53 protein-coding genes, 1 tRNA gene and 1 pseudogene are annotated in these 56,525 nt (G+C 65.5%); 28 read left to right on the top strand and 27 right to left on the bottom strand.

Translation table 11 applies throughout. The annotated features are described in order from the left end of the window. Positions 1-172: 172 nt before the first annotated feature. Positions 173-1,450, top strand: coding sequence for a polyhydroxyalkanoate depolymerase (locus HV773_RS31645; protein WP_129561537.1), 1,278 nt, complete (start codon positions 173-175; stop codon positions 1,448-1,450). A gap of 108 nt (positions 1,451-1,558) precedes the next feature. On the opposite strand, the gene HV773_RS31640 is transcribed toward HV773_RS31645, so the two are convergent. Next, the gene (locus HV773_RS31640; protein ID WP_129561536.1) at positions 1,559-2,191 is read right to left on the bottom strand and encodes a TetR/AcrR family transcriptional regulator; all 633 of its coding nucleotides are present in this window, start codon (positions 2,189-2,191) and stop codon (positions 1,559-1,561) included. Positions 2,192-2,585: 394 nt separating this feature from the next. On the opposite strand from HV773_RS31640, the gene rsxB reads away from it, so the two are divergent. The 3 genes from rsxB (at position 2,586) to HV773_RS31625 (ending at position 4,684) form a co-directional block, all read left to right on the top strand. Then, positions 2,586-3,512: an electron transport complex subunit RsxB gene (rsxB, locus tag HV773_RS31635; protein ID WP_227875367.1), complete on the top strand. Its 927-nt coding sequence runs from the start codon at positions 2,586-2,588 to the stop codon at positions 3,510-3,512. Next, positions 3,509-4,153: an endonuclease III gene (gene nth / locus HV773_RS31630; RefSeq protein ID WP_129561534.1), complete on the top strand. Its 645-nt coding sequence runs from the start codon at positions 3,509-3,511 to the stop codon at positions 4,151-4,153. The genes rsxB and nth overlap by 4 nt, the downstream gene beginning before the upstream one ends. 96 nt (positions 4,154-4,249) lie before the next feature. Further along, positions 4,250-4,684, top strand: coding sequence for a DUF1841 family protein (locus HV773_RS31625; protein ID WP_129561533.1), 435 nt, complete (start codon positions 4,250-4,252; stop codon positions 4,682-4,684). A gap of 169 nt (positions 4,685-4,853) precedes the next feature. Here HV773_RS31625 and HV773_RS31620 read toward each other — a convergent pair whose 3' ends face one another. Together HV773_RS31620 and HV773_RS31615 are read right to left on the bottom strand one after the other, a co-directional pair. Next, positions 4,854-5,249, bottom strand: coding sequence for a c-type cytochrome (locus tag HV773_RS31620; protein WP_129561532.1), 396 nt, complete (start codon positions 5,247-5,249; stop codon positions 4,854-4,856). 22 nt (positions 5,250-5,271) lie between these two features. Then, the gene (locus HV773_RS31615; protein WP_129561531.1) at positions 5,272-5,637 is read right to left on the bottom strand and encodes a c-type cytochrome; all 366 of its coding nucleotides are present in this window, start codon (positions 5,635-5,637) and stop codon (positions 5,272-5,274) included. A 392-nt stretch (positions 5,638-6,029) separates the two neighbouring features. Here HV773_RS31615 and HV773_RS31610 point away from each other — a divergent pair, with 392 nt between their 5' ends. The 5 genes from HV773_RS31610 to HV773_RS31590 all read left to right on the top strand — a co-directional run bounded on the left by HV773_RS31610 (position 6,030) and on the right by HV773_RS31590 (position 11,313). Beyond that, on the top strand, positions 6,030-6,881 hold the full coding sequence (locus HV773_RS31610) for an AAA family ATPase (RefSeq protein ID WP_129561530.1): 852 nt from the start codon (positions 6,030-6,032) through the stop codon (positions 6,879-6,881). Between the two features lie 45 nt (positions 6,882-6,926). After that, positions 6,927-8,099, top strand: a complete 1,173-nt coding sequence (locus HV773_RS31605) for a vWA domain-containing protein (RefSeq protein ID WP_129561529.1) — start codon at positions 6,927-6,929, stop codon at positions 8,097-8,099. Between the two features lie 102 nt (positions 8,100-8,201). Beyond that, positions 8,202-9,419, top strand: coding sequence for a benzoate/H(+) symporter BenE family transporter (locus HV773_RS31600; protein ID WP_129561528.1), 1,218 nt, complete (start codon positions 8,202-8,204; stop codon positions 9,417-9,419). 188 nt (positions 9,420-9,607) lie between these two features. Continuing rightward, positions 9,608-10,567 (top strand): transaldolase, encoded by a 960-nt coding sequence (gene tal, locus HV773_RS31595; protein ID WP_129561527.1) that lies wholly within the window; start codon positions 9,608-9,610, stop codon positions 10,565-10,567. A 314-nt stretch (positions 10,568-10,881) separates the two neighbouring features. Beyond that, positions 10,882-11,313, top strand: a complete 432-nt coding sequence (locus HV773_RS31590) for a VOC family protein (RefSeq protein WP_129561526.1) — start codon at positions 10,882-10,884, stop codon at positions 11,311-11,313. A 52-nt stretch (positions 11,314-11,365) separates the two neighbouring features. On the opposite strand, the gene HV773_RS31585 is transcribed toward HV773_RS31590, so the two are convergent. From HV773_RS31585 to HV773_RS31570, 4 genes are all read right to left on the bottom strand, one after another. Continuing rightward, the gene (locus HV773_RS31585) at positions 11,366-12,601 is read right to left on the bottom strand and encodes an FUSC family protein (protein WP_129561525.1); all 1,236 of its coding nucleotides are present in this window, start codon (positions 12,599-12,601) and stop codon (positions 11,366-11,368) included. A gap of 171 nt (positions 12,602-12,772) precedes the next feature. Next, positions 12,773-14,323, bottom strand: a complete 1,551-nt coding sequence (gene mctP, locus HV773_RS31580) for a monocarboxylate uptake permease MctP (protein ID WP_129561524.1) — start codon at positions 14,321-14,323, stop codon at positions 12,773-12,775. Then, positions 14,320-14,562: a DUF3311 domain-containing protein gene (locus HV773_RS31575; protein WP_129561523.1), complete on the bottom strand. Its 243-nt coding sequence runs from the start codon at positions 14,560-14,562 to the stop codon at positions 14,320-14,322. Before HV773_RS31575 ends, mctP begins: the two co-directional genes overlap by 4 nt. Positions 14,563-14,887: 325 nt before the next feature. Next, a complete protein-coding gene (locus HV773_RS31570; protein ID WP_129561522.1) occupies positions 14,888-15,805 on the bottom strand; it encodes a class I SAM-dependent methyltransferase in 918 nt (305 codons plus the stop codon). A gap of 290 nt (positions 15,806-16,095) precedes the next feature. On the opposite strand from HV773_RS31570, the gene HV773_RS31565 reads away from it, so the two are divergent. Together HV773_RS31565 and HV773_RS31560 are read left to right on the top strand one after the other, a co-directional pair. Beyond that, positions 16,096-16,689 (top strand): nucleotidyltransferase domain-containing protein, encoded by a 594-nt coding sequence (locus tag HV773_RS31565; RefSeq protein WP_129561521.1) that lies wholly within the window; start codon positions 16,096-16,098, stop codon positions 16,687-16,689. Beyond that, a complete protein-coding gene (locus tag HV773_RS31560; RefSeq protein ID WP_129561520.1) occupies positions 16,667-17,101 on the top strand; it encodes a hypothetical protein in 435 nt (144 codons plus the stop codon). The genes HV773_RS31565 and HV773_RS31560 overlap by 23 nt, the downstream gene beginning before the upstream one ends. A 45-nt stretch (positions 17,102-17,146) precedes the next feature. Here HV773_RS31560 and HV773_RS31555 read toward each other — a convergent pair whose 3' ends face one another. The 4 genes from HV773_RS31555 to HV773_RS31540 form a co-directional block, all read right to left on the bottom strand. Continuing rightward, a complete protein-coding gene (locus HV773_RS31555) occupies positions 17,147-17,659 on the bottom strand; it encodes a DNA-deoxyinosine glycosylase (protein ID WP_129561519.1) in 513 nt (170 codons plus the stop codon). After that, complete coding sequence (locus HV773_RS31550; RefSeq protein WP_129561518.1) at positions 17,656-18,339, bottom strand: chorismate--pyruvate lyase family protein; 684 nt, start codon at positions 18,337-18,339, stop codon at positions 17,656-17,658. The genes HV773_RS31555 and HV773_RS31550 overlap by 4 nt, the downstream gene beginning before the upstream one ends. A gap of 162 nt (positions 18,340-18,501) precedes the next feature. Then, positions 18,502-20,415, bottom strand: coding sequence for a molecular chaperone HtpG (gene htpG / locus HV773_RS31545; RefSeq protein ID WP_129561517.1), 1,914 nt, complete (start codon positions 20,413-20,415; stop codon positions 18,502-18,504). 128 nt (positions 20,416-20,543) lie between these two features. Further along, complete coding sequence (locus tag HV773_RS31540) at positions 20,544-22,019, bottom strand: aminotransferase-like domain-containing protein (protein ID WP_129561516.1); 1,476 nt, start codon at positions 22,017-22,019, stop codon at positions 20,544-20,546. 249 nt (positions 22,020-22,268) lie between these two features. Here HV773_RS31540 and HV773_RS31535 point away from each other — a divergent pair, with 249 nt between their 5' ends. From HV773_RS31535 to HV773_RS31520, 4 genes are all read left to right on the top strand, one after another. Next, positions 22,269-23,468: an aminotransferase-like domain-containing protein gene (locus HV773_RS31535; protein ID WP_129561515.1), complete on the top strand. Its 1,200-nt coding sequence runs from the start codon at positions 22,269-22,271 to the stop codon at positions 23,466-23,468. A gap of 58 nt (positions 23,469-23,526) precedes the next feature. Then, positions 23,527-23,991: a RidA family protein gene (locus tag HV773_RS31530; protein ID WP_129561514.1), complete on the top strand. Its 465-nt coding sequence runs from the start codon at positions 23,527-23,529 to the stop codon at positions 23,989-23,991. An 85-nt stretch (positions 23,992-24,076) separates the two neighbouring features. After that, positions 24,077-24,979, top strand: a complete 903-nt coding sequence (locus HV773_RS31525; RefSeq protein WP_129561513.1) for a PhzF family phenazine biosynthesis protein — start codon at positions 24,077-24,079, stop codon at positions 24,977-24,979. A gap of 399 nt (positions 24,980-25,378) precedes the next feature. Beyond that, on the top strand, positions 25,379-27,739 hold the full coding sequence (locus HV773_RS31520; protein WP_129561512.1) for a bifunctional diguanylate cyclase/phosphodiesterase: 2,361 nt from the start codon (positions 25,379-25,381) through the stop codon (positions 27,737-27,739). Between the two features lie 49 nt (positions 27,740-27,788). Here HV773_RS31520 and HV773_RS31515 read toward each other — a convergent pair whose 3' ends face one another. Genes HV773_RS31515 through HV773_RS31505 form a run of 3 tightly spaced genes read right to left on the bottom strand, consistent with a single transcriptional unit; the run spans position 27,789 to position 31,470 of the window. Further along, the gene (locus HV773_RS31515; RefSeq protein ID WP_129561511.1) at positions 27,789-28,817 is read right to left on the bottom strand and encodes a histone deacetylase family protein; all 1,029 of its coding nucleotides are present in this window, start codon (positions 28,815-28,817) and stop codon (positions 27,789-27,791) included. Between the two features lie 24 nt (positions 28,818-28,841). Next, positions 28,842-30,095: a Zn-dependent hydrolase gene (locus HV773_RS31510; RefSeq protein WP_129561510.1), complete on the bottom strand. Its 1,254-nt coding sequence runs from the start codon at positions 30,093-30,095 to the stop codon at positions 28,842-28,844. 49 nt (positions 30,096-30,144) lie between these two features. After that, the gene (locus HV773_RS31505; protein ID WP_129561509.1) at positions 30,145-31,470 is read right to left on the bottom strand and encodes an MFS transporter; all 1,326 of its coding nucleotides are present in this window, start codon (positions 31,468-31,470) and stop codon (positions 30,145-30,147) included. A gap of 190 nt (positions 31,471-31,660) precedes the next feature. Between HV773_RS31505 and HV773_RS31500 the strand changes: the two genes are divergently transcribed. Then, a complete protein-coding gene (locus HV773_RS31500) occupies positions 31,661-32,611 on the top strand; it encodes a LysR family transcriptional regulator (protein ID WP_129561508.1) in 951 nt (316 codons plus the stop codon). Between the two features lie 115 nt (positions 32,612-32,726). Here the strand turns inward: HV773_RS31500 and HV773_RS31495 are convergent, their stop codons facing one another. The 5 genes from HV773_RS31495 to HV773_RS31475 all read right to left on the bottom strand — a co-directional run bounded on the left by HV773_RS31495 (position 32,727) and on the right by HV773_RS31475 (position 40,342). Then, positions 32,727-33,185, bottom strand: coding sequence for a CopD family protein (locus HV773_RS31495; protein ID WP_129561507.1), 459 nt, complete (start codon positions 33,183-33,185; stop codon positions 32,727-32,729). 25 nt (positions 33,186-33,210) lie between these two features. Continuing rightward, positions 33,211-35,532: a DNA topoisomerase IV subunit A gene (gene parC, locus HV773_RS31490; RefSeq protein ID WP_129561506.1), complete on the bottom strand. Its 2,322-nt coding sequence runs from the start codon at positions 35,530-35,532 to the stop codon at positions 33,211-33,213. A 29-nt stretch (positions 35,533-35,561) separates the two neighbouring features. After that, a complete protein-coding gene (locus HV773_RS31485; protein ID WP_129561505.1) occupies positions 35,562-37,553 on the bottom strand; it encodes a DNA topoisomerase IV subunit B in 1,992 nt (663 codons plus the stop codon). 322 nt (positions 37,554-37,875) lie between these two features. Continuing rightward, complete coding sequence (locus tag HV773_RS31480; protein ID WP_129561504.1) at positions 37,876-39,804, bottom strand: ATP-binding cassette domain-containing protein; 1,929 nt, start codon at positions 39,802-39,804, stop codon at positions 37,876-37,878. A 124-nt stretch (positions 39,805-39,928) separates the two neighbouring features. After that, positions 39,929-40,342 (bottom strand): DUF4399 domain-containing protein, encoded by a 414-nt coding sequence (locus HV773_RS31475; protein ID WP_129561503.1) that lies wholly within the window; start codon positions 40,340-40,342, stop codon positions 39,929-39,931. 261 nt (positions 40,343-40,603) lie between these two features. On the opposite strand from HV773_RS31475, the gene HV773_RS31470 reads away from it, so the two are divergent. The 9 genes from HV773_RS31470 (at position 40,604) to HV773_RS31430 (ending at position 46,607) form a co-directional block, all read left to right on the top strand. Then, a complete protein-coding gene (locus HV773_RS31470) occupies positions 40,604-40,786 on the top strand; it encodes a rubredoxin (RefSeq protein WP_129561502.1) in 183 nt (60 codons plus the stop codon). A gap of 168 nt (positions 40,787-40,954) precedes the next feature. After that, a tRNA-Arg gene (locus tag HV773_RS31465) sits at positions 40,955-41,029 on the top strand. Positions 41,030-41,113: 84 nt separating this feature from the next. Beyond that, positions 41,114-41,398 carry a hypothetical protein gene (locus tag HV773_RS31460; RefSeq protein WP_129561501.1) on the top strand — a complete coding sequence of 95 codons (285 nt, stop codon included), beginning with the start codon at positions 41,114-41,116 and terminating at the stop codon, positions 41,396-41,398. Between the two features lie 89 nt (positions 41,399-41,487). Next, entirely contained in the window at positions 41,488-41,793 is a 306-nt protein-coding gene (locus HV773_RS31455; protein ID WP_227875366.1) for a hypothetical protein, read from the top strand. A gap of 64 nt (positions 41,794-41,857) precedes the next feature. Further along, positions 41,858-43,228 (top strand): DNA (cytosine-5-)-methyltransferase, encoded by a 1,371-nt coding sequence (dcm, locus tag HV773_RS31450; protein WP_129561500.1) that lies wholly within the window; start codon positions 41,858-41,860, stop codon positions 43,226-43,228. A gap of 33 nt (positions 43,229-43,261) precedes the next feature. After that, positions 43,262-43,711: a very short patch repair endonuclease gene (locus tag HV773_RS31445; protein WP_129561499.1), complete on the top strand. Its 450-nt coding sequence runs from the start codon at positions 43,262-43,264 to the stop codon at positions 43,709-43,711. Between the two features lie 155 nt (positions 43,712-43,866). After that, positions 43,867-44,370, top strand: a complete 504-nt coding sequence (locus tag HV773_RS31440; RefSeq protein WP_129561498.1) for a YbhB/YbcL family Raf kinase inhibitor-like protein — start codon at positions 43,867-43,869, stop codon at positions 44,368-44,370. Between the two features lie 128 nt (positions 44,371-44,498). Next, positions 44,499-45,941, top strand: coding sequence for an MFS transporter (locus HV773_RS31435; RefSeq protein WP_129561497.1), 1,443 nt, complete (start codon positions 44,499-44,501; stop codon positions 45,939-45,941). A 108-nt stretch (positions 45,942-46,049) separates the two neighbouring features. Beyond that, positions 46,050-46,607 carry a hypothetical protein gene (locus HV773_RS31430; RefSeq protein WP_129561496.1) on the top strand — a complete coding sequence of 186 codons (558 nt, stop codon included), beginning with the start codon at positions 46,050-46,052 and terminating at the stop codon, positions 46,605-46,607. 85 nt (positions 46,608-46,692) lie between these two features. Here HV773_RS31430 and otsA read toward each other — a convergent pair whose 3' ends face one another. From otsA to HV773_RS31405, 5 genes are all read right to left on the bottom strand, one after another. Next, complete coding sequence (otsA, locus tag HV773_RS31425) at positions 46,693-48,135, bottom strand: alpha,alpha-trehalose-phosphate synthase (UDP-forming) (RefSeq protein ID WP_129561495.1); 1,443 nt, start codon at positions 48,133-48,135, stop codon at positions 46,693-46,695. Positions 48,136-48,388: 253 nt separating this feature from the next. Continuing rightward, positions 48,389-48,625, bottom strand: a complete 237-nt coding sequence (locus tag HV773_RS31420; protein WP_129561494.1) for a hypothetical protein — start codon at positions 48,623-48,625, stop codon at positions 48,389-48,391. Between the two features lie 133 nt (positions 48,626-48,758). Further along, complete coding sequence (locus HV773_RS31415; protein ID WP_129561493.1) at positions 48,759-48,938, bottom strand: hypothetical protein; 180 nt, start codon at positions 48,936-48,938, stop codon at positions 48,759-48,761. A gap of 111 nt (positions 48,939-49,049) precedes the next feature. Beyond that, a complete protein-coding gene (locus HV773_RS31410; protein ID WP_129561492.1) occupies positions 49,050-50,435 on the bottom strand; it encodes a sigma-54-dependent transcriptional regulator in 1,386 nt (461 codons plus the stop codon). A gap of 338 nt (positions 50,436-50,773) precedes the next feature. Beyond that, positions 50,774-51,124, bottom strand: coding sequence for a hypothetical protein (locus HV773_RS31405; RefSeq protein ID WP_129561491.1), 351 nt, complete (start codon positions 51,122-51,124; stop codon positions 50,774-50,776). A 414-nt stretch (positions 51,125-51,538) separates the two neighbouring features. Between HV773_RS31405 and HV773_RS31400 the strand changes: the two genes are divergently transcribed. The 3 genes from HV773_RS31400 (at position 51,539) to HV773_RS31390 (ending at position 54,072) form a co-directional block, all read left to right on the top strand. Then, positions 51,539-52,660 (top strand): sigma-54 interaction domain-containing protein, encoded by a 1,122-nt coding sequence (locus HV773_RS31400; RefSeq protein WP_129561490.1) that lies wholly within the window; start codon positions 51,539-51,541, stop codon positions 52,658-52,660. 339 nt (positions 52,661-52,999) lie between these two features. Then, complete coding sequence (locus HV773_RS31395) at positions 53,000-53,512, top strand: hypothetical protein (protein ID WP_129561489.1); 513 nt, start codon at positions 53,000-53,002, stop codon at positions 53,510-53,512. Positions 53,513-53,559: 47 nt separating this feature from the next. Next, positions 53,560-54,072 (top strand): hypothetical protein, encoded by a 513-nt coding sequence (locus HV773_RS31390; protein WP_129563292.1) that lies wholly within the window; start codon positions 53,560-53,562, stop codon positions 54,070-54,072. An 84-nt stretch (positions 54,073-54,156) separates the two neighbouring features. Here HV773_RS31390 and HV773_RS31385 read toward each other — a convergent pair whose 3' ends face one another. The 3 genes and pseudogenes from HV773_RS31385 to HV773_RS37580 form a co-directional block, all read right to left on the bottom strand. Further along, positions 54,157-55,530: an ABC transporter ATP-binding protein gene (locus HV773_RS31385; protein WP_377731136.1), complete on the bottom strand. Its 1,374-nt coding sequence runs from the start codon at positions 55,528-55,530 to the stop codon at positions 54,157-54,159. A 30-nt stretch (positions 55,531-55,560) separates the two neighbouring features. After that, positions 55,561-56,076, bottom strand: coding sequence for an ABC transporter permease subunit (locus tag HV773_RS37585; RefSeq protein WP_377731197.1), 516 nt, complete (start codon positions 56,074-56,076; stop codon positions 55,561-55,563). A gap of 296 nt (positions 56,077-56,372) precedes the next feature. Then, positions 56,373-56,525 (bottom strand): annotated as a pseudogene (locus HV773_RS37580) (ABC transporter permease subunit); the annotation flags it as partial.

Here is a 56,525-nt window from a genome sequence, read left to right as displayed (position 1 = left end):
CGTTGCTGGCGCAAGGATTCGCATTCGCTCGCGGCAAGCCGAATGCCGCGCCGTTCAGGCGGCCGGCTGCAAAGCCGGTATGCAGGCAAACCGACCAACTACGGGCCCGCTTTCCGTGCCGTGCTTGCCCAGCGCGGCGCGAATGCGAACCGCCCCTGATGCTGGAGCACCCATGCTCTACCAAATCCGTGAATTTCAGCGCGCCCTGCTGAGCCCGCTTACCGCGTGGGCGCAGGCCGCCTCCAAGTCGTTCTCGAATCCGTCGAGCCCGTTCTCGCTCGTGCCGGGCGCCACGCGCCTCGCCGCGGGTTACGAGTTGCTCTACCGCCTCGGCAAGGACTACGAGAAGCCCGAATTCGACATCCGCCAGATCGAAAAGGACGGCTTCAACATTCCTATCGTCGAGCAAACCATTATTGAAAAGCCGTTCTGCCGGCTGCTGCGCTTCAAGCGCTTCGCTGACGATCCGTCGGCCGTCTCCGCGCTCAAAGACGAGCCTGTGGTGCTCGTGTGCGCGCCGCTTTCGGGTCACCACTCGACGCTGCTGCGCGACACCGTGCGCACGCTGCTGCAGGACCACAAGGTCTACATCACCGACTGGATCGACGCGCGCATGGTCCCGCTCGAAGCGGGTCCGTTCCATCTCGACGACTACATCGCGTATATCCAGGAATTCATCCGCCATATCGGCGCGAAGAACCTGCACGTGCTGTCGGTGTGTCAGCCCACGGTGCCGGTGCTCGCGGCCATCTCGCTGATGGCGAGCCGCGGCGAGCCCACGCCGCTCACCATGACGATGATGGGCGGCCCGATCGACGCGCGCCGCAGCCCCACGGCGGTCAACTCGCTCGCCACCGAGCATTCGATGGAGTGGTTCGCGAACAACGTGATTCACACGGTGCCCGCCAACTACCCGGGCGAAGGGCGCGCGGTCTATCCGGGCTTCCTGCAGCACGCGGGCTTCGTCGCGATGAATCCGGGCCGCCATACCAGCGCGCACTGGGACTTCTACAAGAGCCTGCTGCGCGGCGACGAAGAGGACGCCGAAGCACATCGCCAGTTCTATGACGAATACAACGCGGTGCTCGACATGGCCGCCGAGTACTACCTCGAAACCATCCGCACGGTGTTCCAGGACTTCAGCCTCGCCGAAGGCACGTGGGACGTCGCGGGCGAGCGCGTGAAGCCGCAGGACATTCGCGAGACGGCGCTCTTCACGATCGAAGGCGAACTCGACGACATCTCGGGCTCGGGTCAGACGCACGCCGCGCACGACCTGTGCACAGGCATCGCCGAGCAGCACAAGCATCGCCTCACGGCGGAAAAGTGCGGCCACTACGGCATCTTCTCGGGCCGCCGCTGGCGCACCATCATCTATCCGCAATTGCGCGACTTCATTCGCGAGCACCAACGCGCGCGGCAGAAGGCAAAGGAAAGCGCCGTGGCGTGAGTCGCCTGAAAAGGCGCTCGCGCAGCACGCAACGCCAAACCCCGCGCCCGGTTCGCACCGAGCGCGGGGTTTTTCATTGGCGCCTGGGGTTACATCCGACTTTGCGCCTCATTTGCGCATCAAGAATGCAAGCAGCATCTCGGTGTTGAGCTGGATGATCTCGCCGCGCTCGGCTGAGGTGCTGAAGTCGCGCCCGAGCGTGGCGTTGAGCGTGTAGCGGTTGGACACGATGTAGTAGCCCATGCCCGAGAGCGTCACGTAAAGGCGCAGCGGATCGACATTGTTGCGGAACAGCCCCGCGGCCTCGCCACGCGCGAGGATTGAGCCGAGCGTGGCAATGATCGGCGAGATCATCTCGTGAATGCGCGTGGACTTCTGCATGTAGCGCGCCTCGTGCAGGTTCTCGTTGTTCACGAGCCGCAGGAGGTCGGGATGGTCGCGGTAGTAATCCCACACGAAATGCGCGAGCCGCGTGATCGCCTCGACAGGTGCGAGCCCGCCCAGGTCGAGCGCGCGTTCGGCCTCGTTGAGCGCGCCGAATGCATGCTCCAGCACGGCAGTGAACAACTGCTCCTTGCTGCCGAAGTAGTAGTACAGCATGCGCTCGTTGGTTTCCGCCCGGCGCGCGATCTGGTCGACGCGGGCGCCGAACAGGCCGCCATTCGCGAACTCTTCCGCAGCGGCAAGCAGGATGCGGCGGCGCGTGCCTTCAGGATCTCTTTTGATTTTCGTCTGATTCATGGTGGCAGGATCGCTCGATAGGCGCGGCTTTCCACGTTGCGCTGCCGGGCCTCTCCAAACCCATCGTGCGGCAGCGTGCATGGAGCGCGCCGGGTTAATGAACCGACACCCTTCGCTTCTCGATCTTTCTTTGTTTGCAGTCGTCTTGCCCCCTCGCCCGACGCTGCATATGTGAAGCCGTCCTGCGGACTTGATCCGATGCCATGCGCTGATGATGCAAGCGCTGCGAGAACATTCGAATTAAGCACTTTGATTATGGCACATGCCCCGCCGATGGCAATGCGGGAAATCGGCGATAATGCGGGCTTTGGCGCGGGGCATACAGCCCCTGGGCGTGCAAGCCCCAAGCGTGCGCTCGCGCAGCCACGCCGCCGCCCGCCCAGCAATCGCAACCGTGAACGATTCCAAGACACTCGCAGATCGCATCGAAGATCTGCTGCCCCAGACGCAATGCACCAAGTGCGGCTACGACGGCTGCCGGCCCTATGCCGAAGCCGTCGCAAATGGCGCCGCGAGCTACAACCAGTGCCCGCCGGGCGGCGCCGAAGGCGTCGCACGCCTGGCGAAGCTGCTCGGCAAGCCGGTCATCCCGATCAATCCCGTGAACGGCGTCGAGCGGCCGCGTCCCGTGGCCTTCATCGACGAGCAACTGTGCATTGGCTGCACGCTGTGCATGCAGGCATGCCCGGTCGATGCGATCGTCGGTGCGCCCAAGCAGATGCACACCATCGTCAAGGATCAGTGCACGGGCTGCGACCTGTGCGTCGCGCCCTGCCCCGTGGACTGCATTGCGATGATTCCGGTGACGGGCGTTGCAACGGGCTGGGACGCGTGGACCCAGCAACAGGCCGATGAAGCGCGCGTGCGCCACGACCGCCGCCAGGCCCGGCTCGCCGCCGAGCGTCAGGCCGCCGAAGCGCGCGCGGCCGCGCGGCGCGCAGCGGCGGCGCCCGCCGGAGCCGCTTCTGATGCTCCTGGCGCCGCCAATGCTTCGGCTACTTCGGCCTCTCCGGCTGCGGCCTCGCCCGCAGTCGTCGACGACGCGGAAGCCAAGAAAAAAGCGATCATCCAGGCCGCGCTGGAACGCGCACGGCGCAAGAAATTGGAACTCGCCGAACGCGGCGCCGGCCCGCGCAACACCGAGCATGTGAGCGCCGACGTGCAGGCGCAAATCGACGCCGCCGAAGCACGCCGCCGGCGCCTCGGCATCGCCGCCGACGCGAGTTCAGCCAACGCGAGTGCAGCCGACAACAAGGCCGAGGGCGCAGCCACACCCGAACCGCCCGCGCCGCACGCCGATCAGAACGACAAACCCGCATGAACGCCACCAAGCGCCGCGCCATCTACGAAACGCTCCAGAGCCTCAACCCGAATCCGACGACCGAGCTGGAGTTCACAACGCCCTTCGAACTCCTGATCGCCGTATTGCTTTCGGCCCAGGCCACGGACGTTTCGGTGAACAAGGCCATGCGCAGGATGTTTCCGGTGGCCAACACGCCGCAGGCGGTGCTCGCGCTGGGCGAGGAAGGCGTCGCCGATTACATCAAGACGATCGGCCTCTACCGCACCAAGGCGAAGAACGTCATCGCCACCTGCAAGATCCTGATCGAGCAGCACGGCGGCGAAGTTCCGCAAACGCGCGAAGCGCTCGAAGCGCTGCCGGGCGTCGGTCGCAAGACCGCGAACGTGGTGCTCAACACGGCGTTCGGCCATCCGACCATCGCGGTGGATACGCATATTTTCCGCGTTGCCAACCGCACGGGCCTCGCGCCCGGCAAGGACGTGAAGGCGGTGGAAACCGCGCTGGAGAAGTTCACGCCGGCCGAGTTCCGCCAGGACGCTCATCACTGGCTGATCCTGCATGGCCGCTACGTGTGCAAGGCGCGCCGCCCGGAGTGCTGGCATTGCGTGATCGAGCCGCTGTGCGAGTTCAAGCCGAAAACGCCACCCCCCGAGCTCTGACAAACCCACCGGCGTAAAATCGAGATTCGAGCCACCGCGTCACGTGGACGCTGGCTCTGACCACACAGCCCTCACCACTGCACGATTCAGCACCCGATGTTCAATCCCAGCCGCGACGAAGTCCGCCAATTTTTCACCGAGACCTGGCGCAAGCAGCGCGCGGGCGAGATCCTCACGCCGCTCGAGGCGATGGCCGCCGACTGGATCGTCGAGCATCCCGAGTACCACGCGCAGCTCGCCGATGCCGAAGCCGCATCGGCGCAGGACTATTCGCCCGAGCGCGGGCAGAGCAATCCCTTCCTGCACCTGTCGATGCATTTGGCGATCAGCGAGCAGCTTTCGATCGACCAGCCGCCGGGCATTCGCGCGGCGCACGACCGGCTCGCGGCGCGCATGGGCTCCACCCACGAGGCGCAGCACGCCATCATGGAATGTCTCGGCGAGACGATCTGGGAAGCGCAGCGCACTAACACGCCGCCCGACACCGACGCGTACCTCGCGCGCATCGAGCGGCGCGCCTCGCGCGACTGAATCCGGGCCGCCGCTGGAAAGTGGAAGGCCCATGAAAAAACACCCCGTGTGAGAAAGCGCCTGAAGCGCGTCTCACACGGGGTGTTTTGCATTCGTATCGCGCACCTGTCGTGCGCAACCTGTCGCGCACAAACACCATGCATACCGCATGGCGCCTGGCAGACTGCGCTTACTTCTTCTCGACCAAGTCGCCCTTGAGCGATTCGACGTACGCGGCCAGATCCTTCAGGTCACGCTCGGAGAGGCTCTGCACCTGCGCCTGCATGATCGGATTGCTGCGCCCGAAATTCACATTGCCGTTGCCCATCTGATATTGGCGCAGCGCCCAGAAGATGTAGTCGGCATGCTGACCCGCGAGCTTCGGGTAGTCGGGGCTCACCGGCTTGTTCAGGTTCACGCCGTGGCAGGCCGCACAGTTGTGGCTGTCGGCGAGCACCTTGCCGTTGGAGGCATCGGCGGCATGCGCCGATTGCACGCCAAACGCGAGCGTGAGAGCTGCGGCGGCGCAAACCGCCGAGGCGGACTTCAGAAGCGACGCGCGCACAGCCGTATAGGGCTTGTTCATGGATTCTCCTGTCCCGTGCCGGTTATTTCTCGGGATTGTTTTTCGTGGCGGCCGTCTGCGACGAGTAATAAGCCGCGATATCGGCGATGTCCTGCTCGGACAGCGACGCCGCGATCGCGTGCATCGTCCCGAAGTGGCGGTCGCCCTTCTTGTAGCCGTGCAGTGCGCTTGCGATGTACTGCGCGTTCTGACCGCCCAGAATCGGCACGTGATAGACCTCGGGATAAGCGGTGCGGTAGTCGGGAATACCATGACAGCCGATACACATCGCAACCTTACCCTGCCCTGCCTTCGCGTCGCCCACGACATCCGCGTGGGCCGTGGCCGCGAAGCCCGCCAGCACTGTCAATGCGCCAAACATGACGTGCTTGCTGACAATTTTTTTCATAGCATCCAACCTGGCTTGAGGGGATTCGAACGCCCGAACCGCAGGCCTCGGCCTGCGACGCATGACTGCTGTTTTACTTTTGGGTCGCCGTGCAGGCCGAAAAAAATCGGTCCGAGTATACCGCGACGGCCCGCCGCACGTCCACCGGGCTGCTGCCCGGCAATGCCCGCCGACGCCCGCCGGACGGGGCTCGGGCGTTGTGCGAGCGGCCTGGCGTGGTGGCGTGCGGGTCATCCCTGATGCGCTCGCGCATTTTTCTCGCGAGCCGCAAACGAGTGGCATAACCGTGGCACTTAGGTCCACATCGCGGGCGGACCCAACGATACGCGAGCCCCCTCCGGCCCAACACCCCTTCTGACTTATACTGAGATTTTTTTAGCGAGCGGTTCATCATGCGCGCCACGCGTTTCGAAGGCTCTTCGCAGTACGTCGCCACCGACGATCTCAAGCTTGCGGTGAATGCCGCGATCACCCTCAAACGACCGCTGCTCATCAAGGGCGAGCCCGGCACGGGCAAGACCATGCTCGCCGAGGAAGTGGCCGCCGCGCTCGACATGCCGCTCATGCAGTGGCACATCAAGTCCACCACGAAGGCGCAACAGGGCCTCTACGAGTACGACGCGGTCTCGCGCCTGCGCGACTCGCAACTCGGCGACGAGCGCGTGAACGACATCCGCAACTACATCGTGAAGGGCGTGCTGTGGCAGGCGTTCGAGTCGGAACAGCAAAGCGTGCTGTTGATCGACGAGATCGACAAGGCCGACATCGAGTTCCCCAACGACTTGCTGCGCGAACTCGACCGCATGGAATTCTACGTGTACGAAACGCGCGAGCTCGTGAAGGCTAAGCAGCGCCCGCTCGTCATCATCACGTCGAACAACGAGAAGGAGCTGCCCGACGCGTTCTTGCGGCGCTGCTTCTTCCACTACATCAGCTTCCCCGACCCGGCCACGATGCAGCGCATCGTCGAAGTGCATTACCCCGGCATTCGCAGCGATCTGCTTAGCGCGGCAATGGAAAGCTTCTTCGAGCTGCGCAACGTCGCGGGCCTGAAGAAGAAGCCGTCCACCTCCGAACTGCTCGACTGGCTCAAGCTGCTGCTCGCCGAGGACATTCCGCCCGACGCGCTGCGCGCGGTGGACGGCTCGAAGTCGATGCCGCCGCTTGCCGGCGCGCTGCTCAAGAACGAGCAGGACATGAGCCTGTTCGAGCGGCTTATCTACATGAACCGTCATAACCGTTGAACCCGCGCTGAGCGCGGAACACGCTCGCAAGGCCGGAGAACCCGCATGCTGATCGACTTCTTTTACACGCTGCGAGACGCGAAGCTGCCGGTCTCCGTGAAGGAATACCTCACGCTCGTCGAGGCGCTCAAGGAGCGCGTGATCGCGCCTTCGCTCGACGACTTCTATTACCTCGCGCGCATGACGCTCGTGAAGGACGAGCAGTACTTCGACCGCTTCGACCAGGCCTTCGGCGCGTACTTTCGCGGCATCGAGAAGAAATCGGAACTCGCCTTCGAGATTCCCGAAGACTGGCTCAAGAAGCGGCTCGAACGCGACTTCACGCCCGAGCAGCGCGCGCAGATCGAGGCGATGGGCGGGCTCGACAAGCTCATGGAGCGCCTCAAGGAACTCTTCGAGGAACAGAAGGAGCGCCACGAGGGCGGCAGCAAGTGGATCGGCACGGGCGGCACCTCGCCGTTCGGCAACGGCGGCTATAACCCCGAAGGCATCCGCATCGGTGGCGAAGGCGGCCAGCGCAGCGCCGTGAAGGTGTGGGACGCGCGCGCCTTCCGCGATTACGACGACCAGGTCGAGATCGGCACGCGCAACATCAAGGTCGCGCTGCGACGCCTGCGCCGCTTCGCGCGCGAAGGCGCCGCCGAAGAACTCGATCTCGCGGGCACGATCCGCAGCACAGCGGCGAACGCCGGCTGGCTCGACATCAAGATGGTTCCGGAGCGCCACAACAACGTGAAGGTGCTAATGCTGCTCGACGTGGGTGGCTCGATGGACGATCACATCAAGCGCACCGAAGAGCTTTTCTCGGCGGCAAAGGCCGAGTTCAAGCACCTGGAGTTCTACTACTTCCACAATTGCGTCTACGACCACCTGTGGAAAAACAACCGCCGCCGACACGCCGAGCGCACACCCACCTGGGACCTGCTGCACAAGTTCACGCCCGACTACAAGCTGATCTTCGTCGGCGACGCCACCATGAGCCCCTATGAAGTGCTGCAGCCGGGCGGCTCGGTCGAGTACAACAACCCCGAAGCCGGCGCCGTGTGGCTGCGCCGTCTCGCCGACCAGTTCCCGCATTTCGCATGGCTCAATCCCGAGCCCGAGCGGCTATGGGAATATCGCCAGTCGGTATCGATCATCCGCGAGATACTCGGGCATCGCATGTATCCGCTCACCGTCGCCGGGCTCGAAACGGCGATGCGCGTGCTGAGCAAGTAGCGGCACAACCAGGCACAGCCGCACCGCATCGAAGTGGCGCGCCGCGCCAGGCTCGCCGCCAAACTGTTGCGCACACAACCATAAAACGAGGAGATTTCCAGTATGACCGCGCCTTCGTCCCCGGACCTGCCATCGACATTCCGGCCCGGACCGCTGCGCCCCTTCGCCGACACCTCGGTGGCGACGATCGTCGCCGGCTTCGTCGCGATGATGACCGGCTACACGAGTTCGCTCGTGCTGATGTTCCAGGCCGGCCAGGCCGCGCATCTCTCGCCTGCGCAGATTTCTTCGTGGATCTGGTCGCTCTCGATCGGCATGGGCGTGACCACCATCGCGCTGTCGCTCTGGTATCGCGCGCCCACCGTGATCGCGTGGTCGACGCCGGGCGCGGCGCTGCTGATCAGCTCGCTGCCGCACGTGCCGTATGCCGAGGCGATTGGCGCGTACATCGTGTGCGCGGTGCTGCTCACGGCGGTGGGCGTGACCGGCTGGTTCGACGCGCTCATGAAACGCGTGCCCGCCGGCATCGCGGCCGCGTTGCTCGCGGGCATCCTGTTCGAGATCGGCATCGAGATCTTCCACGCCGCGCAGGTGCAAACGCCGCTCGTGCTCACCATGTTCTTCGCGTACCTGCTGCTCAAGCGCGCGGTGCCGCGCTATGCGATCGTCGGCACGCTCGTGGTGGGCGTGGCGGCTGCCGCCGTGCTCGGGCTGCTCGACTTCAGCCACTTCCACGTGGCGCTCGCGAAGCCCGTGTTCACCATGCCCGCGTTCTCGGCTTCGGCGATCGTGAGCATCGGCATTCCGCTCTTCGTCGTGGCGATGGCCTCGCAGAATGTGCCCGGCATCGCCGTGATACGCGCCGACGGCTATAACACGCCCTCCTCGCCGCTCATCGCCACAACGGGCATCGCCTCGCTAGTGCTCGCGCCGTTCGGCTCGCACGGCATCAATCTCGCGGCCATCACCGCGGCCATCTGCACCGGCCCGCATGCCCATGAAGACCGCACCAAGCGCTATATGGCGGCCGTCTGGTGCGGCATCTTCTATCTGATCGCGGGGGTCTTCGGCGCGACCATCGCGGCGCTGTTCGCGGCGTTTCCGTCCGCGCTCGTGGTCTCCATCGCGGCGCTCGCGCTGTTCGGCTCGATCATGAGCGGCCTCACCAATGCGATGCAGAACCCGCATGAGCGCGAAGCGGCGCTCGTGACCTTCATGGTGACGGCCTCGGGACTCACGCTGCTCTCGATCGGCGCGGCGTTCTGGGGGCTCGTGGCGGGCGTGCTCACGCAGGTGATCCTGAACGCGCGGCGGGCTTGAAGGTGCTTGAAGGTGCCTGAAGCTCGCGTAATCGCATCGCCACCCGATCCGCCATAAAATGATGAGGTAAGCCGTGCCTTCTGGCACGGCATCGTGTGCCGCCCTTCGCGCCGGGCGCCAGCCGCCCGGGCACGCGAAGCCGTTCAACTCTCACCGATGCCGGCGCACATGCGCCCACAAGGCCTGACATGACTAACGCACTCGATCAACTCAAGCAGTACACGACCGTCGTCGCCGATACGGGCGACTTCCAGCAGTTCGTCCAGTACCAGCCGCGGGATGCGACCACCAACCCGTCGCTGATCCTCAAGGCCGTGCAGAAGGCCGAGTACCGGCCATTGCTCGAAAAAACCGTGCGCGATCACGCGAGCGAATCGGTCGAGTCGATCATCGACCACCTGCTGGTCGCCTTCGGCACCGAAATTCTCAAGATCATTCCGGGCCGCGTCTCGACCGAAGTCGACGCGCGCCTCTCGTTCGACACCAAGAAGTCGATCGAAAAAGCGCACCACATCATCGACCTGTACAAGCAGGCCGGCATTGCGCGCGAGCGCGTGCTGATCAAGCTCGCGTCCACGTGGGAAGGCATCCGCGCGGCCGAGGTGCTGCAAAAGGACGGCATCCGCTGCAACATGACGCTGCTGTTCTCGCTCGCGCAGGCCGCCGCTTGCGCCGAGGCGGGCGCGCAGCTGATTTCGCCGTTCGTCGGCCGCATCTACGACTGGTTCAAGAAGGCCAAGGGCGCCGACTGGGACGACGCGAAGGACGGCGGCGCGAATGACCCGGGTGTGCAGTCGGTGCGCAAGATCTACGCGTACTACAAGAAGTTCGGCTACCAGACCGAGGTGATGGGCGCGAGCTTCCGCAACACCAGCCAGATCGTCGAACTGGCCGGCTGCGACCTGCTCACGATCAGCCCGGATCTGCTGCAGAAGCTGCAGGACAGCACGGAGAAGGTCGAGCGCAAGCTCTCGCCGGAAGCGTTCAAGGACGCCCAGATCGCGCGCGTGGCCGTGGATGAGTCCTCGTTCCGCTTCCAACTGAACGACGACGCCATGGCGACGGAAAAGCTTGCGGAAGGCATCCGCGCATTCGCCGCCGACGCGATCAAGCTCGAAAAGATGATCGAGGAACTGCGCGGGCGTTAAGCGCGCACAGGCGCACACACCGCAGCTTCCCGCAGGGCCGCACATGTTGCATGTGCGGCCCTTTTTGCATGCCGCACTGCGCGGTGCGCGGCGCAACCTCCATTCCCGCATGCGCTCTCGCAAACCCTGGCGACACATGCGCCCGAAATGCGCATGCGCTCATCTGGAGCGCCTAGAATCAGGGCAGCGGCGCAACATGCCGCGCCCTCCCGGTCCCGCCCTGCCGCGCCCCGTCACCCAGGTTGCGCGGCGCTTCTTCATGGGACCGGCCATCGTGGGAGCGCCCACCGGACTAATCCGCAAGGAAATTGACGATGCAAATCCAGCCCTACCTGTTTTACAACGGCAACTGCGAGCAGGCGATCGCGTTCTACCGGGAAGCGCTCGGCGCCCAGGAGCTGTTCAAGATGCGCTTCAAGGACGCCCCGCCCGACCCCGAGCGCCCGATGGCACCCGAGTTCGCCGAAAAGATCATGCACGCGACGCTCCAGATCGGCGACGCGCAGATCATGATGTCGGACGGCGGCTGCATGACGCAGAATGACAAGTTCGCCGGCTTCAGCGTCTCGCTCACGGGGCCCGACGCGGCCACCGCGCAGCGCTACTTCGATGCACTTGCCAACGGCGCTCAGGTGACGATGCCGTTCCAGAAGACCTTCTGGTCGCCCGGCTTCGGCATGCTGACCGACAAGTTCGGCGTGCCGTGGATGGTCAGTGCGCCGCCGGCCGAAAGTCCCGCCGCCTGAGCGGCACCTGAACCGTGGCCACGCGGCCTCACAACGTTCGCGAACGCGCGCGTCACACCATGCGGCGCCAATGCGCGCGTTCGATGTTCCATCTCGGCTCGGTTTCGAGGAGCAAGGCACGCAGTTGCCCCACCTGCTCCTCGAAACGCTGTTCGAGCCAGTAAGGCCCCTGCATCTGCGGCGCGGCGTCGGGCTCCGGCGGCATCGGCCCTGGATCCGGAGCGACACCCGGCATCACGCCCGGAGCCGCGTCGAGCGGGCTTGAGCGCAGCGCCTGCGCCGCCGCCTCTGGATGATGCCGCGTGCCGCCAAAACGCAGCGCCCGGGCCGTCGTCAGCAGCGCTACGCGCACGTAGTCGCCGCACCCCGCGAAGGCCACCCGCACGAGCTGCTGCTCGTAAGCCCCGAGACCCGTCGACATCATCTCCAGCGAACTCAGCAGCGCGCGGTGCAGGCGCTGCGCCTGTTCGAGCCGCGCGAGCGGCACATCGATTTCCCGCGCGACCGACGGCATCAGGCCACGCAACTGCACGAGCCGGGCGTTCAGGCGCCGGAAGGTTTCGACCTGCGCATCGGGATCCACCTGCGCGCCGCTCACCACCTGGGCGTGAACGCGCGCCATCTCGCGCAAATTGTCGGCGAGCCGGTAGCGCCAGGAATAGGTGGCATGCAGCGGCAGCGCGAACGAAAACGCCAGCGCGATCACAATCCCGATCATCACGTTGAGCGTGCGCCACAGGCCCGTGTCGATGAGGTTGTCGCCGTGGCCCGCGACGATGCACATCGTGATGGCTGTGAGGAGCGGCACGTAGCCCTCCTTGCCGATCGCATAGTAGCTGCACACGGCCGCGACGATCGCCATGAGCGAATAGGTGAGCCACGTAAAACCCGTCACGGCCTGCACGATGATGAGCGTGAGTCCGATGAGCGCGCCGAGCACCGTGCCAAGCGCCCGCTCGGTGGCCTTCTTGCGAATGTTGCCGTGGTGCTGAAGGCCGCCGATCACCACGAGCAGCGTGACCGATGCCCAGATGCCGTGCGGAATGTCGATGCCGGTGGTGGCGAGAATCGACACCAGCATCGCGAGCCCGACGCGCACGCCGTGAATGATCCCGGCGTTGCGATAGCGGTAGAACGGCGAGGTCAGCGCGCGCCAGAAGTTCTCCACGCGCACGCGCACGCGCGAGCGCCGGCGCGGCGGCTTGCCGTGCGGGACGGCGTGCGCGCCCTGGCGCAACGCATCGCCAGAGGCGGCGGGGGGTTCGGTGTCGTGATCGGATGAAGCCATGGCGCGTTCGAAGCCTGCTGGACATGACGCAAGACGCAAGTTAGCGCAAAGCGGGGAAGGACGCCTCCTGACAAAAGAAACGGCCCCTGCAAGCATCGTGCACCAGAAAAACAAATGCCCGCAACCGTGAAGTTGCGGGCATTGCAGGCACGACGCAGATTACGCGCCGGATCAGCTTTCCTGCACGTCGAGATAGTCCTCGGGCCGCGTACGGTCCACGCCCTTCTGCATGCCGAACAGATGCACGAGCACCGACACCACCACGGCAACCACGAGGTTCACGACCAGCGACCACACCGCCGCGTAGCCCGGCACGTCCATGCCGAACAGGTGCACGACGAAGATCGAGCCCTTGAGGTGCAGCGAAATCGCCATCCACGTGCCGGTGGCGATGCCCGCCGCCCAGCCGATCAAGAGGCCGCGCCAGTCGAGCATGCGCGTGTAGAGACCGAGCACGATCGCGGGCAACGTCTGGATGATCCAGATGCCGCCGAGCAGTTGCAGCTGGATCGCATACGTGAGCGGCAGGCCCAGGATAAACGCCACCGCGCCCACCTTCACGATCAGCGAGACCAGCTTGGCGACGTTGGTCTCCTGCTCGTGATTCATGTTGCGGTTGATGAACTCCTTGTGGATGTTGCGCGTGTAGAGGTTGGCGGCCGCGATCGACATGATCGCCGCCGGCACCAGCGCGCCGATGCCGATGGCCGCGAACGCCACGCCCACGAACCACGACGGGAAGTACTGCAGGAACAGCGCCGGCACCGCGAAGTTCGGGCCGAAGGCCTTGAAGTACGGCGCGTATTGCGGCATGTCCTTCACGCCCGAGGCGAGCGCCATGTAGCCGAGCAGCGCGAGCAGGCCGAGCACGAGCGAGTACGCGGGCAGCATCGCCATGTTGCGGCGGATGCTGTTGCCCGACGACGACGAGAGAATCGCCGTGACCGAGTGCGGATACAGGAACAGCGCGAGCGCCGAGCCCACCGCCAGGGTCGCATAGGCGCTATAGCCGTTCAGGCTCGTCGCGTCCGGAGCCTTGAGCAGCAGCTTGGCCGGCGGCACCGCGCCGAAAATATGGCCGAAGCCGCCCAACTGCGCGGGAATCACGATGATGGCCGCGATGATCGTGATGTAGATGAGCACGTCCTTCACCACGGCGATCATGGCCGGCGCGCGCAGGCCCGAGGTGTACGTGTAGGCCGCCAGAATCGCGAACGCGATGATGAGCGGCAGGTCGCCGACGAAGCCCGTGGTGTCGAAGCCGAGCCCGCCGATCACCACTTCGATGCCCACCAGCTGCAGCGCGATGTAAGGCATGGTCGCGACAATGCCGGTGACCGCGACTGCGAGCGCGAGCACGCGGCTGCCGTAGCGGGCGCTCACGAAGTCGGCCGACGTGACATAGCTGTGGCGCTTGGCGATGGCCCAGAGTTTGGGAAACACCACGAACGCGAACGGATAGATCAGGATCGTATAGGGCAGCGCGAAGAAACCCGTTGCTCCCGCACCGAACACGAGCGCCGGCACCGCCACGAAGGTGTACGCGGTATAGAGATCGCCGCCGAGCAGGAACCACGTGACGATCGTGCCGAAACGCCGGCCGCCGAGGCCCCACTCGTCGATATGGGCGAGATCGCCTTTACGCCAGTGCGCAGCAAGGAAGCCGACGATCGTGACGCCGATGAACAACAGGACGAAGACGAAGGTTGCCGTAACGTTCATTGCCCACCCCCTGCCTTGCCGCCGCGCTTCGAGCGATCCTTGGTCTTGATATAGACAACTACGGTGATGACGGCGCTGATCAGCACCCAGAGCAGCTGATACCAGTAGAAAAATGGGAAGTCCCACAGCGTGGGCTCGACCTTGTTGTACGACGGCACCCAGATCATTGCGATCCAGGGCAGGATCAACAGCCATAGCCAGTGCTTGCTGGCTTTTGTGGCGTCGGCGTCGTGAGCCATGACGTCTCCTCGTTACTTATGTAGTTATGGGGTTTTCGATGCGGTCCACCGCCCGATATGGAGCGGTCCCTGGCCCGCGAGATCGTGCCTCGCAAGGTCCCCGAAAGCGCAGAAAAGAGTAGCGATGCCGCTGCGATGGGTCAAGAAGGGCGGACCCCAATTTAGATGATGTTGTCAAGACACGACTGGCGGTGCGTTTGACCCCGAACCGTCAGCATTTAGAAAGCTTGGTGATCCGAAACACAAAAAAGCCGGCCCTGTTTGTCGTGGGGCCGGCTTTTCGTTGCTTTCGTTGCACGCCGCGATGCCTCTCGCGGGGCGGGTGTCAGATGGCGAAGGTGTCGTCGCTCTTGTCGCTCTTGTTGCCCTTGCCGTTTTCGGCGTTGGCCTCGCGCAGCGACTTCACCCACTGGTGCGCCGGCAAGCCGAGCTTGCTTTCGAGCAGGCGCGCGCGCTTCTCGAGCGCCGCCCAGCTCACTTCGAGCGCCGGACCCGAGAACGCCAGCGCAATGCGGTTGCCCTCGTGCACTTCGGGCAGCGCGATCACGCGGCCGTCGAACGCTTCCTTCAGGCGCTTCATGTTGCGCACATAGCTCGGGTGGTCGCCGAACAGGTTGATGGTCGCAATACCCGCATCGGTGAGACACGCGCGCGCTGCACGGTAGAACGCCACGCTGTCGAGCACCGGGCCGCGCGCGGTCGCGTCATAAACATCGATCTGCAGCGCGCCGATCGTGCCGTGATTCGCGCGGTCGTGCACGAAGTCCCACGCGTCGAGCTCGCGCACCGCGAGGCGTGCGTCGTCATGCGGCAGTTCGAACATCGTGCGCGCAGCCACCACGACGGCCGGGTTCAGTTCGATCGCCTCGACCTTCGCGGGACGCAGATAACGATGCGCGAACTTGGTCAGCGAGGCCGAGCCGAGACCCAGTTGCACGATACGCGCGGGCGTGGCGAGGAACAGCAGCCAGGACATCATCTGCTGTGCGTATTCGAGCTCGATGTGCTGCGGCTTGGAAAGACGCATCGCGCCCTGCACCCACTCGGTGCCGAAATGCAGATAGCGCACGCCGCCCTCTTCCGAGAACGTCACGGGCGCAAAGCGCGGCTTGCGCGGCGCTTCGATGACCGGCGCGTTGTCGAGATCGGCATCGACTTGCTTCGAGGCGGTGTTGCCGCGGGTCTTGCGGGTCTTGCTGAATGCGCGCGCTTCGGCCGAAGCGCGCTTGATGAGATTCGTCATGTGGAGATGTCGTGCTTTCTTGCTTATGAGGAGCAGGTTCGGACGCGAAATTCGCTGCGCTTTTCGCGGTGCGAATTCGAACGCAATGTCGAACGCAACTATGCGGGCGACCGAGAGCATAGCATTCGTGGTCTGTCGGGCTGGTTTTAGGCGGCGGCGCGTGGCGATACGGATACGCGACCACGTCCCGCAAACCGATGCGACGTTTGAGCAGCGCTGCGGTCTCTCATCGAGCCAAAATCTGGTTCGATCGTGCTAAATATTGGCTCGATCGTGCTAGCATCCGGATTATGACAAAGCTCGGCGATGCCCTTTTCTCCAACGCACAGCAACCCATTCTTGCCTGCCTGTTCGGGCGGCCCGACCAATGGTTTCACGTAAAAGAGCTGATCCGGCTGACGGGTCTCGGCAGTGCCAGCGTCCAGCGCGAACTGAATCGCCTCGAACAAGGCGGACTCATCGAAACCCGACGCATTGCCAATCTCAAACAGGTGCGGGCCTTCGCAGGCAGTCCTGTTTTCAGCGAACTGCGCCTCATCGTCATCAAAACCTTCGGAGTTGTCGAGGTACTCCGCGAAGCGCTGTCACCGCTGACTCAGGAAATAAAATTCGCCTTTGTGTACGGCTCCGTTGCCCAAGGCTACGACCACGCCGGCAGCGATATCGACGTCATGTTGGTCAGCGAGACCCTCAGCTATGGACAAGTCATGACCGCGCTCGAATCAGCCGAAAAAAAGCTAGACCGTACGGTCCAGATTACCCAGTACACTCGAGAAGAATTTCTCGAACGGAAACGCAAAAATCATCCGTTCCTGACGGAAGTACTGCGCCAGCCGAAGCTGATGGTAATAGGAAGCGAGGATGACATCGACCACATTGGATAATCTCGTACGCATCGGAAAGCTAAAACCTTTCCCGGCGAACCGTGGTGAATTCGAGCATCTGCTGAGCCTCGCTCGAACCTTGCTCGGCACTGTCACAAGCAGTAGCGCAATGGCAACGGAGAGCCAGTTCATCCTCGCATACGATGCCGCGCACGCGGCATCACGCGCCGCGCTACGGGCTCACGGATACCGGAGCGACGACCGATACCTGGTCTTTCAGTGCCTCGAACATACGATCGGCTGGCCGACCGAAAAATGGCGCGTGCTCGATACCTGCCATCGCAGGCGTAACGCGGCCGAATACGAAGGCAACATAGATCTTCCAGTGAGCCTGACCGCCGAACTGGTTCGGCTCACCATCGAACTCATTGAATCCGTATCTCGACTCGACCACCTGTTACCGCGCACCTGATACTGCTTCGCCGAATACTCAGCACTATTTAGCTAGATGATCCGCTTAAGTTTTATGCCGATTAACCAGGTATTGCTGCAATCGACGCCAGTCGACCAATTTTTCCTGGTAGGGAACGGCTGCGTACGCCGGACTGCTTGATGGCAATCGGACGAGGCGATACGCGTCTGCCTTCTCACCGAGCGCGCTCGCCCCGATCTTCTCTGCGGTTCCGCCGTTGAACGCTATGGCAACCAGATTCGGCAGCGTTTCAATTAGAGCGACCAAATCGTTGCTCGCATGATTTCGGATACGGCTATCGAGGCTGCCAATGCGCTGCGCTTCGGCCACCACATCCCACAAACCGATGCGATGTTCAAGCAGCGTTTGCAGCCGCGCGTCGTAGGCCATCGCGGGAAGGTCCACGCCGATCACCTCGCCCACCAGATGCCAAAACCGGTTCTGCTTATGCGCGTAGTACTGCTGATGCGCCAGCGACGCCTCGCCCGGCAGGCTGCCGAGGATCAGCACGCGCGTATGCGCATCGACGACCGGTGCAAAGCAGCGCTTGACGCTCATCGGCGAGAACTCATTGGAGGATGCGGCGCATGAGCGGCCCGCGAGGCCGTATGGCCGAGCGGCCCACGCTCGCGTGCCGAGTGAGTGGCGTGCGCGGGCAACGGCGGCTGCGCATCGCATGCCAGGCCCGCAAGACTCGCCCACAGCGCAGGCAGCATGCATTCGGTCACGAGGAGCGGCGCGCCATAGCGCTCGAACACCGAACGTCGCGCGACGAACGCATGCGGCACATGCCCCTGCGTTTCTCGCGCGGCCAACGCATGCAACGGATGCCGCGCGCTCACGCGCCGGCTCACGAGCGCCGAGCGCGCGACGCCGCTATCGCTGTACAGCAACTCCGCAAGCGGGCGCGTGCGCAGGCGGCGCATGGCCTGCCAGATACCGTGGCTCGCCGCGATCGGCGTCGCGCTGTGCGCGGCCACAAACGGCACGCCATCGACTTCGAGCACGATCTCGCGCACCCAGGCGCGTGCGCGCGGCGCGAGGCCGAGCGCGGCGCATTCGTCAGGCCAGGGCATGTCGACGGCTTCGCGCGTCACGCGCACGACGACATGCCCGAGCGCGCGCAGATGCGCGGTCAGCGAACCGCCGCGTGTGAGCCAGTCTTTTTGGTCGGCGCTGAAGGCCGCGAGGGGCGCGACGCGCCAGTGCGCGTCGGCGGCATCGAATCGGATGGGCATGGCGCGCATTATAGGCCGCGCGCATTTCAATTCGCTGCGGGGCGAACGGCGAAACGAAGCCGCAAGAAACGATGCCCCAAAGAAAAATCCCCTTGCAGCACAAGGCTGCAAGGGGATCGGCAATTCAAAAAAGCGCTTCGCTCGCGTGAAGCGTCTGCTTTTTTAACCCGCCCGCGCCAACAGCAACGCGTTGGTGCGCTTCACAAAGCTCGCCGGATCCTCAAGCGCGCCGCCTTCTGCCAGCATCGCCTGATCGAACAGCAGATGGCACCAGTCGCCGAAGTCCGCGCTATCGGTGCGCAGCGCCTTTACGAGCGGATGCTCGGGATTGACTTCGAGAATCGGCTGCATCTGCGGCGCCTGCTGGCCCGCGGCCTTGAGCATGCGCTGCAGGTAACCGCTCATGTCGCCTTCGTCGGCCACGAGGCAGCTTGGCGAATCGGTCAGGCGGAACGTGAGACGCACGTCCTTTGCCTTGCCCTTGAGCGCTTCCTTCATCTGCTCCACGAGCGGCTTGAGCTCTTCGCCCACCTTCTCTTGTTGCTGCTTTTCCTCGTCATTGAGCGCACCAAGGTCGAGGTCGCCGCGCGCCACGCTCGCGAGCGGCTTGCCGTCGAAGTCGTTCAGGAACGACAGCATCCATTCGTCCACGCGATCGGTGAGCAACAGCACTTCCACGCCCTTCTTGCGGAACACTTCGAGGTGCGGGCTATTCTTCGCGGCCTGCCAGGTATCGGCGGTCACGTAGTAGATCTTCGTTTGCTCGGGCTTCATGCGCGCGACGTAGTCGGCGAGCGAGACGGTCTGCTCGTCGGTGTCGTTGTGCGTCGATGCAAAGCGCAGCAGCTTCGCGATGCGCTCGCCGTTCGCCTGATCCTCGCCCATGCCTTCCTTGAGCACCTGACCGAACTCGGTCCAGAAGGTCGCGAACTTCGCCTTCTCCTCTTCCTTCGCTTCGGCATCGGTTTGCGCCGAGGCCATGTCTTCTAGCATCGACAGCACACGCTTGGTCACGCCGTCGCGAATCGCCTTCACGTCGCGGCTTTCCTGCAGGATTTCGCGCGAGACGTTGAGCGGCAGATCCGCCGAATCGACCACGCCCTTCACGAAGCGCAGATAGTTCGGCAGCAGTTGCTCGGCTTCGTCCATGATGAAGACGCGCTTCACGTAGAGCTTCAAGCCGCTCTTGTGATCGCGGTTCCACATGTCGAACGGCGCATGCGACGGCACGTAAAGCAGTTGCGTATATTCGCTGCGGCCTTCGACGCGGTTATGCGTCCACGCGAGCGGGTTCATGTGATCGTGCGCGAGGTGCTGATAGAACTGCTGATACTGCTCGTCGCTGATGTCGTTCTTCGCGCGCGTCCACAGCGCGCTCGCCTGGTTGATGGTCTCGTATTCGTCCTTCGTGACCATCTCGTTCTTTTCGGCGTCCCATTCTTCCTTCTTCATCTCGATGGGCAGGCCGACGTGATCCGAGTACTTCTGGATGATCGACTTGAGCTTCCACGCGGAAAGCAGTTCGTCTTCGCCTTCGCGCAGGTGCAGCGTGATGGTGGTGCCGCGCTGCGCGCGCTCGATCGCCTCGACCGAGAATTCGCCCTCGCCCGCGCTCGTCCAGCGCACGCCTTCGGCTGCGGGCAGACCCGCGCGGCGGCTTTCGACCGTGATCTTGTCGGCAACGATGAAGCCCGAGTAGAAGCCCACGCCGAACTGGCCGATCAGCGCCGCGTCCTTCTGCTGGTCGCCCGAGAGCTTGCCGAAGAATTCCTTGGTGCCGGAGCGCGCGATCGTGCCGAGGTTGGCCACGGCTTCGTCATGGCTCATGCCAATGCCGTTGTCGTCGATGGTGATGGTGCGCGCGGCCTTGTCGAAGCCCACGCGAATGCGCAGGTTCGGATCGTTTTCGTAGAGCGCGCTGTTGGCGAGCGCCTCGAAGCGCAGCTTGTCGGCGGCGTCCGATGCGTTCGAAACCAGCTCGCGCAGGAAAATTTCCTTGTTGCTGTACAGCGAATGGATCATCAGGTGCAGAAGCTGTTTCACTTCCGCCTGGAAGCTCATGGTTTCTTGTGCCATGGTCGGGGTCCTTTTTCGTTGCAGTCAGTAGGGTCGGCCGCGTGTGCATTCCCGCGGCGCGTTGAGCGCGCATATGGGGACGCGCCGCGCCGGTTTCAAGTGGTCTTCAAGCGGGTTTCTGGTGGTTTTCAGGCGCGCCGCGCCACGCCGTCCAGATAGCCGGCGAGAAACGCCGGCAGCGCCGGGTCGCCGCAGTTGGCGATGTTAAAGCGCATCCAGGTGGTGGGCGACTGGTGCGGCGAGAACAGGCTGCCCGGCGTGAGCAGGAAGCCCGCCTCGTGGCCGGCGGCCGTGAGCGCGTCGGCGTCCACGCCGGTGTCGGCCCACAGGAACATGCCCGCGCCCGGCGCGACGAAGATCCTGCAGCCGGCGCGCTCGAGCATGCGCGCAGCCTTGTCGCGCACCGAGTCCAGACGCGCGCGCAGGCGCTCCACGTGGCGCCGGTAGTGACCTTCGGTGAGCACGCGAAACAGCACCCGTTCGTTGAGCTCGGGACTCGTCATGCCCACCAGCATTTTCTGGTCCGCGACCGCCTGCGCCACATCGAGCGCGCTTGCGATGAAGCCCACGCGCAGATTGGGCGCGAGCGTCTTCGAAAAGCTGCCGAGGTAAATCACCCGGCGCAATTGGTCGAGGCTCGCGAGGCGTGTCGCCGGATAGCCCGCCGGGCAGAGATCGCCGTAGATATCGTCTTCGACGACGAGAAAGTCGTACTGCTCCGCGAGGCGCAGGATGCGAAACGCCTGCGCCGCCGTGAGCGAGGTGCCGGTGGGGTTCTGCAGCACCGAGTTGATGACCAGCAGCTTCGGCCGCCACGTCGCTACCAGCGTTTCGAGTGCGTCGAGGTCCGGCCCCTCGGGCGTGTACGGCACGCCCAAGAGGCGCGCGCCTTGCGAGACGAAGCGGCTGAACATCTGGAACCACGCGGGGTCGCCCACCACGACGGTGTCGCCGGGCCGTACGTAGAGCCGCGCGAGCAAGTCGATGGCCTGAGTGACGCCCGAGACCATCACGAACTGCTCGGGCGTCGCACCGATCTCGAACTCGGCGAGGCGCGTCTGCAACTGCTGGCGCAGCGGCAGGAAGCCCTGCGGCGAACCGAAGCCGAGCAGCTGCGAGCCGCTCTGGCGGCCCAGCGAGCGCATCGCGCCCGCCAGCAGCTCGCCGTCGAGCCAGCGCGCGGGCAGGTAGCCGAGACCCGGCCCCGTTTCCGGATGCGTCGACGAATGGAGCATGTTGCGCAGCAGCCAGACCACGTCGAGGGTGGGCGGCGGCGCGGGCTCGGCCGCTGCGTTTCCATTCGCATCGGCGCCGGGACCGCGCTCCAGCGGCGCCACGGCCGCAAGCCGCTCGCGCACATAGAAGCCCGAGCCGCGCCGCGAATCGAGGTAGCCCTGTGCGACCAGCCGCTCGTAGGCCTCCACCACGGTGAAGCGCGAGACACCCTTGTCGAGCGCGAGCTTGCGGATGGACGGCATGCGCATGCCGGGGCGGAACACGCGCTCTTCGATGCGGCGGCGGCCCCACTGGACGAGCTGATCGACCAGCGTGGTCGTGGCGGCGTCGTGCGGCGCCGGAATCTGGTCGAGAGGGACGGACGACATGGCGGCTCCAACTGTACAGAACACTATCGGAACGATTGTACCGTTACTGTCTGACACCATACCGGTACATTTCTTCGAATACTTGCCGGTAAGGCTCTCGTTCGCATGTCGCGCGCATTGTGCTCGCGTGTGCCGCACGAGCAGGTTTCGCGCCATAATCGAAAGTTCGGCGGCTTGGGCGCCTCGCGTTCGCGCCGCCTCCATCCGGGCCGTTCAAGCCCTCGTTCCCGACCTCAACAAGGAAACCTCATGGACCAAAGCGATCTCAAGGCTGCCCCCGCGTGGCAACTGTCCGAGCGTGCGATCAAGCTGACCAGCTCGGCGATTCGCGAAATCCTGAAGGTAACGGAACGGCCCGAGGTCATTTCATTCGCGGGCGGCTTACCCGCGCCGGCGTCCTTCCCCGTCGAAGAGATGCGCGCGGCCGCCGACCGCATCCTGCGCGACAACCCCACCGGCGCGCTCCAGTACAGCGCGACGGAGGGTTACCTGCCACTGCGCGAATGGGTCGCCGAACGCTACTCAGTAGGCGGCGCGAAGATCCGCGCGTCGCAAGTGCTCATCACCACGGGCTCGCAGCAGGCGCTCGACCTGCTCGGCAAGGTGCTGGTCTCGCCGGACAGCCCCGTGCTGGTCGAAACGCCCACCTATCTCGGCGCGCTGCAATCGTTCTCGCTCTATGAGCCGCGCTACGTGCAGGTGCCCACCGACGAGCATGGCCTCGTGCCCGACGGCCTCACGCCGGAGCTCACCACTGGCGCGCGCCTGCTCTACGCGATCCCGAACTTCCAGAACCCGACGGGCCGCCGCCTGCCGCTCGAACGGCGCGAGGCGCTCGCCCGCTTTGCGCAGGGCGCGCCCTTCCCGGTCATCGAAGACGATCCTTACGGCGCGCTCGACTACGCCGGCCAGCCGCTGCCCACGCTGCTCTCGATGGCGCCCGAGCACATCGTGCATCTGGGTTCGTTCTCGAAGGTGCTGGCGCCGGGCCTGCGCGTGGGCTACATCATCGCGCCCGAAGAGCTGCACTTCAAACTGGTGCAGGCCAAGCAGGCCACCGACCTGCACACGCCGAGCTTCACCCAGCGCATCGTCCATGAAGTCGTGAAGGACGGCTTTCTCGACACGCATATCCCGAAGGTCCGCGCGCTCTACCGCGACCAATGCGAGGCGATGCTCGACGCGCTCGCGCGCAACATGCCCGAAGGCGTGAGCTGGAATCGCCCCGAAGGCGGCATGTTCGTGTGGGTCTCGCTGCCCGATGGCATCGACACCATGAAGCTGCTCGATGCGGCGGTCGCGCAGAATGTGGCTTTCGTGCCGGGCGCGCCGTTCTTCGCGAGCGAGCCGCAGCACAACAAGCTGCGCCTGTCGTTCGTGACCGTGCCGCCCGCGAAGATCGAGGAAGGCGTGGCGAAGCTCGCGAAACTCATCCGCGCGCACCTCTAAGGCGCGCCGACCCAAACCCATCTTCACTCTCACTGCTACTGCAAAAGGACTCCTGATCATGGCTGACGTCAACGTCTACGACCGCCTCAAAGAACTCGGCATCGAACTGCCGACCGCCGGCGCACCCGCCGCGGCCTACGTGATGAGCGCGCAAAGCGGCAACACCGTGTACCTCTCGGGCCACATTGCGAAGAAGGACGGCAAGGTTTGGGCCGGCAAGCTGGGCGAATCGCTCACGACCGAGGAAGGCAAGGCCGCCGCGCACTCGATCGCGATCGACCTGCTCGCGACGCTGCATGCCCACGTGGGCGACCTCAACAAGGTCAAGCGCATCGTCAAGCTGATGAGCCTCGTGAACTCGACGCTCACCTTTACCGAGCAGCACATCGTCACGAACGGCGCATCCGAGCTGATCGCCGACGTGTTCGGCGAGAAAGGCAAGCACGCACGCTCGGCTTTCGGCGTCGCGCAGATTCCGCTCGGCGCATGCGTCGAGATCGAGCTGATCGCCGAAGTCGAATAAGCGTTCGGTGTAAAGTAAAGCGGCCCGGCCCGGTCTGTCTCGACCGGGCCGGGCTTTTTTTCGTCCCGCTCCCCAGTCTCGCGCCATGACCCTACGCAACGTTCGCTTCAAACAGGTCGACGTATTCACGTCGCATCCCTTCAAAGGCAATCCGCTCGCGGTCGTGTTCGACGCGGACGGGCTCGATACGGCGCAGATGCAAGGCATCGCGCGCTGGACCAATCTCTCCGAAACCGCCTTCCTGCTCGCCCCCGCCGATGCGCGCGCCGACTATCGCGTGCGCATTTTCACGACGCAAGGCGAATTGCCTTTCGCGGGTCACCCGACGCTCGGCACGGCGCATGCGTTCCTCGACAGCGGCCGCCAGCCGAAAACGCCTGGCCGGCTCGTGCAGGAATGCGGCGCGGGCCTCATCGAGCTGGCCGCGAGGCATCCGGCAGGACACGACGCCGATGGCGCGCAACTCTGGGCCTTCGCCGCGCCGCCCGCAACGATGACGCCGCTGCCCGAGGCGCAATACGACGCGCTTCGCGCCGCCGTGCGCTCGGATGCGATCGATTTCGGCGCGCCGCCGTGCGGTGTCGACAACGGCGCGCCCTGGCTCGTCGTGCGCCTTGCCTCGGCGCAGGCCGTGCTCGCGCTCGACATCGATTACGACGCGCTCGCCAACATTGCCGCTAGCGTGGGCGCGCAAGGGCTCGCGGCCTATGGCGCACATGATGCGGACGGCCCCGCCACCTTCGAGGTGCGCTGCCTCATGACAGGCCTGGGCGTTGGCGAAGATCCAGTGACGGGCAGCGCCAATGCCGCGATCGCGATGCTGCTCGCGCAACAAGACCGCCGCCCTGGCAGCGGCTATACCGTGCGCCAGGGCACCGCGATGGGACGCGACGGCCGCGTCTTCGTCGACTACGACGACGCAGCGGGCAAGATCTGGATTGGCGGCGCGTCGCTCACGGTCGTCGACGGCACGATTCAGCTCGCATGAGCGACACGCGATCGTCACCATTCCGATCGCTCTCCTGAACGCTGCGGACTCGCACGCGCCGCGCGCGGCGCGTCCGTGGCTGCGGGCATGCATTCTGCGTGGATTCGCCCCTCTCGCCCGATGCACGGCATTCTGCCTATGCGCTGCAGATAGCGGGTGCCGGCATTTGCCCTCGACGGGCGCCCCGACTCGCGTATACCCAGGGTGGGATGGCTTCCTAATTCATTGTCCAACCATTAAGATCCAGACATCGGACGCAACAATGCATCCGATGGTCTTCGTTCGCGCACTCCGCGCTACTTCCACAGCCGTTCCGATGCCGCCGATCCAACCGAGCGCCTTGTTGCCGTCCCGGCCGCCGCATCAGCGGCGCGGCGGCGTGCGCGGGCGGCGGGCGCGATGAGCGCGAAGCAGCGCCCCCTCGCGCGCGACGCCGCGCTGCGCGCCGCGCCCGGGCCGGCCTACACGCGCCCGCGCACGCTGCTGGCCATTCCGGCGCTCGGCGTGCTGGTGCTGATCTTGCTGTGGGCCGTGATCTTCACGCGCCTCGCGGTCGAAAAGGAAGCGGCCCAGCGCGAGGCCACGGCCTCGGCTGCCATCCTCTCGTCTGCGCTCGAGCAGCACACGGTGAAGGCGATCCACCAGGTCGACCAGATCACGCGCTTCGTGAAGTACGAGTTCGAGAAGACGCCCGAGCACTTCAACCTCTCGAGCACGGTCGAGAAAGGCGTGGTGCAGAGCGACTCGCTCGTCCAGGTGTCGATCATCGACGAGCACGGCACGCTCATCGCCAACACCGTGGACCCGAATCCCAAGCCCATCGACCTCTCGGACCGCGAGCACTTCAAGGTGCACGAGCACGAGAACGACGATCAGCTCTATATCAGCAAGCCGGTGCTCGGCCGCATCTCGGGCCACTGGACCCTGCAGATGACGCGCCGCCTCAATCACGCGGATGGCTCGTTCGCGGGCGTGGTGGTGGTCTCCGAAGACCCGAGCTATTTCACCAGCGACTTCTACAACAACGCCGCGATTGGCCGTGACGGCGTGATCGCCGTGATCTCGGACACCGGCGCCGTGCTCGCGCGCCGCACCGGCAACGCGGAGCGCGCGAGCGGCGCGTTCTCGGCGAGCGGCGTGTACCCGATGGCCGAGCACGTTTCGGGCACCTACACCGATCCGATCGACCACGTCACGCGCATCGTCTCGTACCGCCATATCGACGGCTATCCGCTCGCGGTGCTGGTCGGCCTGTCACAAGCCGAGCAGTTCGCCGATTACAACCACACGCGCAACGTCTACCTGATGATGGCGACGTTCATCTCGCTCGCCATGCTGTCGTTCTTCGCCGTGGCCACGGGGTTGATCGGCAAGCTGCTCGGGCGCGAGCGCGAGATGTCGCAACTCGTGCAGTACGACCTGCTCACCGGCCTGCCCAACCGCTACGCCACCTTGCAGCGGCTGCGCCACGAAGTCTCGCAGCCGGGCAACCTCGGGCGCCTCGCGATTCTCTTTATCGACCTCGACAACTTCAAGACGGTCAACGATACGCTCGGCCACAACGCCGGCGACATCGTGCTGCAAATGAGCGCCGCGCGCCTCGCCGACGCCGTGGGCGGCGCGGGCACGCTCGCGCGCATCGGCGGCGACGAATTCGTGGTGATCGTCAAGGGCGACGAGATCGAGAAACGCGCGAGCTCGATCGCCGAGGTGACCAACGCCGCGTTCACGCATCCGTTCGACGTGCGCGGCAGCGCCTTCGTGCTGCATGCGAGCACAGGCATCGCGCTCTTTGCCGTGGCGCACGAGAGCGAAATCGACCTGCTCAAGAAGGCCGACCTCGCGATGTACGCCGCCAAGGAAGCCGGGCGCAACTGCTTCCGCTTTTACTCGCCGCAGCTCGCGCACCGCGCCGACCACCTGATGAAGTGGGAGCAGCAACTGCGCATCGCCCTCGGCGAAGGCCAGCTCTTCCTCGCCTATCAGCCGAAGATCGATCTGCGCCGCCGCTGCATCACGGGCTTCGAGGCACTGGTGCGCTGGAATCATCCGCAGTACGGGTTGATTCCAGCGAGCGAATTCATTCCGGTGGCCGAATCCACGGGCCTGATCGTGCCGGTGGGCGACTTCGTGATCCGCACTGCGTGCGCGCAGCTCGCGCAGTGGCAGCAGCAAGGTTATGAAACGCTTTCGCTCGCCATCAATATCTCGGCGGTGCAGTTCTGGCGCGGCGACCTCTACGAGACGGTCGCGCACGCGATCGAGGAAACCGGCATTGCCGCGCACAAGCTCGAGCTCGAGATCACCGAGACCGCAATGATGGAGTACCCCGAACTCGTCTCGGAGAAGATTTTCGCGTTGAAGCGTTTGGGCGTGCGCGTGGCGCTCGACGACTTCGGCACCGGCTATTCGTCGCTGTCCTATCTGAACCGCTTCGCCGTCGACACGCTCAAGGTGGACCGCTCGTTCGTGCAGGCGATTCCGGCCGACCGCAGCGTCTGCGTGATGGTCGCGGCCATCGTCAATCTCGCGCGCTCGCTCGGCCTCACGGTGGTCGTGGAAGGCACCGAGACCGAGGAGCAGATCGCGTGGCTCTCCGCGCTCGGCCCGATCGAGGCGCAGGGCTTCTTGTTCTCGCGGCCCGTGCCGGTGGAAGGCGTTCCCGCGCTGATCGAACGCTTCGGCGTGTGCGGGGCGGCGCTGCCGGGCGCGCAAGATGCGCGCAGCGAACGCGTGAGCGACGCGCCGCAATCGCGCTAAAGCGGCGCGCGACGTTTCCCTCTAGCGCCGCTTTACTTCACAACGCGCCTTATCGCGCGTTTGCCCCCGTAAAGCCCCCGAAGAACGCTTTAGCGTTGGCCTCGAGACTTTCGAGGTGATAGCCGCCTTCCTGCACGATCACCGAAGGCAAACCCAGCGCGCCAATTGCCTGACCGAGCTTGCCGAAGCCCTCGGTGCTCACCGCCACCTTCGACTGCGGATCGTCCTTGTAGATGTCGAAACCGAGCGCCAGTACGAGCGCGTCGGGCTGAAAGCGCTTGAGCACGCGCAGCGCCGCATCCACGCGCTCGAAGAACGCTTCTTCCGATGCGCCGTGCGGCATCGGCAGGTTGACGTTGTAGCCCTCCCCCGCGCCTGCGCCGCGCTCGTCCTCGTAACCCGCGACCACCGGATAAAAATTGGTCGGGTCGCCGTGGATCGACACGTAGAGCACGTCGTCGCGGCCGTAGAAGATCTCCTGCACGCCCTGGCCATGATGCATGTCGGTGTCGAGAATCGCCACGCGCCCGAAGCGCTGCCGGAGCGACTGCGCCGCAACGGCCGCGTTGTTCAGGTAGCAAAAGCCGCCCGCTGCGTCCGCGCGCGCATGGTGGCCGGGCGGGCGGCACAGCGCGTAGCTCGCGCGCGCGCCCTCGTTGACGGTCGCGGCAGCCGCCAGCGCACTCTGCGCCGACCAGTACGCTGCGCGCCACGTGTTCGCGCCCACCGGGCAACTGCCATCGGCGAGATAGCGCGCCGCCTGGGCGAGCACGCCGCGCAGCGGATTCGGATCGCGCACGTAGATGTTCGACATGACTTCGTCGCCCCAATCGTCGGGCATGCGCTTCCACTCGGCATGCGCTTCTTCCAGGAAGCGCAGATAGTTCATGTCGTGCACGGCGGCAATCGGCGCAGTGCCGAAGTCGGCGGGTTCGCTCACCTCGAAGCCGAGCGCGTGCGCGGCGGCGACGAGGCGCGCAGCGCGCTCGGGCACCTCCTGCGGCTCGCGCATCTGGCCGCGCGAAAGATAGGTGCGGGGATGATGGAGCAGTTGCTCGGGATGAAACCAGGTTTTCATATTCAGTAATCCTCTCGATTACGCTCAGGCATTCACGTGTTCGCGCACACAGGCGCGCGCGGCAACCGCGTTGAGCAGCACATTCGTGCCCGCTGTGACATCCTCGGGCAAGGCATCTTCGGCCTCGTTGTGCGAAAGGCCGTCCACGCAAGGGATGAAGACCATCGCCGTCGGGCAATAGCGCGCGAGGTGGATCGCGTCGTGGCCCGCGCCGCTCACGATGCGCTCGTTCGAATAGTCCAGGCGTTCGACCGCATCGGCCACGAGCGCGACGCACGCCGGATCGAACGGCGTGGCCGGCGAAGTCCAGCAATGCGCGATCTCCACGCCGAGCCCGCGCGTGCCACCGACTGCCGCGCAGACCGCGCGCAGATCCTGCTCCATCGCGTCGAGCTGGGCGTCGTCGGGATGGCGCAGATCGACCGTGAAGGTCACATTGGCCGCGATCGTATTGCGCGACGAATTCGCAATCTGCACCTGGCCGAGCGTCACGAGGCCGAGCGGCGCATGGCGCGCCATCGCGCGCTCGATTTCCAGCGCCATGTGCGCCGCGCCGAAAAAAGCGTCCTTGCGGTAGCGCATGGGCGTCGTGCCCGCATGCGCGGCCACGCCCGACACCATCACGTCGAACCAGCGGATCGCCTGGCCGCCCGTCACCACGCCGATGGTCGTGCCGTTCGCTTCCAGGATCGGGCCCTGCTCGATATGCGCCTCGAAGTACGCATCGACGGCCACGCCCTGAACGGGCCGCGTGCCGCGCGCCTCGCATGCGTCGAGCGCCTCGCCGAGCGTCACGCCTTGCGCGTCGCGGCGCGCGAGCGCATCGTCGAGCGTCATCGCCCCCGCGAACACCGCCGAGCCGAGCATCGCAGGCGTGAAGCGCGCGCCTTCCTCGTTGGTCCACGAGCAGATCTCGATGGGCTTGTCGGTCACGACGCCTGAATCGTTGAGCGCGCGCACGACTTCGAGAGCGGCCAGCACGCCGTAGACGCCGTCGAAGCGCCCGCCCTCGGGCTGGGTGTCGAGATGACTGCCCATCAGCACGGGGGCAGCCTGCGGGTCGGCGCCCTCGCGCCGCGCGAAGAGGTTGCCCACCTCGTCGGTCCACACCGTCATGCCCGCCTCGCGGCACCAGTGCGCGAACAGTTCGCGGCCGCGCCGGTCTTCTTCGGTGAGCGCGAGGCGGCGCACGCCGCCGCCCGCCGTCGCGCCAATGCGCGCCATTTCCGTGAGACTGCCCCACAGGCGCGGGCCATTGATATGTAAGAGGTCATTCATCTGTAAACCCATCTCCGATCTAGTAATTGGTCGTCTCTGCGCTGATGCATCAATGTGAACTGAGCGCTTCGGCAGCCGCTTCGTCGTGCGCATGCGAGGCCCGGCGCGCGTCGAGCGCGATGATGCAGACGAGCGATACGCCCGCGAGGCAGGTATAGAACACCGCCAGCGGCCACCATTGCCCCACGTAGCGATGCGCGAGCCAGGTGCCGACGAGCGGCGTGAGTCCGCCCGCCACAGCGCCGCAAACCTGGTAGGACAGCGAGATGGCCGAGTAGCGCACGCGCGTGGCGAACACGCCCGAGACGAAGCCCGCGATCACCGAGTAGAAGCTCGCCATGCAGACCACGGCGATGGCGATGCCGATCACCATCGGCACGACCTTGCCGCTTTGCACGAGCACGAACATCGGGTACGGCGAGAGCATGGCCGCCAGAGCCGCGCACTTGAGGAAGCGCGCGCCGCCGATGCGCTCCGCGATCCACGCGGCCAGCGGCTGGGCGAGGAACTGGATGATCGCCACCGCGAACAGGCAGTCGAGAATGAGCGAGCGCGTGATGCCAACGTACTGCGTCGTGTACGCGATCATGAAGGTGTTGGTGAAGTACACGCCCGCGATGCCGATGGTGTTCGCGCCGATGCACAACAGCACGAGCCCCCACGCCGAACGGAACACCTCCGCGACCGGCAGCTTCGCGGTGCGGCGCTGGTCCTTGAGCTTCTCGAACTCGGGCGACTCGTTCACGCCGAGGCGGATCATGAGGCCCACCACGAGCAGAGCCGCCGACGCGAGGAACGGCAGACGCCAGCCCCACGAGAGGAAGTCGGCCTTGTCGAGCGAGGTGACCGAGCGGAACGCCAGCAGCGAGAGGATCAGGCCCGCGGGCGAGCCCAACTGCGCGAACGAGGCGAAAAAGTTACGGCGGCCAGCGGGCGCATGTTCGCCCGCCATCAGCACCGCGCCGCCCCACTCGCCGCCCACGGCCACGCCCTGCACGACGCGCAGCAGCACGAGCAGCACCGGCGCGAGCATGCCCACCTTCGCGTACGACGGCAGCAGACCGACGCAGACGGTCGCGACGCCCATCATCATGAGCGTGGTCATGAGCGCCTTCTTGCGGCCGATGCGGTCGCCAAGATGGCCAAAGATCAGGCCGCCCAGCGGGCGCGCGAAGAAGCCGACCGCGAAGGTGGCGAACGACGCCATCGTGCTCACGAAGCGGTCTTCAGACGGGAAATAGAGTTCGCCGAACACCAGCGCAGCGGCCGTGGCGTAAATGTAGAAGTCGTACCACTCGATCATGGTGCCGATGAACGCCGCTAGCGCGGCGCGCACCGGTTGGCGGGCGGAAGCTTGTTGTGTGGATGCGGTCATGGGGTTGTCTCCTGGCGCTTTAGTCGTGCGTGCTACGTGCCGCAGAACTTGCAATACGCATGAAAGCTTTATCTCCTGTCAGAAAATATTAGTCAAATTTCGAGTTATTATTCAGCACATAAGCTTGGCTAATATAAAGACCGGAGGCGAGCCCCGAAGCGCGCCCCGACCGCTCAGGAGAACACCGCCCATGCGCGCCGAAACTACCCGCTTTCTCAACGACCGGCTCGACTGGAACCTGCTGCGCACCTATCTCGCGATCATGCAGGAGCGCAGCCTGAGCCGCGCCGCCGCGCGCCTCTACGTGACCCAGCCGGCCGTGAGCCAGGCGCTCAAGCGGCTCGAAGACGCGCTCGGCCGCAAGCTCATCGAGCGGCGCGGCACGCATTTCGTGCCGACCCAGGCCGGCGAAGAGGTCTATCGCATCGCGAGCGACATCTACGGCACGATGTCCCAACTCGAAACCGGGCTCGACGAGCGCACCGCCGACATCACCGGTTCGATCCGCCTGCTCACGGTGAGCCGGATCGAGTCGCGCGTCTACGACGAGTTCCTTGCCGAATTCCACTCGGCGTATCCGCGCATCGATCTGCAAATCGAAGTCATGCGCTCGTCGGACATCATCTCGTCGCTGCTGCAAAAGACCGCGACCGCGGGCCTGAGCCTGTGCCGCACGCCGGTCGAAAAGCTCGAGATGCGCTGCTTCCTGCGCCAGCGCTACGCGATGTTCTGCGGCCGATACCACCGGCTATTCGGGCTTTCGCAACTGACCATGGAAGATTTGCTCGCGGAGAATTTCGTGTCGTTCACGAGCGACCAGATCGGCGACAGCCTCTCGCCGCTCACGGTGTTTCGCGACCAGCGCGGCTTTACGGGGAGAATCGTGGCGTCGTCGCCGAGCCTCGACGAGGTGCGGCGGCTCATCTACGCGGGTTACGGCATCGGCTGCCTGCCCGAGCACATCGTGAAAGACGATCTGGCGCGGCAGCGCCTTTGGCGGCTGCCGCCGGAGGAAGGGCTCGTGGACGTCGACATCCACTTGCTGTGGCATCGCGACCGCAAACAGAATGCGGCCGAGAAAGCGTTCTTCGACGCGATGGAGCGCTGCATGCAGCGCCATGCGCTCGCGGAGCGGCTATAAAGCGCGCGCGCCGCGAGCGTGGGATAGCCCGAAAGCTCTCAAGAAAACGCCGGGCCGCCCCAAGTTTTCTTGCCCCCTCGGGGGGCCTGACGCGAAGCGGCAGGTCTGGGGGCGCTCAGAACCCGCGCGACATCACGGCGACGCCGATCGTCACGACGCCCAGCACGAGATTGACGATCACGAGCCGGCGCACGGTGCCCACGGCGCGCGCGCCGTCGGGCCACTTCTGCGCCTGCACCGCACGGCGGATGCGCGGAAACACCGCGAAGCGGATATGGCCAAAGATCAGCATCATGATCACGCCGAGGCCCGCCATGGCATGCAGTTGCCAGGTGGCGTGACCGCCGCCGAATTGCATCAGCAAAAAGCCGCCCGTGAGCAGGATCACGATCACGGAGATGCCCACCCAGTTGAAGAAGCGGCCGAACACCGACTCGATGAGCGGCAGCCGCAATTGCGGCGAGAGGTCTTCTAGTGCCGGACGCAGGCAGAAGTGGGCGAACACCATGCCGCCGACCCAGATGGCAACGCTCAACAGATGCAGAAAGAGCGCGATTTCGATCGCGTGAGCCATGCTTGAGATTCCTTGTAGGTAGAAGTTATTGCGCAAGCACTGGACGCATGCCCGTGATGACCTTGAGCCTCGAATCCGGCGCACGGCCCTTGCGCGCGCGCTTGCCGATCTGCGGCGCGAGCACCGCGCCCGCCATCTGATCCTCGCCCGCCTTGCCGCCGCGGCCCGTGCCTTCGAGCACCACGCCCGCCGCCGTGATCGCGAGCGCCCGCACGAGCGTCTCCTTCTCGTCGAGCTGCATCAGCGTGACGCCGCGCCCGCCGCCCGAGAGCGTCTTCATCTCGTCGAGGCCGAACACGAGCAGACGTCCGCCCGACGAAAGGCACGCCACCTGGATCGCATTGGGCAACATCGGCATCGGCGCGAGCGGCACGCAGCCCTCGTCGATCGTCATGAACGCCTTGCCGGCCTTCACGCGGCTCACGAGGTCGCCGATCTTCGCGATGAAGCCAAAGCCGTTGCTCGACGCGAGCAACAGTTGCTGGTCCGCGCTAGCCGCGAAGTAATGGAGCAGATGCGTGCCCGCTTCGAGCTCGATGAGCGAGGTGACCGGCACGCCGTCGCCGCGGCCGCCCGGCAGTTGCGCGATCGACACCGAGTAGACGCGCCCCTTGCTGCCCCACGCGATGAGCGTGTCGGGCGTGCGGCACTGGAATGCCGCATAAAGCCCGTCGCCGGCCTTGAACGTGAAGCCTTGCTGGTCGAGCCCGTGGCCCTTGAGCGCACGCACCCAGCCCTTCTGCGACACCACCACCGTGACCGGCTCGTCCACCACGCGCACTTCGAAGCTCGCGCGCTTTTCCTGCTGGATCAGCGTGCGGCGGTCGTCGCCATACTGCTTGGCGTCGGCCTCGATCTCCTTCACGATGAGCCGCTTCATCGACGACTCGTTCGCGAGCAGTTCTTCGAGCTTCGCTTTCTCTTCGCGCAGTTCGGCGAGTTCCTTCTCGATCTTGATCTTTTCCAGCCGCGCCAACTGACGCAGACGGATTTCGAGAATGTCCTCAGCCTGGCGCTCGGAGAGCCCGAACGCGCTCATCAGCGCGCTCTTGGGCTCGTCCGACTCGCGGATGATGCGGATCACCTCGTCGATATTGAGGAAGACGATCATCCGCCCTTCGAGGATGTGGATGCGGTCGTCGACTTTGGTGAGGCGATGCTGCGTGCGGCGCGTGACCGTCACGAAGCGGAAGCCAATCCACTCGCCGAGGATCTCGCTGATGCCCTTCTGGCGCGGACGGCCATCGGCGCCGATCATCACGAGATTGAGCGACGCGTTCGATTCGAGGCTCGTATTGGCGAGCAGCGAATTGACGAATTCGCCCTGATCGATCTTGCTCGTCTTCGGCTCGAACACGAGGCGCACCGGCGCGTCCTTGCCCGACTCGTCGCGCACGGCGTCGAGCAGCGCGAGCATGGTCTGCTTGCTCTGCAACTGCTCGGGCGTGAGCGTCTTCTTGCCGAGCTTGAGCTTTGGGTTCGTGAGTTCTTCGATCTCCTCGAGCACCTTTTGGCCCGAGGTGTTCGGCGGCAGTTCGGTCACCACGAGCTGCCACTGGCCGCGCGCGAGGTCCTCGATCTTCCAGCGCGCGCGCACCTTGAGACTGCCGCGGCCCGACTCATAAGCCGCCGCGATTTCCGCGTCGCTCGAAATGATCTGGCCGCCGCCCGGGAAATCGGGCCCGGGAATCTTCTCCATGATCTCGGCATGCGAAAGCTTCGGATTCCGGATCATGGCCACCGCCGCCGCCGCGACTTCGCGCAGATTGTGCGAGGGGATTTCCGTGGCGAGACCGACCGCGATGCCCGATGCGCCGTTGAGCAGCAGCATCGGCAGGCGCGCGGGCAAGGTCTTCGGCTCCTGGAACGAGCCATCGTAGTTCGGCATGAAATCGACGGTGCCCATGTCGATTTCGTCGAGCAGCAGCTTGGCGATAGGCGTGAGGCGCGCTTCGGTGTAGCGCATGGCCGCCGCGCCGTCACCGTCGCGCGAGCCGAAATTGCCCTGGCCATCGATGAGCGGATAGCGCATCGAAAAGTCTTGCGCGAGACGCACGAGCGCGTCGTACGCCGACTGGTCGCCGTGCGGGTGGTACTTGCCGAGCACGTCGCCCACCACGCGCGCCGACTTCACAGGCTTGGCGTTGTCGCCCAAGCCCATCTCGTTCATCGCGAACAGAATGCGTCGCTGCACCGGCTTCTGGCCGTCGCAAACGTCGGGCAGCGCGCGGCCCTTCACCACGCTCACCGCGTAGTCGAGGTAGGCGCGTTCCGCGTAGTGGCCGAGCGTGAGCGTGTCGCCGTCCGGGGCGCCGGTGTCAGTGACTTCAGCAAAAAGATCGTCCATGTTTCAATCGTTCCGTATTCGTGTGCGCGTCAGATATCCGCTTCGACCTCGTTGCCCTTCTCTTCGAGCCACGAGCGGCGCGAAGCCGCCTCGCCCTTGCCCATCAGCATCGTCATGCGCGCGACGGTGGCTTCGTAGTCGAGCTCGCCGAGCGAGATGGGCGACAGGCGCCGCGTGTCGGGGTTCATCGTCGTGTCCCAGAGCTGCTCGGCGCTCATTTCGCCGAGGCCCTTGAAGCGGCTGATGGTCCATTGCGTTTCGCGCACGCCGTCCTTGCGCAGCTTGTCGAGAATCGCTTCGAGCTCGCCTTCGTCGAGCGCGTAGAGCTTCTGCGCGGGCTTCTTGCCGCGCGCGGGCGCATCGACGCGGAACAGCGGCGGGCGCGCCACGCACACGTGGCCGCGCTCGATCAGCTGCGGGAAATGCTTGAAGAACAGCGTGAGCAGCAAGACCTGGATGTGCGAGCCGTCGACGTCCGCGTCCGAGAGAATGCAGATCTTGCCGTAGCGCAGGTTCGAGAGATCGACGGTGTCGTCGGGGCTGTGCGGATCGACGCCGATCGCCACCGAGATGTCGTGCACCTCGTTGTTCGCGAACAGACGGTCGCGCTCGGTCTCCCACGTGTTGAGCACCTTGCCGCGCAGCGGCAGGATGGCCTGGTATTCCTTGTCGCGGCCCATCTTCGCGGAGCCGCCCGCCGAATCGCCCTCGACGAGGAAGAGTTCGTTGCGCGCGATATCGGTCGACTCGCAGTCGGTGAGCTTGCCGGGCAGCACAGCCACGCCCGAGCTCTTGCGCTTTTCCACCTTCTGGCCCGCGCGCGTGCGCGCCTGAGCCTGCTTGATGACGAGATCGGCGAGCTTCTTGCCGTGCTCGACGTGCTGGTTGAGCCACAGTTCGAGCGCGGGACGCGAGAACGACGACACGAGCTTCACGGCGTCGCGGCTATTGAGGCGCTCCTTGATCTGCCCCTGGAACTGCGGGTCGAGCACCTTGGCCGAGAGCACGAACGAGACGCGCGCAAACACGTCTTCGGGCAACAGTTTCACGCCCTTGGGCTGCAGATTGTGCAGCTCGACGAAGCTCTTCACAGCCTGAAAGAGGCCATCGCGCAAGCCGCTTTCGTGCGTGCCGCCCGCGGGCGTCGGAATCAGGTTGACGTAGGACTCGCGCGTGAGCGTGCCTTCCTCGCTCCACGCGACCACCCACGCGGCGCCCTCGCCTTCGGCGAACGTGTCGTCGGTGGTGCGGGCGTCGGCGTAGCGCTCGCCTTCGAAGAGCGGAATCAGCAGCTCGCTGCCGCCCATGCCTTCGAGCAGATAGCCGCGCAGACCGTCTTCGTACTTCCACGAGAGGCGCTCGCCGGTCTTCTCGTTGATGAGCTCGACCTCGACGCCGGGCAGCAGCACCGCCTTCGAGCGCAGCAGGCGCTGCAGTTCGCCGAGCGGCAGATTGGCCGAATCGAAATATTTCGGATCGGGCCAGGCGGTCACGCGCGTGCCGGTCTTCTTCTCGTCGCGCGCGGCGTTGCGCGTGGCGAGGGGCTTGACGACGTTGCCGTCCGCAAAGCCGATTTCGGCGACCTTGCCGTCGCGCCAGACGGTCACGTCCAGACGCGTCGAAAGCGCGTTGGTGACCGAAACGCCCACGCCGTGCAGGCCGCCCGAGAACGTGTAGGCGCCGCCGGCGGCCTTGTCGAACTTGCCGCCCGCATGCAGGCGCGTGAACACGATTTCGACGACGGGCACCTGCTCTTCGGGGTGCAAGCCGAACGGAATGCCGCGGCCGTCGTCGTCGACGGAGACGGAATGGTCCGCGTGCAGCGTGACGGTGATGTGCTTGCCGAAGCCGCCGAGCGCCTCGTCGGACGCGTTGTCGATGACTTCCTGGATGATGTGCAGCGGATTCTCGGTGCGCGTGTACATGCCCGGCCGTTGCCGGACGGGCTCGAGGCCCTTGAGCACCTTGATCGACGCTTCGCTATATCCAGCGTTTGCAGCGTTTGACTTCTTCGTTGCCATGGTGATCCGCAGGGGGTTGTCCGCGCGCTTGTCCACAGGTCCTGTGGACATCTGCGGGGAAAACGCGTTGAGTGTTCAAAAAAACCGTGTCGAAACAACGGGGTGAGCGCGCTGCACACCACCTGGTCAAGCCGGTGCAAACCTCGCCGGGCTGGCGCGCGCTCGCGCAGTCGCTCCCGCAGTTGTTCGAATTCGCGAGGTATTGTACTGATTTGGGCTTGCGCGGCAATTTGGAAGGAGGTGGCTAGCCGAACGGATGAGTGCACGATAACTGCCCGGCAAAGAAAAAAGCGGCCCTCAGGCCGCCTTCTCTCGCATCACCTCACTTGCGCTTGCTCTCCAACTCCTCCCACCGCTCCAGCGCAACAAGCAATTCCTCGTCGATCGCCGCATAGCGCTCGGTCAGCCGCGCACCCTCCTGCGCATCCTTCGCGAAAATCGAGCCGTCCTCGATCTTCGCGCCGATGGTCTTCTGCTCGACCTCCAGCGCTTCGATGCGCTTGGGTAGCTCCTCGAGCTCGCGCTGTTCCTTGAACGACAGCTTCACGGTGCGCTGCGCATTGCGGCCCGCCGCGCTGTCCTTCGGCGCGGCAGCGGCAGGCGCCGCTTCCTTGGGCGCACGCGCCTCGGCAATCTCCTGCGCGCGGGCGCTCTGGGTCTGCCAGTCGGTGAAGCCGCCCACGTACTCGCGCCAGCGCCCCTCGCCCTCCGACGCGATCACCGAAGTCACCACGTTGTCGAGAAACGCGCGGTCGTGGCTCACGAGCAGCACCGTGCCGTCATAATCGGTCAGCAGTTCTTCGAGCAGTTCGAGCGTGGGGATGTCGAGGTCGTTGGTCGGCTCGTCGAGCACCAGCACGTTCGCCGGGCGCGCAAAGAGACGCGCGAGCAGCAGGCGGTTGCGCTCACCGCCCGACAGCGACTTCACGGGCGAGCGCGCGCGCTCGGGCGCGAACAGGAAGTCGCCCAGATAGCTCATCACGTGCTTCTTCGCGCCGTTGATCTCGACCCAGTCGCTGCCCGGGCTGATGGTGTCGGCGAGACTCTTTTCAAGGTCGAGCCGCGCGCGCATCTGGTCGAAGTACGCCACCTGGGGGTTCGTGCCCACGCGCACGGTGCCCGTATCGGGCTTGAGCTCCCCGAGGATCAGCTTCAACAGCGTGGTCTTGCCCGCGCCGTTCGGACCGATGAAGCCGATCTTGTCGCCGCGCATCACGGTGCCCGTGAAGTTATCGACGATCGTGCGATCGCCATAGCGCTTCACGACATCGGTGAGTTCGGCGACGATCTTGCCGGACTTCTCGCCCTGCGCAACGTCGAGCTTCACGTTGCCCTGCACGTTGCGGCGCTCGGCGCGCTCATTGCGCATCTGCACGAGCCGCGCGATGCGCCCGACGCTGCGCGTGCGGCGCGCCTCCACGCCCTTGCGGATCCACACTTCTTCCTGCGCGAGCAGCTTGTCGAACTTCTCGTTTTCCACGCGCTCGACTTCGAGCTGCTGCGCCTTGCGCTCTTGGTACTGCGAGAAGTTGCCCGGATACGAGAGCAGCTTGCCGCGGTCGAGCTCGACGATGCGCGTGGCCACGCGGTCGAGGAACGCGCGGTCGTGGGTAATGAAAAGCAGGCTCGAACGCTGCGCGACGAGCAGTTCTTCGAGCCAGCGGATGCCGTCGAAGTCGAGGTGGTTGGTCGGTTCGTCGAGCAGCAGCACGTCGGGCTGCACGACAAGCGCGCGCGCAAGCGCCACGCGCTTTTGCATGCCGCCCGAGAGCGCGCCCACGCGGACGTCGCCTTCGAGGCCGATCTGCGCGAGCGTGGTCGCGACGCGCGTGCGCCAGTTCCAGGCGTCGGCGTGATCGAGCGACGATTGCAGCGCATTCATGCGCGCGAGCAGCGCATCGTGTTCCGCGCCTTCGGGCGTGTCCGCCAGCTTGTGAGCCACTACGTCGAATTCGTCGAGCAGCGTGCGCACGCCCGCGAGCCCCGAGGCGACGGTGTCGAACACGGTGGCATCGGCGTCGAAGTCGGGCTCCTGCGGCACGTAGACGGTCGAGAGATCCTGCTGGCGCGTGACGAGGCCGTCATCGGGTCTGGCGAGGTCGGCGACGATCTTGAGCAGCGACGACTTGCCCGCGCCATTGCGTCCGATCAGCCCGACGCGCTCGCCGGCTTCGAGCGAAAAGTCCGCGTGATCGAGCAGCGCGACGTGGCCGAACGCGAGTTGCGCGCCGGTAATGGTGTAAAGCGACATGAATGGAGAGCGTTGCCTGCGTTGGAGAGCAAGCGCGTATTGTACCGGGGCGCGCGCTGGGCACATGGAGGCACCGCGCTGGCCCCGTTGCGGCGAGGTTCGCGGACGTAGCCGCCCGCGTGGCCTACTTCACATGAACCGTGATCGTCTGGCTCCACTCGGGGCCATACGACTGATGCGCGCCGTTGGCGAATTGCGCCGTGAGCGTGTGGTCGCCGGGCGGCAGCGTGACGTCGGCTTCGGTCTGGCCTTTGCCGTAGTGGATCGACTTCTCGTTGGCCGGCACGACCGTGCCTTGCGGGAGCGCCGCGCCGTCGATCAGCAGATGGTGGTGCCCGGTGTTGGGCGTGGTCGTGCCGGCGGGCGCAACCGTCATGCCATCGATACCGAATTTCACGTGCACCGGGTTGCTCACCGTCGCGTCGTTCTTGGGCTCGACGAAGTAGACGCCCTCGGCGCGCGCGACGCTGCTCATCGCGACGAGTGCCGTCGTCGAAGCCATCAGCGCTGCGCCGGCCAGCCATGTCCTTCTGGTCATTGTTCGCTCCTGTGGGATTGCTCGGTGGGGTGATCAGTGGGTTGCGGCGCGATGCGCCCGCGTCCCAGCATACACCGCAAGAACCACGCCCCGCGGCGCGGGTGCGTCGTTTCCGGTAACATCGCGGGTCGCCGACCACCCCGCCCCGGCAAGCGATACGGGGGTTCACGGGGCCATATGGTGGACAAAGCGGTGGACAAAGAGCGGTGGACAAAACCGGCGTGCAAAACCGCGTCGAACCCGAACGAAAAGGTGTGTGTTGTGAGCGAAGTGATCGAATACAAGAGCTGGGTCTGCCTGATCTGCGGCTGGGTCTATAACGAAGAAGACGGTCTGCCCGACGAAGGCATCGCGGCAGGCACGCGCTTCGCGGATATCCCCGACGACTGGCGCTGCCCGCTGTGCGACGTGGGCAAGGCCGACTTCGTGGCCGTGGAGTTCTGACGGGCACGCCTAGTGGCGCACGGCGAATAGCGCGGGACGACGTTTTCGAGGTGTGTAGCGTTTGTTATACTCTTGCGCCTGCACAGACTCCGCGCCATGACGGGTGACTTGGGAAACATGGCGATCCAGCGGAGTGGGGATTCGTGCTCCCCGCAGCGGATTTGACGGCTCCCTGTAGTTCAATGGATAGAACAAGTGCCTCCTAAGCGCTAGATGCAGGTTCGATTCCTGCCAGGGGGACCAGCCGACCGCACCCATCCCCGCCTCGCCGCTCACCCGTGCCCACCTCGCAACACTCGCAACATCCTCACTCCAGGCAGATCCCGCATGGACATCAACAAGCAACTCGCCGCCCTCACCCATTCCGAACTGCAAACCGCAGGTGCCAGCCAGGCAAGCGCCATCGCCGTGAGCGTCCTGCTGCGTCATCTGAGCTCGCCGGAACTCGTCAAGCTGCTGTCGTCGGCGTTCGAGAATCATCAGGCCGTGATGCTGCAAACGCCCTGGCCCGAGCAGATGCTCAATTCGTTCGACGCCACACGCCGCTTCCTCGAAGCCGCTGCGCAAGGGCCCTCGCCCACGCCTGACACGCCCGACACGCCGGCCGAATAAGCCGCCTGCCCGCAGCCACGTCCGACTGCGGGTAAACATGGGGCCGTCCGGCCCTAAAGCCTGGGCCGGAACTGTCGTAATCACCGGGCATGGACACGCTACGCTCCCGCCCGCCCGGCCACTTGATGTCGGGTCTCCTCGATCAGGATATCGCCCATATTCGGCGCGTCATGCCGCTTTCGCTCTCGGGCGACCTCGGCGGTCCGATCCTCTCCCCATCCTACTGGCGCACGCGCCTGCACCGGCTGCTCGACACCGGCCATGTCAATAAAGGCCAGCTCGCCGATATCGACAGCCTGCTGCTCCAGATCGCACTGCACGAACTGAACGTCGCATCGGCGGCGGTGGCGGCCACTGCGAAGCGCGCCGTCGGCAACGGTGCTGGCCGCCACTAGTCGCGTTTAGTCTCTAGTCCGCCACGCGCGGAAGTCCTGGTGTCAGGGTCGTCCATCGGACATAATGTCCGCTAAAATACCCAGAGAGGACTTCGTGCACCCGGCCCATTCGCGAGACCTGCTCCAGCAGGCACGCCAGCGCTTCACGCAGCAGCAGATCGCCGCCCACGTCGGCAAAGACGTCAAGACCGTGCGCCGGTGGGAAAAAGGCGAGACGCCTTGCCCCGCTATGCTCGACGCCGCATTGCGCGAGCTTTTGCATAGCGCCGAAACGGGCTCTGGCTCCAACGCGAAATCGCCCACTCGGCGCGCCGCGCGCTTTCGCTTCGTCGATCTGTTCGCGGGCATCGGCGGCATTCGCAAGGGCTTCGAGGCGCACGGCGGCACCTGCGTCATGACAAGCGAGTGGAATCCGTTCTCGAAGAAAACCTATCTGGAAAACTACGCGCAGACGGATGGTGAAGGCCATGCGTTCGTGGGTGACATCGTCGAATTTCCCGCCGCCGAGGTGCCAGACCACGACGTGCTGCTCGCGGGATTTCCATGCCAGCCGTTCTCGATCGCGGGCGTTTCGAAGAAGAACGCGCTTGGCCGTCCGCACGGTTTCGAGTGCACGACGCAAGGCACGCTGTTCTTCGACGTCGCTCGCATCATCGCCGAGAAACGGCCCGCCGCCTTCCTGCTCGAGAACGTCAAGAATCTCCTTTCGCACGATCACGGCCGCACCTTCGACGTGATCCTGCAAGTACTGCGCGACGAACTCGGCTACGACGTCCACTACCGTGTGATTGACGGGCGCCATTTCACGCCGCAGCATCGCGAACGCATCATCATCGTCGGCTTTCGCGAGCCCACACCATTCACGTGGGATGCGCTCAGCCTGCCCGAGGAGGGTCCGCGCCTCGGTTCGATCCTGCACCGCACCGACGGCAGCGAGCCCGTCCTGCCATGGGACGGAGAGCGCTTCTTCGACCACACGGCGCGCCAGGTCCAGCCGAAATACACCCTCACGCCAGGGCTCTGGGCCTATCTGCAGCAATACGCGGAAAAGCACCGCGCAGCCGGCAACGGCTTCGGCTACGGCCTCGCGTTTGCGGGAAGCGTCACGCGCACGCTCTCCGCGCGCTATCACAAGGATGGCAGCGAGATCCTCGTGCATCAGGGCGAAGGCCTGCGTCCGCGCCGCCTCACGCCGCGCGAGTGCGCGCGCCTGATGGGCTTTCCCGACACCTTCCGCATTCCGGTGAGCGACACCCAGGCGTACCGGCAATTCGGCAATAGCGTCGTGATGCCGGTGATGCGCGAAGTGGCGCGCACGATGATGCCGCATCTCGATGCGGCGCTGGCGCGCGCGGCGGCTGGGTCCGCTGATTCGTCGCCGGCATCGCCTCCCGTCTCGCCGGCCGCGTCCCAACCCGCGACCGCGCCGGCCTGAGCGCCGGCCCGGGCGAACCGAAACAGGCGCGCCATGGTCGACGTCGTCGACACCGCCACGCGCAGCCGGATGATGTCGGGCATCCGCGCACGCAACACGAAGCCCGAAATGCTGGTGCGCAGCCTGCTGCACCGGCGCGGCTTTCGCTTTCGGCTCGACGTGCGCGAGCTGCCCGGGCGCCCCGACATCGTGTTGCCCCGTTATCGCGCCGTGGTGTTCGTGCATGGCTGCTTCTGGCACGGGCATCAATGCGCGCTCTTCAAGTGGCCGGCCACGCGGCCGGAATTCTGGCGCGCCAAGATCGCGCGCAACCGCACCCACGACGCCAAAGCCCTCGCCGCGCTCGCGGCCCAGGGCTGGCGCGTGGCCGTGATCTGGGAATGCGCGCTACGCGGCGCGACACAGGATCCGCAGGCGGTCGTCGAGCGGCTCGCGCTCTGGCTCGAAGACCCCGCGAGCAGCTGGTTCGAGGCGCGGGCCTGAGCCCCGCTCACGGCTAAAACACGCCCGACACACGGCCATAGCGCCACGCCACGCAGTGATAAACTGGACCGTCCGCCGACGCTCCCGGCAGCGCGGCGCCCGACGTATGACGCCCAGCGCATCCATTTCAGAATTGAACGAGAAGGAGGCAACCGATGGCTGATTTTCGACTCTGGTCCGATGACTTTCCGAGTAACGGCTTCATGCCAAAGGCGCAGGAATTCGACGATCGGGCCTTCGGCGTCGATGGCGACAATGTTTCGCCCTCCTTGCAATGGGACGCGCCGCCCGCCGACACGCAAAGCTTCGCGCTCACGCTCTACGACCCGGACGCGCCCACGGGCAGCGGCTTCTGGCATTGGGTGGTCGTCAACATCCCGGCCGACGTGCGCTCGCTCGCGCTCAACGCGGGCAAGGCCGATGGCAGCCTGTTGCCGCAAGGCGCGGTGCAGGTGCGCAACGACTACGGCACGGTCGGCTTCGGGGGCGCCGCGCCGCCGCGCGGAGACAAGCCGCACCGCTACATCTTCCGCATTCATGCGCTGAAGGTCGCGCAATTGCCGGTCACGCCGGAGACCACCAACGCAGTCGCCCGCTTCATGACGCACCTGAACGAAATGGACTCGACCACCTGGGTCGGGCTCTACGAGCTGAAGTAAAGCTGAAGTCATCGCGGCTCGCGTGCGCCGGGCCGCATGCAGTACATCCAGGCGCACCACAACGGACACACCCAGCGAACACACCCGGCGGCGCTCGGCAGGCTTGACGCGCGCCGCCCTTCTCATCAATGCCCACATCCACGCTTGCCGCCTCGCGCGCCGATCCCGCCAACCCCGTCGATCCCTCCGACGACCTCGAGACCGGGCTGCCCTTCCCGCAGCGCTATTACGCGATCCTCGTGGTCGCGCTCGGCATCACGCTCGCGGTGCTCGACGGCGCGATCGCCAACGTCGCGCTGCCGACCATCGCGCACCACCTCAATGCGAGCCCCGCGAGCTCGATCTGGATCGTCAACTCGTATCAGCTCTCGGTGACGATCTCGCTGCTGCCGCTCGCCTCGCTCGGCGACCGCATCGGCTACCGGCGCGTCTATCTGTGGGGCATGGCGCTCTTCACAATCGCCTCGCTAGGCTGCGCGCTCGCGACCTCGCTGCCCGAGCTCGCGTTCGCACGCACGGTGCAGGGCTTCGGCGGCGCCGGCATCATGAGCGTGAACACCGCGCTCGTGCGCATGATTTATCCGCGCGCGCAGCTCGGGCGCGGCATCGCCATCAATGCGATGGTGGTAGCGATCGCCTCGGCGGTCGGCCCAACGCTTGCCTCGGGCGTGCTCGCCATCGCTTCGTGGCCGTCGCTGTTCGCGATCAATGTGCCGATCGGTATCGCCGCGCTCGTGCTGGGCCTGCGCGCGCTGCCCGTCAACGAACGGCACCCCGCGCCCTACGACCTGCTGAGCGCCGTGCTCAACGCCCTCGTGTTCGGGCTTCTGATCTTCGCTGTCGATGGCCTCGGCCATGGCGAGGGCCGCGCGTGGGTCGTGCTCGAATTCGCGGGGGCGATCGTGGTCGGCTGGTTCTTCGTGCGGCGCCAGCTCACGCAGCCCGCACCGCTGCTGCCCGTCGACCTGCTCGCCAATCCGGTGTTCGCGCTGTCGATCGGCACCTCGATCTGCTCGTTCTGCGCGCAGATGCTCGCGTTCGTCGCGCTGCCGTTCCTGCTGCAGGAGACCTTCGGTTTTTCGCAGGTGCAGACGGGCCTGCTCATGACGCCCTGGCCGCTCGTGATCATCGGCGCGGCGCCGCTCTCGGGCGTGCTCTCCGACCGCTACCCGGCCGGCATGCTCGGCGGCGTGGGGCTCGCGCTGTTCGCGCTGGGGCTCGTCTCGCTGGCCTCGCTCGCGACGCTGCACGCGCAGCCCACCATCGTCGAGATCAGTTGGCGCATGGCGTTGTGCGGCGCGGGCTTCGGCATTTTCCAGTCGCCCAACAACCGGCAGATTCTCTCTGCCGCGCCGCGCGAGCGCAGCGGCGGCGCGAGCGGCATGCTCGGCACGGCGCGGCTCACCGGCCAGACGCTCGGCGCGGCGCTGGTCGCGCTGATCTTCGGTGTCGCACCGCAGCATGGGCCGACCGTGGCGCTCTATGTGGCAACCGCTTTCGCGGCCCTCGCGGCGGTCGTGAGCGTGCTGCGGCTCGTGCCGGGGCGCGGCACGCCCGCCGTGGGTCAGTAACACGCGCGAACATGCACTAACATGAATCCATGGCGTCCGGCCCCCGGCATCCGCCGACGGCCCGGCGCCGCTCCCAAGGCGAGTCAACCTTGCAAAGGGGGAATTCCCATGTCTCTGATCGTCGCTGGCCGGTTCACGACCTTCCCCGCCGCCGAAGCCGTGGCCGAAAAGCTGTTCGCGCGCGGCTTCATCGAAGAAGACGTCAACCTGTTTTTCGTCAATCCGCGCGGCATGCACGCGCGCCACACACCGCATCCCGTGCACGTCGACGTCGGGCCGCCGCATCACCGACGCAATCTCGTCATGGGCGCGGTTGCAGGCGCCGTGGTGGGCATCTCGCTGTTCGGCGCGCTGCTCATGGCGTCGCTGCCGTCCACCGTGATCGCGGCGGTCGTGGGCGCGTGGCTGGGCGCGCGCATCGGCGCGGGCTGGCAGCGCCGGGCCGAGCACGAGGAGCGCGTGCATCGTGAAGCGCGCCAGTCGGGCGTGCTGCTCGCGGTGCATGTGAGCGCCGAGAATCAGGCAACGGCTGCGGAAGTTTTGCGCGAGGCCGGCGCCGATGATCTCGAACGCGCCTCGGGGCAATGGAACGGCGGCCACTGGGCAGACTTCGACCCGACCCAAACACCCACGCCCTACGGCCAGGCGAGTGCGCAGCGGGCCTGAAAACGCCGGCTGCCGATGAAAGCCAGCGGGACATCGAGCACGGCGCCCGACCGTGCCCGAATCGCCATGCTCACCGTCGGCGCGCTCAGTTCGCCTTGCTCGTCGTAGCCGCTATCACGGGCGCGGCGCTGCGCGCCTTCGCGGTGATGGAAGCCGCCGTCGCCACGCTGCGCAAGTCGGCGAGGAAGGTGTCGCGCCACACCGAAAGATTGTTCTCGCGCAGCAAAGCCATCATGTCCTCGTAGCGCGACCGGCGCTCCGCGTGCGGCATCGAGAGCGCGCGCTCGAGCGCCTCGGCAGTCTGGTTCAGATCGTAAGGATTCACGACAAGCGCGCCCGGCAACTGCTCGGCCGCGCCCGCGAACTGCGAAAGCACCAGCACGCCCGGATCATCGGGGTTCTGCGATGCCACGTACTCCTTCGCAACCAGATTCATGCCGTCGCGCAACGGCGCCACGTAGCCCACCTGCGCCTGGCGGAACAGCGCCATCAGCAGATCGCGCTCGTACTTGCGGTTCAGGTACTGGATCGGCGTCCAGTCGAGCTGCGCGAAACGACCATTGATGCGGCCCGCCTCGCCTTCGAGATTGCGGCGGATCGCCTGATAGGTCTGCACGTCGGAGCGCGTGGGCGGCGCGATCTGCAGGAGCGAGACGCGGCCATGCCAGCCCGGGCCGTTCAGCAGCATGCGCTCGAACGCCTGGAAGCGCTCGGCGAGCCCCTTCGAATAATCGAGCCGGTCGACGCTCATGATGAGCTTGCGCCCGCGCATCGCGTCGCGCAGGCTCTTCACCGGCTTGCGGTCGGTGAACTGCTCGGCGGACTTCGCGATCGCCTCGGGATAGATGCCGATCGGGTAGGTGCCCACCTTCAGGAAGCGGTCCCATGCGTGGACCATGCCGTCCTCGCTCGACGTGCCATGGCCGCCGCGCTCGACGTAGTCGAGGAACGCCTGGCGGTCGGCGTCGGTCTGGAGGCCCACCACGTCGTAGTCGCACATGAAGCGCATCAGCTCCTCGTGCGGCGGCACCGAGCGCATCACTTCCGGCACCGGCAGGGGAATATGCAGGAAAAAGCCGATCGGGTTCTTCACACCGAGCTCGCGCAGGCTGCGCGCGAACGGAATCAGGTGGTAGTCGTGCACCCAGATGATGTCGTCGGGCTGGAGCAGCGGCCGCAGCTGGCGCGCGAGCGTCGCGTTCACGCGCAGATAGCCGCTGTATTCCTGGCGCTCGTAGCGCGCGAGGTCGTTGCGATAATGGAAGGTGGGCCAGAGCGTCGTATTCGAGAAACCTTTGTAGTACTGGTCGTAGTCGCGTCGGGTGAGGCCGACCGTGGCGTACGTGACGCTGCCCTGCTGCTCGATGACCGGGGCCGCCTGCTCCGTCACGGTCTCGCCGCTCCAACCGAACCAGACTCCGCCGGTTTCCTTCAGCGCGTCGAGAACGCCGACCGCCAGCCCTCCGGCTGCGGGACGCCCTTCCTGTGTCGGTGCAACGCGATTCGATACCACGATCAGTCTGCCCATTACGGGTGTACCTCCTGTTTCGTTGGGTCCGGGGGACGGTGCATCGACAACTCATGCAAGAGTCGTGCCTCCCCTGATCCCAAGTGCGAATCCGGGCGATATCGGGCTCGCGCGGCAAGCGCGAGCCGCAGCTGTGCGACGGCCCGGACTGAACCGGTCCCATCACGCGCTTAATAAGCCGTTTCCGGCGCAGTGTCAGGCGGGATGTCGCGAGGCGCTGGACGCCCCACGCGCGCCCAGCGACCCCGGCCAATCAGGCGTCCTGCTCGGACCCCAGATCGCGCTGATAGTCGAGCCCCTCCGCGCGCGCGCCGCCCTGGTTGTATTCGCCATCGGGTGGCACGCCGGGCGCTGGGCGATTCTGCCCGGCGGGATCGTGCATGGTGCCGGAAGCCAGATTGGCAGCGGGATCGCTGCTCTTGTCCCCGGCGTCGCGCGGGCCGCGCTTGCCCGTGTAGCGGGCCGAACGGCGCATGGCGGGATGTCTCATGTCGATGCCTCCTGTAACCTCGGCCGCGAACCCGCGGCGAGGCGGCGGTGTGCTTACAGTCTAGGGGCCGTCGCGTGAAAATGCCGGTAAAAATGGCGAAGCGTTTGTAACCCGTACATAAAAAACACGAGCGTCAGCGAACTTGACGTGGCGGTCCATCGGCGCGCGGCCCTTCGTCGGGCTCGGGTGGCGGATCGCCGATGGGCGGCGCGTCGGGCGCATCGGGTTCGCCGGGCGGGGGATCGTCGGGCTGCGGGGTATGCGCAAGCGAGGGCGGCATGCGCGGAAGATCGGGAAATCGGCAGGTCAACATCGGTTGCTCCTCGTGAGGTTACACAGAGCAAGTCACAAACCACATGCCAGCGCACGTACCCGTGCAGACCCGCGCGCACGGACGCACACGGCCGTCACCAGGTGCAGGCGCTCAGCCACCGCCCGCAGCGCGCGCGGGCGCGTCGCCCTTGCCGCTCTCGTTGCCGTACTCGACGAGCCGGTTATAAAGCGTCTTCAGGCTGATGCCGAGAATCTCCGCCGCGCGTGTCTTCACGCCGCCGCACTGTTCAAGCGTTGCGAGAATCAACTGGCGGTCGGCATCGGCAAGCGAAGTGCCGAACGGAATCGTCACCGCCGTGCCCGCCACGGGCTTCGAAATCGAGATCTGCAGCGGCACAGCGGCCGTGAGTTCGCCTTCAGCGCCGGCCATGATGTGCGCGCGTTGCACGTAGTTCTTCAGTTCCCGCACATTGCCCGGCCACGGGTAGCCGGCCAGCGTCTCGCGCACGGCCGCCGGGAACTGCTTCTTCGTGCCGTGACGCTCGTTGAGCTCGTCGAGGAACGCCTGAGCGAGCAGTTCCACGTCCTTGCCGCGCTCGCGCAGCGGCGGCAGGCTGATCGGAAACACATTCAGGCGGTGATAGAGGTCGAGCCGCAGCTTGCCCTCCTCAACGGCCTGCTCCGGGTCGCGGTTGGTCGCCGCGATCAGGCGCACGTCGGTCTCGATCTCCTTGGTCGTGCCCACGCGCATGAACATGCCGGTCTCCAGCACGCGCAGCAGCTTCACCTGAAGCTCGATTGGCATTTCGGTGATTTCGTCGAGAAACAGCGTGCCGCCGTTCGCGCGCTCGAAATAACCCTTGTGCTGACGATCCGCGCCCGTGAACGAGCCACGCTCGTGGCCGAACATCTCCGACTCGATCAGGTTCGGCGAGATCGCGCCGCAATTCACGGCGAGGAATTCGTGCTTGCGGCGCAGGCTCAACTGATGGATGGTCTGGGCCGCCACTTCCTTGCCCGTGCCGGACTCGCCCACGAGCATCACGGACGCGGGCGTGGGCGCGACGCGGCCGATCTGGTCATAGACCTCCTGCATCGCCGGCGAATTGCCCATCATGAGACCGAAGCGCCCCATACGGCGCAGCTCGCCGCGCAGCGTGCCGATCTCGGCCTTGAGGTCGCCCGCGCGCGGCAGGCGGTTGAGGATCGCCTTCACGCGCTGAAGGTTGATCGGCTTGACCAGATAGTCGATGGCGCCCGACTTGAGCGCATCGACCGCCGTTTCCACACTCGCGTGACCGGTGATGACAACGAGTTCCACGCCCGAGCGCGGGTCGAGGTCCTGGAACAGATCCGTGCCGCTGCCGTCGGGCAGCTTCAGGTCGGTGAAGACGACATCCGGCATCTGCCGGATCAGTTGGATGCGCGCCTCGCGCAGGTCGCCGGCCTGCGCGGTGGTGAGTCCGTCTTCGGCCACCACGGCGGCGAGTGCTTCGCGGGTTTGCGCATCGTCATCGACAATCAATACATGTGGCATCGCGTCTCGTCAGCCCTGAAAGATGAGTGGCTCCCATGCGCGACAGACGCAGCGGCGCGGCAAGCACGGGCCGCGAGGCAGCGTGAGCCGGCGCCGCAAACGTCGCGGCGCATGCTGTCGTGCTGCAGGGGAGTACGAAACGGTCGGGGGCGCTCAAGACGGCGATTGAGCGGTTTTAGCTGCGCTCACGCAACAATACCGCGGCCAGCACGCAACCCGAACCTCGATTGTTGTGGATATGACCATTATAGACTTAATCGAGATAGGCTTGCGCGCGTTTGTCGGTGCACTGCCGCACACAACGGCGCGTGCCGCGCCGCTCGCGCTGGCACACGGCTTCAGTGTCGCGTGACCGGGTCGCCGCTTCCGTGCGGAAACGGCCAGGCAGAGCCCGGTTCGCCGCCCGGCATGCCGTTGGCGCTCTCGCGCGCCGTTTTGCTCACCGTGCGAGCGGCTTTGATCGGGTCGGCCACGTTCGCGCCACTGTCCGAGGCGGCCACCTCCGGCACGCCAGCACCGTTCTCCATTAACGCGCCGCCCTCGCCTTCCCAGCGGCTCAAATCGCGATAGAAACTCTGCCGCTGCATGCGATGCCGTTGCGCCCAGCGCAACGCCAGCATCCCGGCCGTCGCGCCCAGCGCCCCCACTGCAAACAGGGTTCCAATCAGTCCAGGCTTGCTTCTCGCCATGTCGCATTCTCCCAATTTCGTCGCGAGCGTTGCAGGTTCGGAACAGTTCCGGCTGCACTGCCGAGGCGCCATGCAGGACACGCGCCTGCTATAGCGTAGACGCACCGCGCCGCTCGGAGTTGCACAGCATGAGACATGCCTTAAGGCCGGGTCCATTGCCCTGCAAGGCGCGGCAGTGGTTAAATGTTTACGAGATGGAGATTCCGGGGCCGTCGGCGCGGCATCGTCCGCGTGAGTCCTGGACAGCCTGTCAGGACGGCCTGTCAGGACAGCGGGTCGGGACGACCTGCGGTATAACCCGCGATGGCGGCCCGCCGCTCCCGGGCCTCGCCCACGCGCCGTGCCGCTACGAATGGCATCGCGAGCGCTTTCCGGCTTCTGGCCGCACACCCCAATTTGCAGGACGAATACGCCATGGCGTCAATCGAGCCGGGCTTGCCCGCCGCCGAACGAGACGATGAGCGCGCCGAAGGGCGCAACGAGAAGGGCAACGACACGCGCCGCAGCGACCCGGCCGGCTCGCGTGTTGCAGGCTTGCAGTCGTACGGTTTGCTGTACGGCTCGTCGGCGATCATGCAGGAGCTTTACGGGCAGATCGAACGCGTGGCGCTCACCGACGCCACCGCGCTGATCGTGGGCGAATCGGGCACGGGCAAGGAACTCGTGGCGCGCACGATCCACGCACAAAGCACCCGCCGCGACGGCCCGTTCATCGCCGTGAACTGCGGCGCGATTCCCGACGATCTGATCGAAGCCGAACTGTTCGGCCACGAGAAAGGCAGCTTCACGGGCGCCGTGCAGGCCCGCGACGGCCACTTCGAGCACGCGCGCGGCGGCACGCTGTTTCTCGACGAAGTCACCGAGATGTCGCTGCTGCATCAGGTCAAGCTGCTGCGCGCGCTCGAAACCGGCGAGTACTACCCGGTCGGCAGCAACGAGGCGATTCGCGGCGACGTGCGCATCATCGCGGCCACCAATCGCGATCCGGTGGCTGCCGTAAAAGAGAACGCGCTGCGCGAGGACCTGATGTATCGCCTCGCCGTGTTTCCGCTGCGCGCGCCGCCGCTGCGCGAGCGCGAACGCGACCGCGAACTGCTCGCCCAGTTCTTTCTCACCGAGCTCAATGAGGAAGGCGGCACGCAAAAGGTCTTCAGCAAGCGCGCGCTCGAGACCGTGCGCAACTGGTCGTGGCCCGGCAACGTGCGCGAGCTGAAGAACGCCGTGTACCGCGCGTTCATCCTGGCGGAGAAGACGGTCGAGATCGCCCATCCGCAACTCGTGCCGCGCGTGAAGAAGCCCGTCACCCAAGGCGATGCGATGAGCGTATGGATCGGCACGCCGCTCGCCGACGCACAAAAGCAGATCATCCTCGGCACGCTCAAGTACTGCGGCGGCGACAAACGTCTCGCGGCACGCACGCTCGGCGTGAGTCTGAAGACGCTCTACAACCGGCTCGGCAGCTACGGCGCCGAGGACAGCGACATCAGCACGCCCGACGAAGGCGCAAGCGATAGCGGCATGGGCGACTCGCGCTGAACGTTCAAATCGATACGCACACGCCAGCACGCGCATATCGATTCAAAACGCACACGATGGTGGTGCGCGCAAGCATGTCGCGACAAACCACGCACGACGTTTTGCAATTTCTTGCACTTTCCCTATCCCCTTTGTATAGGCCATCCTGCACAATCCGCAGCACCAAAACGTGCTGGAGGCCCGCGCCGGGCAGCTTCCAGCCGCAAGTGGCAGGGAAATGACATGCAAGAACGAAGTGCTCTGGCGTGCAATGCGCCAACGTCGGTTCCGCGAATCGCGCCTTCGGCCATCGCGGCACGCTCCCGCCCCCTCGCTTCGAGTGCCCATTGGCGACGCACGGTGTCGCTCACGCTGCTCGCCGCCGTGGCGAGCCTCGCCTGTTCCGCGTGCAGCTCGCTCTACTCCGAGGGCGCACAGGCGGGCGCAGGCATCGCCGGCGCGGCCATCGCCTCGAAGGTGACGAGCAACGCGGCGGTCGCCACGGGCATTGGTCTCGGCGCCGTGGCCGCCGCGAAGGCCGGCGTGCAGTATTCGGAACGCGTGGTACACCGCAACACCCAGGACAGCATTGCGAAGGCCGCCGGCCCGCTCGACGTGGGCGGCGTGGCGCCCTGGTCCATCACCCATTCGTTTCCCATCGAGGACGATGCGCATGGCCGCGTCACGGTAAGCCGCGCGATCAGCACCGGCGCGCTCGACTGCAAGGAAATCGTGTTCTCCGTCGATCAGGACGCGACCAAGGATGCAGCGGCTTCCAGCGCGTTCTATGTGGCCTCGGTCTGCCGCGACGGCGAGACATGGAAATGGGCTTCGGCAGAGCCGGCGACGGACCGCTGGGGCGCGCTGCAATGAACGGGGCGCACGACTTCGCTGCGCAAGGGCACGCCACCCCGCACGTCATGCCGCGCGCGGCTGCGCGTGTCGTTGCGCTTGCCGCGCTATGCGTGAGCGTCGCACTCGCGTCGAGCGGCTGCTCGTCGATCGGCGCGGCCAGCGGCGCGGCGGCGGCGGCCGCCACCGGCATCGTGACGGTGAATCCAGCGGTGGGCCTGGGAGTGGGTATTGCCGTGCAAGCGGCCACCGACGAGGCGGTCAACCGCTTCATGAAGAGCATGCACGCCGACCAGCAGGAAATGCTCGCGGAAATCGCCGGGCGGCTGCCCGTGGGCGGCATGGACATCTGGCGCATCAAACACCAGTTGCCGGTGGAAAACGGTCACGGCCAGGTGCGCGTAACGCGCGCGTTCGCTTCGGCGCTCGCGCTGTGCAAGGAATTCGTGTTCTCGGTGCAGGACGGCGAAGCCGCCGATGCACCCGAACAGTGGTACACGGCCAGCACCTGCCACGATCAGAGCGGCTGGAAATGGGCGACGGCCGAGCCGGCCGTGGAGCGCTGGGGCACGCTGCAATAACGCCTGAAGCGCGCTTGAAGCTCGTTTGAAGCTCGTTTGAAGCGCGCCTGAATTGCGCGTGGAGCGCGCCTCAATCCAGCCCGATCAGGACTCCACGTCCTCGAGACTGAAGATCTCCGACTGGTCGTTGTACGAGAAGATCTCGCCATAACGGCCCCAGTCGATCACGGTGTCGAGCGTCTCTTCCGCAGCGCCATCCGAAAGGAAGTCCTCCAGCTCCTGCTCGAAGCGCACGCGCGGCGCGCGGTGCCCCGGGCGCTCGTTGAGCACTTTCTTGATGCGCGCCGCGAGCGGCACCTGGCGCAGCAGATGCTCGGCGAACATCATCTTGCGCTCCTGCGTGCCGAATTCGGCGAACACGCGCGCGGGCGGCGTGAGCAGCACATCGCCTTCGCGCACGTCGGCGAACCCGAGGTACTGGAGCACTTCGGCGATCGGGAACAGATCGTCCACTTCGAGATGTAGCGAGCGCGCGATTTCCGGCATGTCGGCGCGGCCGTGATACGGCGCCGCCGCCAGCGTTTCGATCAGACCAGCCATCAGGTTGGTCGACACGCGCGGCAGCCAGCTGCCGAGTTCGAGCCCCTTCCTGGTGGCCTCGCCGGTCTGGCGCGCGGTCATCTTCGCGTAGATGTCGTCGACGAGCTTGCGGAATGCCGGGTCGAGGCGGTTGCGCGGATGCTTGAACGGCACCTTGATCTCGGCCACCACGCGCCCCGGATTGGACGATAGAACGAGAATGCGGTCGCACATGAACACCGCTTCCTCGATGTTGTGCGTGACGATCAGCACCGACTTGATCGGCATGCGGCCTTGTGTCCACAGATCGAGCAAGTCGGTACGCAGCGTTTCGGCGGTCAGCACGTCGAGCGCCGAGAACGGCTCGTCCATCAATAGCAGCGCCGGGTCCACCACAAGCGCGCGCGCAAAGCCCACGCGCTGGCGCATGCCGCCCGAGAGTTCGCGCGGGTAAGCGTTTTCGAAGCCGTCCAGACCGATCAGGTCGATAGCGGCCAGTGCCCGCTCGCGGCGCTCGCGCGTGCCCACGCCCTGTGCTTCGAGGCCGGCTTCCACGTTCTGCAGCACCGTGAGCCACGGGAACAGCGCGAAGGTCTGGAACACCATCGCCACGCCTTCGGCCGGGCCGTCGAGCGGCTTGCCGCGCCAGGTAACCTCGCCGGAGGTCGGCGAAATCAACCCCGCGATGATGCGCAGGAGCGTGGACTTGCCCGAGCCGGAGCGGCCGAGCAACCCGACGATCTCGCCTTCGCGCAGCGAGAGATTGGCGTCGTCGAGCACGAGCAGCTCGCCTTGGGTCTTGTTGAAGCCCCGGCACACGTTTTGCACGCGCAGGATTTCCTCGCCGACGCGCGGCGGGTTCGGGAGGCTCTGCGGGTCCGCGTGCATGCTGCCCGCCGTGGTGCTCATGGTGGTGCCTAGGGTCTTGGGGTTTTGCATCGCTTTACCTTCGAGCCTTCGATTATTCGGTCAGTCGAGCCGCAGCTTGGACTCGGCGTACGTGTAGAGGGGACGCCAGAGCACGCGGTTGAACAGCGTGACGAACAGCGACATGACAGCAATGCCGAGAATGATCTTCGGATAGTCGCCGGCGGCGGTCGTCTGCGCGATATACGCGCCCAAACCGTGCGCGGCGACCTTGGTGTCGCCCCACTGCACGAACTCGGACACGATGCTCGCGTTCCATGCGCCGCCCGACGCCGTAATCGCCCCTGTGACGTAGTACGGGAAAATGCCCGGCAACATCGCCTGGCGCCACCACTGCCAACCGCGGATGCGGAAGTTCTTCGCCGCTTCCTTGTAGTCGTTCGGATAGGCGGTGGCGCCGGCAATCACGTTGAACAGGATATACCACTGCGTGCCGAGCACGATCAGCGGCGACAGCCAGATGTCCGGATTCAGATGGAATCGCACGATCACGATCACGAACACCGGGAACAACAGGTTCGCCGGGAACGCCGCGAGGAACTGCGCGAGCGGCTGCACCTTCTCGGCGAGCGCGGGGCGCAGGCCGATCAGCACGCCGAGCGGCACCCAGATCACCGAGGCAATTGCAATCAGCAGCAGCACGCGCAACAGCGTGATGAGGCCGAGCACAAGCACGTGGCCGACTTCATCGAGCGTGACGCCCGTGCGCACGAACGCGATCACGCGCCAGACCACGTAGACCGTGAGCACGATCACGAAGACGGCCCAGATAACGTCGCCGATCTTCGCGCGCAGGCCTTCGCGGCGCGCCGGAGCCGGCGCCGCGAGGGACGTCAACGACGAAGTCAGCGCGGCGGGCAGCCGGAACGGTACGCGCGCGGCCTTCGCGAAGAACCAGCCCATCGGCACGAGCAGCCGATGAATCAGATGCGTGCGGCGGATCAGGTCGAGCAGCCACGACTCGGGCGCGTCGCCCGAAGCCGTGTTCTCCATGCGGAACTTGTCGG

The organism is Paraburkholderia caffeinitolerans (assembly GCF_902859945.1).
GTDB lineage: Bacteria > Pseudomonadota > Gammaproteobacteria > Burkholderiales > Burkholderiaceae > Paraburkholderia > Paraburkholderia caffeinitolerans.
The sequence above is the reverse complement of the archived record's forward strand: the minus strand, read 5'-3'. Positions and strand labels throughout refer to the sequence as shown.

Coding starts and splice junctions, on each gene's coding strand:
- HV773_RS31645 (WP_129561537.1), top strand. CDS start 173: ATGCTCTACCAAATCCGTGAATTTCAGCGCGCCCTGCTGAGCCCGCTT.
- HV773_RS31640 (WP_129561536.1), bottom strand. CDS start 2,191: ATGAATCAGACGAAAATCAAAAGAGATCCTGAAGGCACGCGCCGCCGC.
- nth (WP_129561534.1), top strand. CDS start 3,509: ATGAACGCCACCAAGCGCCGCGCCATCTACGAAACGCTCCAGAGCCTC.
- HV773_RS31625 (WP_129561533.1), top strand. CDS start 4,250: ATGTTCAATCCCAGCCGCGACGAAGTCCGCCAATTTTTCACCGAGACC.
- HV773_RS31620 (WP_129561532.1), bottom strand. CDS start 5,249: ATGAACAAGCCCTATACGGCTGTGCGCGCGTCGCTTCTGAAGTCCGCC.
- HV773_RS31615 (WP_129561531.1), bottom strand. CDS start 5,637: ATGAAAAAAATTGTCAGCAAGCACGTCATGTTTGGCGCATTGACAGTG.
- HV773_RS31610 (WP_129561530.1), top strand. CDS start 6,030: ATGCGCGCCACGCGTTTCGAAGGCTCTTCGCAGTACGTCGCCACCGAC.
- HV773_RS31605 (WP_129561529.1), top strand. CDS start 6,927: ATGCTGATCGACTTCTTTTACACGCTGCGAGACGCGAAGCTGCCGGTC.
- HV773_RS31600 (WP_129561528.1), top strand. CDS start 8,202: ATGACCGCGCCTTCGTCCCCGGACCTGCCATCGACATTCCGGCCCGGA.
- tal (WP_129561527.1), top strand. CDS start 9,608: ATGACTAACGCACTCGATCAACTCAAGCAGTACACGACCGTCGTCGCC.
- HV773_RS31590 (WP_129561526.1), top strand. CDS start 10,882: ATGCAAATCCAGCCCTACCTGTTTTACAACGGCAACTGCGAGCAGGCG.
- HV773_RS31585 (WP_129561525.1), bottom strand. CDS start 12,601: ATGGCTTCATCCGATCACGACACCGAACCCCCCGCCGCCTCTGGCGAT.
- mctP (WP_129561524.1), bottom strand. CDS start 14,323: ATGAACGTTACGGCAACCTTCGTCTTCGTCCTGTTGTTCATCGGCGTC.
- HV773_RS31575 (WP_129561523.1), bottom strand. CDS start 14,562: ATGGCTCACGACGCCGACGCCACAAAAGCCAGCAAGCACTGGCTATGG.
- HV773_RS31570 (WP_129561522.1), bottom strand. CDS start 15,805: ATGACGAATCTCATCAAGCGCGCTTCGGCCGAAGCGCGCGCATTCAGC.
- HV773_RS31565 (WP_129561521.1), top strand. CDS start 16,096: ATGACAAAGCTCGGCGATGCCCTTTTCTCCAACGCACAGCAACCCATT.
- HV773_RS31560 (WP_129561520.1), top strand. CDS start 16,667: ATGACATCGACCACATTGGATAATCTCGTACGCATCGGAAAGCTAAAA.
- HV773_RS31555 (WP_129561519.1), bottom strand. CDS start 17,659: ATGAGCGTCAAGCGCTGCTTTGCACCGGTCGTCGATGCGCATACGCGC.
- HV773_RS31550 (WP_129561518.1), bottom strand. CDS start 18,339: ATGCCCATCCGATTCGATGCCGCCGACGCGCACTGGCGCGTCGCGCCC.
- htpG (WP_129561517.1), bottom strand. CDS start 20,415: ATGGCACAAGAAACCATGAGCTTCCAGGCGGAAGTGAAACAGCTTCTG.
- HV773_RS31540 (WP_129561516.1), bottom strand. CDS start 22,019: ATGTCGTCCGTCCCTCTCGACCAGATTCCGGCGCCGCACGACGCCGCC.
- HV773_RS31535 (WP_129561515.1), top strand. CDS start 22,269: ATGGACCAAAGCGATCTCAAGGCTGCCCCCGCGTGGCAACTGTCCGAG.
- HV773_RS31530 (WP_129561514.1), top strand. CDS start 23,527: ATGGCTGACGTCAACGTCTACGACCGCCTCAAAGAACTCGGCATCGAA.
- HV773_RS31525 (WP_129561513.1), top strand. CDS start 24,077: ATGACCCTACGCAACGTTCGCTTCAAACAGGTCGACGTATTCACGTCG.
- HV773_RS31520 (WP_129561512.1), top strand. CDS start 25,379: ATGAGCGCGAAGCAGCGCCCCCTCGCGCGCGACGCCGCGCTGCGCGCC.
- HV773_RS31515 (WP_129561511.1), bottom strand. CDS start 28,817: ATGAAAACCTGGTTTCATCCCGAGCAACTGCTCCATCATCCCCGCACC.
- HV773_RS31510 (WP_129561510.1), bottom strand. CDS start 30,095: ATGAATGACCTCTTACATATCAATGGCCCGCGCCTGTGGGGCAGTCTC.
- HV773_RS31505 (WP_129561509.1), bottom strand. CDS start 31,470: ATGACCGCATCCACACAACAAGCTTCCGCCCGCCAACCGGTGCGCGCC.
- HV773_RS31500 (WP_129561508.1), top strand. CDS start 31,661: ATGCGCGCCGAAACTACCCGCTTTCTCAACGACCGGCTCGACTGGAAC.
- HV773_RS31495 (WP_129561507.1), bottom strand. CDS start 33,185: ATGGCTCACGCGATCGAAATCGCGCTCTTTCTGCATCTGTTGAGCGTT.
- parC (WP_129561506.1), bottom strand. CDS start 35,532: ATGGACGATCTTTTTGCTGAAGTCACTGACACCGGCGCCCCGGACGGC.
- HV773_RS31485 (WP_129561505.1), bottom strand. CDS start 37,553: ATGGCAACGAAGAAGTCAAACGCTGCAAACGCTGGATATAGCGAAGCG.
- HV773_RS31480 (WP_129561504.1), bottom strand. CDS start 39,804: ATGTCGCTTTACACCATTACCGGCGCGCAACTCGCGTTCGGCCACGTC.
- HV773_RS31475 (WP_129561503.1), bottom strand. CDS start 40,342: ATGACCAGAAGGACATGGCTGGCCGGCGCAGCGCTGATGGCTTCGACG.
- HV773_RS31460 (WP_129561501.1), top strand. CDS start 41,114: ATGGACATCAACAAGCAACTCGCCGCCCTCACCCATTCCGAACTGCAA.
- HV773_RS31455 (WP_227875366.1), top strand. CDS start 41,488: ATGGACACGCTACGCTCCCGCCCGCCCGGCCACTTGATGTCGGGTCTC.
- dcm (WP_129561500.1), top strand. CDS start 41,858: ATGTCCGCTAAAATACCCAGAGAGGACTTCGTGCACCCGGCCCATTCG.
- HV773_RS31445 (WP_129561499.1), top strand. CDS start 43,262: ATGGTCGACGTCGTCGACACCGCCACGCGCAGCCGGATGATGTCGGGC.
- HV773_RS31440 (WP_129561498.1), top strand. CDS start 43,867: ATGGCTGATTTTCGACTCTGGTCCGATGACTTTCCGAGTAACGGCTTC.
- HV773_RS31435 (WP_129561497.1), top strand. CDS start 44,499: ATGCCCACATCCACGCTTGCCGCCTCGCGCGCCGATCCCGCCAACCCC.
- HV773_RS31430 (WP_129561496.1), top strand. CDS start 46,050: ATGTCTCTGATCGTCGCTGGCCGGTTCACGACCTTCCCCGCCGCCGAA.
- otsA (WP_129561495.1), bottom strand. CDS start 48,135: ATGGGCAGACTGATCGTGGTATCGAATCGCGTTGCACCGACACAGGAA.
- HV773_RS31420 (WP_129561494.1), bottom strand. CDS start 48,625: ATGAGACATCCCGCCATGCGCCGTTCGGCCCGCTACACGGGCAAGCGC.
- HV773_RS31415 (WP_129561493.1), bottom strand. CDS start 48,938: ATGTTGACCTGCCGATTTCCCGATCTTCCGCGCATGCCGCCCTCGCTT.
- HV773_RS31410 (WP_129561492.1), bottom strand. CDS start 50,435: ATGCCACATGTATTGATTGTCGATGACGATGCGCAAACCCGCGAAGCA.
- HV773_RS31405 (WP_129561491.1), bottom strand. CDS start 51,124: ATGGCGAGAAGCAAGCCTGGACTGATTGGAACCCTGTTTGCAGTGGGG.
- HV773_RS31400 (WP_129561490.1), top strand. CDS start 51,539: ATGGCGTCAATCGAGCCGGGCTTGCCCGCCGCCGAACGAGACGATGAG.
- HV773_RS31390 (WP_129563292.1), top strand. CDS start 53,560: ATGCCGCGCGCGGCTGCGCGTGTCGTTGCGCTTGCCGCGCTATGCGTG.
- HV773_RS31385 (WP_377731136.1), bottom strand. CDS start 55,530: ATGCAAAACCCCAAGACCCTAGGCACCACCATGAGCACCACGGCGGGC.